Origin of the sequence: Micromonospora sp. NBC_00362, assembly GCF_026342155.1 — a bacterium.
GTDB classification, from domain to species: domain Bacteria; phylum Actinomycetota; class Actinomycetes; order Mycobacteriales; family Micromonosporaceae; genus Micromonospora; species Micromonospora hortensis.
Genome location: NZ_JAPENH010000001.1, coordinates 2,980,399 through 3,038,069, shown reverse-complemented (window position 1 = coordinate 3,038,069; position 57,671 = coordinate 2,980,399). Strand labels below are relative to the sequence as shown.

Here is a 57,671-nt window from a genome sequence, read left to right as displayed (position 1 = left end):
TCGGAGACCTCCGGTGAGCTGCCCGGACGCCGCGCCGCCCGCGAGACGGCCACGGCGGGATCTCCGGTGACCAGCGCGGCGCCGGAGACGTCCCGCGACAGCACGTCGACAGCGCCGGCCGGCGTGCTCGCCGACCAGGCTCGTCCCGCTCCGCTCGGTGGGTACCCGATCATCGAGCCGACCCGGGGTGGCGGCGACACTCCGCACCCGCTGGAGATGCCGACCGGTCCGATGCCCGGGATCGGCCCGCGACCCGACCTGCCCGCAGGTGAGCCGCCGGTGTATCCGCCGGCCGCCGACGGCGTCTATCGGACCCGTCGACCGGTGCTGGCCGTACTCTTCGCCCTGCTGGTGTTGGTCTTCGAGGTTCCCGCGTTGCGGGTGCTGCTGGCGGGCGTGACCGGCGACCCGGTGGACGCCGGGAACGTGGTGGCGGGTATCGCCCTGGTCGCCGGTCTGCCGATCTTCGCGACCGGGCTGTACGGGCTACGAACCGGAGGTCTGGCGCTCGCCGACAACGGTCGGGGCTGGTTGCGCCCACCGACGGCCTACCTGACCGTCGGCCTGGTGCTCTTCGTGGCCGCCGCGCTCGCTGCCGGCTGACCCGGCCCGGCCCGCCGGCCCGTCTGACCCGCCACCAGCCTGTCGCGCGCTGATGGTTCGGACAACAACCAGGAAATAGTGGCCTCCGGCGACGCGGAGGCCACTATTTCCACGAACCAGCGCGATCTTCCCGGCAACGCGCGCGATCAAGCAGGCGCGCGGGCGCGCCGGCGCGCGGCCAGGCGCGCGGGCGCGCGGCCGGGCAGGCGAGCGGCTGAGCGCGCGGGCGCGCGGCCGGGCAGGCGAGCGGCTGAGCGCGGAGCAGCACGCCGCGCGCACCCCGGGGCGGCTGAACGGGCGAAGGGCGTACACTGGCCAACTGGCGACCGCCTCGGCGGTCGACCTCGCGCGCCCTCTTCACGAATCGTCGTGGAGCGACGGCCTCCCTGGTCCCGATCTTGATCGGGTCCACCATGGGTCGGCGACCAGGCGCCAGGACGCCCGGCCACCGGCCGGGCGTGACAACCAGGGACCTTGAGGAGTACCCCAACCATGGCCGTCGTGACCATGCGTCAGCTGCTGGAGAGCGGTGTCCACTTCGGGCACCAGACCCGGCGCTGGAACCCGAAGATGAAGCGCTTCATCATGACCGAGCGCAACGGCATCTACATCATCGACCTGCGCCAGACCCTCGAGTACATCGAGAAGGCGTACGAGTTCGTGCGTGGGACCGTCGCCGAGGGTGGCAGCATCCTGTTCGTCGGCACCAAGAAGCAGGCCCAGGAGGCGATTGCCGACCAGGCGACCCGGGTCGGCCAGCCGTACGTCAACCACCGCTGGCTCGGTGGCATGCTGACCAACTTCCAGACCGTTTACAAGCGGCTCCAGCGGATGAAGGAGCTGGAGGGCCTGGGTGACCTCAGCGGCACTGCCGCCGGGTACACCAAGAAGGAGACCCTGCAGCTCTCCCGCGAGAAGATCAAGCTGACCCGCACCCTCGGTGGCCTGCGGGACATGCAGAAGCTTCCCGCCGCGGTCTGGATCGTCGACACCAAGAAGGAGCACATCGCCGTCGACGAGGCCCGCAAGCTGGGCATCCCGGTGATCGCGGTGCTGGACACCAACTGTGACCCGGACGAGGTCGACTTCCCGATCCCGGGTAACGACGACGCGATCCGCTCGGCGGAGCTGCTGACCAAGGTCGTCGCCGCCGCCGTCGCGGATGGTCTGATCGCGCGTTCCGGCCGTCGCCGGGGCAACGACGAGAAGCCCGAGGGCGTCGCGAGCGACGAGCCGCTGACCGAGTGGGAGCGCGAGCTGCTCGAGCCGAAGAAGGCCGACGAGTCGGCCGCTCCGGCCGCCGCGGCCGCGCCGGCCGAGCAGCCCGCCGCTGCCGCCGCCGAGCAGCCCGCCACCCCGGAGCAGCCGGCGCAGGCCGCCACCGAGCAGCCGGCGGCCGCCACCGCGGAGTGATCGCACCGTCGCTGCCCCGCCGTCCGTTTTCGCGAACGGCGGGCAGCGACGGTACGCCGGGCACGATCCGCCCGGATCCGGGTAACCGGCACCTCTGACCATCCACACGCCGTCTCAACACCGAAGAGAGAGCCATGTCCCAAATCACCGCCGCGGACGTCAAGAAGCTCCGCGACCTCACCGGCGCCGGCATGATGGACAGCAAGAAGGCGCTGACCGAGGCCGAGGGCGACTTCGACAAGGCCGTCGAGATCCTGCGCGTCAAGGGCGCCAAGGACGTCGGCAAGCGGGCCGGCCGTACGGCCGCGAACGGTCTGGTCGCCCACTCCGGCAAGGCGCTGCTCGAGCTCAACTGCGAGACCGACTTCGTCGCCAAGACCGAGTCGTTCATCGCGCTGGGCCAGCAGCTGGTCGAGCACGGTGAGCGCGCCGGCGTGAACTCCGCCGAGGAGCTGCTCGCCAGCGAGCTCGACGGCAAGGTCATCGCGGACCTGATCCAGGAGCAGTCCGCCAAGATCGGCGAGAAGCTGGTACTCAACCGGTTCGCCCGGGTCGAGGGCACCACCGCCGTCTACCTGCACCGCAAGGCCCAGGACCTGCCGCCGGCCGTTGGCGTGCTGGTGTCGTACACCGGCAAGACCGACGAGGCCGGCGACGCCGACGCCCGGGGTGTTGCCATGCAGATCGCCGCGATGCGGCCGAAGTACCTCACCCGGGACGAGGTTCCGGCTGAGGTCGTCGAGTCCGAGCGGCGCATCGCCGAGCAGACCGCCCGCGAGGAGAACAAGCCTGAGGCGGCTCTGCCGAAGATCATCGAGGGTCGGGTCAACTCCTTCTTCAAGGACTTCGTCCTGATCGAGCAGTCGTCCGTCTCTGACAACAAGAAGTCGGTGAAGCAGCTGCTGGCCGAGGCCGGCATCGAGGTCACCCGCTTCGTGCGGTTCGAGGTCGGCCAGGCCTGAGCCGCCACCGGGCGCCGCTGGCGCCCGTGGGCAGGAGACATCAACGAGGAGGCCGCCGGTGTACGTGACAGGCACCGCGGCCTCCTCGTCACATAGGGTCGGCAGCGGCAGGTTCGCGGTACGCGCCGCACGGGGCGTGCGCGTGGGGAAGGGCGGGGCGGATGACGCAGGTTGTGAGTGACCGGACGCTGGAGCTGGATGATCCGACGGCACCGCCGCCGGGGCGTGCCCGCCGGGTGGTGCTGAAGCTCTCCGGTGAGGTCTTCGGTGGCGGCGCGATCGGCGTCGACCCGGACGTCGTCCAGGCCATCGCCCGGCAGATCGCCACAGTGGTCCGCCGCGGCGTGCAGGTCTCCGTGGTGGTCGGCGGAGGCAACTTCTTCCGCGGCGCGGAGCTGCAGAAGCGTGGGATGGACCGGGCCCGCGCCGACTACATGGGCATGCTCGGCACCGTGATGAACTGCCTCGCGCTCCAGGACTTCCTGGAGAAGGAGGGCATCGAGACCAGGGTGCAGAGCGCCATCACGATGGCCCAGGTCGCCGAGCCGTACATCCCGCTGCGGGCCATCCGGCACCTGGAGAAGGGCCGCGTGGTCATCTTCGGCGCGGGCGCCGGAATGCCGTACTTCTCCACGGACACGGTGGCCGCCCAGCGGGCGCTGGAGATCCGGGCCGACGTGGTGCTGATGAGCAAGAACGGCGTGGACGGCGTCTACACCGCCGACCCGCGGATCGACCCCACCGCCAGCAAGCTCGACTCGATCACCTTCTCCGAGGCGCTGCGCCGCAACCTGCGGGTGGCCGACGCGGCGGCGTTCAGCCTCTGCATGGAGAACGGCCTGCCGATGCTGGTCTTTGGCGCGCAGGGTGACGACACCATCATCCGCGCGGTGGGTGGCGACAAGATCGGCACCCTGATCACCGCCTGAGTCCCGCCGACCGGCGACGACGACAGCGGGTCTGACGACTTTCAGCAGAGCCCACCACGAGCACAGAAGGAGGCGAGGAGACCGGTGATCGACGACACCCTCCTCGAGGCCGAGGAGAAGATGGAGCGTGCGGTCGAGCACGCCAAGGAGGAGTTCGGCGCCATCCGTACCGGTCGCGCCAACGCCGCCATGTTCTCCAAGGTCATCATCGACTACTACGGCACGCCCACGCCGCTGACGCAGATGGCGTCCATCGCGGTCCCCGAGCCGCGGATGGCCATCATCAAGCCGTACGACAACTCGCAGATCAACGCCATGGAGAAGGCGATCCGCGACTCGGACCTCGGGGTGAACCCGAACAACGAGGGCAACCAGCTGCGCATCCTGCTCCCGCAGATGACCGAGGAACGGCGCCGCGACATGATCAAGGTGGCTCGGCACAAGGGCGAGGAGGCCAAGGTGGCGATCCGCAACGTCCGCCGCCGTGGCAAGGAAGAGCTGGACCGGATCGTCAAGGACGGCGAGGCCGGCGAGGACGACGGTCGCCGCGCCGAGAAGGAACTCGACGACCTGACCCAGCGGTACGTTGCCAGCGTCGACGACCTGGTGAAGCACAAGGAAACCGAACTGCTCGAGGTGTGACCCATGCTGCGAGGCTCGTTCCCGACGTCGGGAACGAGCCTCGTTCCATAGGTCAGCAGGGGATCCAGACGGTCCTGGTGCTCTCGGCGAACTGCTCGCCGGTGTCCCAGTCGCGCAGCGAGAAGTGGGCGGTGGCCCGGCCGGGGTGCAGCGCGGGAGCGATCCGGGCGAACCCCATCCCGAGTTCGACGGTGCCGCCGTCGCAGAGGATCTCGCCGGCGCCGTGCCCCCCGGTGGCCCACAGGGTCGGCAGGCCGTCCTGCACCAGCGAGGCCGACATGAGGACCATGCCGGCCGGGCAGTTGCGGGCGGTGGCGGTGACCCCTGCTGCCGGGTACGTCACTCCCGGCTCGCCGACGGGCGGCTCGAACGGGTACAGCTCGCTGGTGTGGCGGTCGATGGTGATCCTGGTCCGTGCCGTGGTGGCGGCGGCCGGTGACCCTGCTCCCAGGACCATGGCGGCCACCGTCAACACCGCGAGACCGAACGTGTACATGTGAGTGCCCTTCCCCCGTTGCGGAGCGCGGGCTGGCGCCGGCGCGGCACCAGCGGACCACGCCGGGGCGGGTTCGCTCAGTACTCGATCGCGCACCGGACGAGTCGGATCGACGGCTGCGGATTACCTGTGGTCTGCCGTACCGGATGGGTGTGTGTCGCTGGCCGCAGGGCCGGCGGCGCCGGGTGGCGTCCGTGGGCGTGCCTCGTCCGCCGTGCCGATCCGGCGTGTGCAGTAGGCTCGGCAGGATTCCCGGCCACCGGGTGGTGAACACCGGGGATCGACCGACCGTCGGGGCGGTCAATCCGAGGAACATCGCACGTGTAGGGGATGCTTGTGGTCTTGCGTCATGTGGTGGTTCTCGTGCCGCTTCGCGGTGCGTGATGTCCCACCCCGACCCCTACGGCAGCGAGCCTCGCGGCTGGGACAGGCCGGAGCGCCCGGTGGCGCTGCCCTGGCCGGACCAGGAGCTGGAGGCAGGCCAGTGGAGCCGCCGTCCGGCCGCCGGCCCTGAGCTGTACGCCGACCCGCACGCCCGGCCGTACGCCGATCCGCATCCCGCGGACCCGTACGACGAGCGTGGCCGCCCGGCCCGCCCGGACGACCGCTTCGACGACCGGGACCGGCACGATCGTTTCGACGACCGGGACCGGCACGTCGACGACCGCAACCAGCCCGACCGGTACGACGACCGGGGTCGCGGTGACCGTTACCCGGACCGACCTCCCACGGGGGAGGGGCCGCCCCGGTACGACGGCCCGGACCGCGGGCGCTTCGACGAGCCGAGCCGTCTCGACGGCCCTCCCGCCCGCTTCGACGACCCGGGGTACCCGACCGAGCAGCTCGCGCCTGTCCGGGCCGACGTGGTGCCGGACGAGGCTCCGACGACGGGTCGACGGTCGAAGGGGCGACGTCGGGCCAGCCTCGACCGACCGGCCACCCAGCAGGTGGGCACCGGACGGGCCGGGCGTAACCTTCCCGCGGCGATCGGGGTCGGGCTCGGCCTCGGCGCGCTGATCGTGGTGCCGCTGCTGGTCTATCCGTTGGCCTTTCTGCCGGTGATCGCCGCCGCGGTCGCCATCGGCATGTGGGAGATGGCCCGCGCGGTACGGCGCAGCGGCGCGCACCCGCCACTGGTGCCACTGATCGCCGGCGGCGTGTTGACAGTGGGTCTGGCCTGGTACGCCGGCCCGGACGCGCTCAGCCTGGGGCTGCTGGTCACCGTGCTGGGCACCATGATCTGGCGGTTGGGTGACGGGCCGGCCGGCTTCCAGCGGGATCTCACCGCGGCCACCCTGATCGCCGTCTACGTGCCGTTCCTCGCCGGTTTCGCGGCGTTGCTGGCGGCGGCCCCCGGCGATGGCCACCTGCGCATCCTGGCCACGCTGATCGGGGTGGTCCTCTCCGACACCGGTGGCTACGCGGCCGGGGTCTCCTTCGGCCGTCACCCGATGGCCCCGTCGATCAGCCCGAAGAAGTCCTGGGAGGGCTTCGCCGGCTCGGTCACCGCGGCGGCCCTGGGTGGAGCGTTGCTGCTGTGGCTGATGTTCGAGGTTGCCCCCTGGTGGGGCGCGCTGTTCGGGGTGGCCGTCTCGTGCGCGGCGGTCCTCGGTGACCTGGCCGAGTCGATGATCAAGCGGGATCTCGGCGTGAAGGACATGAGCAACCTGCTGCCCGGCCACGGCGGTCTGATGGACCGACTGGACTCGATCCTGTTCGCGGTGCCGACGGCCTACCTGCTGTTGGCGATCTTCGTGCCGGTGGTGGGCTGAGGTATGAATCACGGCGACCTGGTCCTCCGGCTCCGGCGGTCGCGGCCCGTTCGACACCTCCGGACCGGCAGCCGCCGCCGACGGCGTGACACACTGGACCAGCCATGACGAGCCTGCCCTTGATCCCCGCCATCTCGGTCGCCCCCGCCGCGCGCCGGGCCTCCATGCCCCCTCAGCACCTCGCTGACCTGGACCTGGCCGGCCGCCAGGCGTTGGTTACCGGGCTGGGTGAGCCGGCCTTCCGCGCCAAGCAGGTCTCCAACCACTACTTCGGGCGGTTGGTCCGCGACCCGCAGGCGATGACCGATCTGCCAGCGGCGACCCGGGAGCGGCTGGCCGACCAGTTGCTGCCGACGTTGCTCCACCCGGTGCGCGAGCTGGCCTGCGACGACGGCGCGACCCGCAAGGCGCTCTGGCGGCTGCACGACGGTGCGATGGTGGAGAGCGTGCTGATGGGTTACCCGGACCGGGTGACCGTCTGCATCTCCAGCCAGGCGGGTTGCGGCATGGCCTGTCCGTTCTGCGCGACCGGCCAGGCCGGGCTGACCCGCAATCTGTCGACGGCGGAGATCGTCGACCAGGCGGTGTACATGGCCGGGGTGGCGGCCTCCGGCGTGGTGGCGGGTTCCCCGCCGAGGCTGTCGCGCGTCGTCTTCATGGGCATGGGCGAGCCGCTGGCCAACTACAACCGGGTGATCGCGGCGATCCGTCGGCTGGTCAGCCCGGCTCCGGAGGGGCTCGGCCTGTCCCAGCGGCACATCACCGTTTCCACGGTCGGCCTGGTTCCGGCCATCCACCGACTGGCCAGCGAAGACCTCTCAGTGACCCTTGCGTTGTCGTTGCACGCGCCCGATGATGATCTGCGCGACGAACTCGTGCCGGTAAACCAGCGCTGGAAGGTAGCCGAGGTGCTGGACGCAGCGTGGGACTACGCCGCCCGGACGGGCCGCCGCGTGTCGATCGAGTACGCGATGATCAAGGACGTGAACGACCAGCCGTGGCGAGCCGACCTGCTCGGGCGGCTGCTGGCCGGCAAATTGGCCCACGTGAACCTCATTCCGCTCAATCCGACGCCGGGCAGCCGCTGGGACGCGAGCCCGAAGCCGGTCGAGCGGGAGTTCGTCCGGCGGTTGCGCGACGCCGGGGTGTCCACCACAGTTCGGGACACCCGAGGTCGCGAGATCGACGGCGCGTGTGGCCAGCTTGCCGCCGCCGAAGACAACGACACCAACACCGACCGCGCCGGAGAGGCACCGGCGTGACCGGGCGTGGCGAACGAGACCAGGAGACATAGTGGCGAGTCAGGGTCAGCGTTTCCGGCGCAAGGCGCTCCGCCGGGGATACAAGGTCGACGAGGTGGATGCCTTCCTCGACCGGGTCGAGGCGACGCTCGACGGCCGGCAGGTCGGTGCCCCGGTGGCCTCCCAGGAGGTTCATGACGTCGTCTTCCGGGTCCGCTTCAACGGCTACGACGAGTGGCAGGTCGACCTGCACCTGGACCGGGTCGAGCGGCAGCTGGCCGAGCTGGAGGAGCGCAACAGCGCGGGGCGCGGTGGCGACCCCCGGATGGGTGACCGGATGGGCCCACCGGACCGGATGGGTCCGCCGATGCGTGACGACCGGGGCATGGTCCCGCAGCCGATGCCGCCCCGGCCGATGCCCGCGCAGGCCGGCCCGCCCTACGGCCGCTACGACGAGCCGACCGGTGCCTTCGCCGGTGGGTACGACGCCCCCCGCGGCGGTGGTTACGACGCGCCACGTGGCCCGGCCGGCCCGCCGATGGGTCCCGGTGGCCCGATGGGCCCCGGCCCGATGGGTGGCCACGGCATGCCGCAGCGCGGCCTGCCCGCCGGTCCGAGCGGGTACGGCCCCCCGGACGACCAGCGCTCACCCGCTGGCTACGGCCAGGATGACCAACGCGGTGGGTACGGCCCCGACGACCAACGCGCGCCCGGCGGTTATCCGCCGCCGCCGGAGGAGCCGCGCTTTGACGGCTTCGAGGCTGGGCGGCACGGTCGCGCCGACATGACGGCCGAGATCCGGATGCCGGAGCGGGATCTGCGCGACATGCGCCGTGGTCCGGCCGGTCCGCCTCCGCTGCCGCAGCAGGGCATGGGTGGCCCGCCGATGGCCGGTCCGCCGGCGGTGGCCGGCCCGCCGATGGGTGGCCCGCCGATGGGCGGTCCGCCGATGGCCGGTCCGCCCGGCAGCGACCTGTACCGGGTCGACCAGATCCGCCGTAGCTTCCAGGTGCGCCGGTTCGGCAGCGGGTACGACCCCGACCAGGTGGACCGGTTCTTCGACACCCTGCTCGGTGGCATGCAGCGCCGCAACCCGATGCCGGTCGACCCGAAGGACCTGGACACGCTCCGGTTCGGCCTGGTGCCGGGTGGCTACTTCGAGGCCGAGGTCGACGCCGCGCTCAAGGACGTGCAGGACATCCTCTTCGGGCGCTGACCCCGAGGCGATACGGACGAGGGCCCGTCCCCCGGGTGGGGGCGGGCCCTCGGCGTACGTCGGCCGGTCGTCCGGCGGTGGGTAGGGTCAGGAGCGCAGACCGCTGCGCCGCAACACGACGTCGCCGATCACGATGATCAGCAACAGCGCGGCCAGGCCGATCAGCCAGATGTCCTCGACCCTGCCCTCGTGGTTGCCGCAGATCATCGCCAGCAGCGCCAGTGCGGACAGCACGGCGCCGATCTGCCCGGCCTTGCGGTGCCCGGGCTTGTGCTGGTCTGGCGACGTTACCGGCTCGCTTCCTGCCACTGTCGGTCCTTCCCTCGCGATCGGATCTTTGGTTAGTCTGGCACGCCTCGTACCCGGTGCGGTGGGGTGGGGGTTTCCTGGCCATCGGCCCTGCCCCACCTGGGCTGGACGGCACTACCGGCGTCGCGGGGCGGCGGTCAGACCCGCTCCGGTAGCGTTTGGCGTACACCTGATTGTCTGTTTGAGGGGGACTGTGCGGTGCGAGTGACCGGAACCGGGCACGCCAGCATGCGGATCGACACGGCCGCGGGCAGCATCCTGTGCGACCCGTGGGTGAATCCGGCCTACTTCGCGTCGTGGTTCCCGTTCCCGGACAATTCACTGCTGGACTGGGAGAGCCTGGGTCAGGTCGACTACCTGTACGTCTCCCACCTGCACCGGGACCACTTCGACGCGAATCACCTGCGCGACTTCGTCTCCAAGGACGCCACCGTCCTGCTCCCCGAGTTCCCCACCTCGGAGATGGAGGACGAGTTCCGGGCGCTGGGCTTCACCAAGTTCCTGAAGGCGCCCAACGAGCAGGTGGTGGAGCTGCCCGGCGGCCTGAAGATCATGATTCAGGCGTTGACCAGCCCGACCGACGGGCCGATCGGCGACTCGTCGCTCTGGGTCGAGTACGAGGGTGTGCGGCTGCTCAACCAGAACGACGCCCGCCCCACCGACCTGAGTGTCTTCGCCGAGCTGGGGCACGTGCACGCGCATCTGCTCCAGTTCTCCGGTGCGATCTGGTACCCGATGGTCTACGAACTGCCGCAGGCGGCGAAGACCGCGTTCGGCAAGCAGAAGCGTGACCGGCAGTTCGACCGGACCTGGCGCTACATCGACGACCTGAAGGCGTCGCACGTCTTCCCGATCGCCGGCCCGCCGTGCTTCCTCGACGACGCCCTGTGGCAGTTCAACGACATCCACGGCGACGAGGGCAACATCTTCCCCGACCAGTCCGTCTTCCTCTCGGAGTACGCCAAGGTCGGCGGCACCAACGGGATCGTGTTGCTGCCGGGCAGCGTCGCCGAGGTCACCACCGAGGGCGCGAGCACCACCCACCCGGTGCCGGTGCAGGAGTTCTTCGCGAACAAGGTCGCGCACCTGGAGGAGATGCGGGAGCGCAAGCGCCCGATCATCGAGGCGGAGAAGGCGTCCTGGCGGCACCCCGAGGTAAACGTGCTCGGCGAGATGAAGCGTCGGATCGAGCCGCTGCTCGACGAGTCGATCTACCTGGCCAAGGGAGTCGGCGGCCCGGTCCGTTTCGACCTGGTGGGGTATGACGGCGAGAGCGTCGAGTCGATCGTTGTGGACTTTCCCGGCAAGGAGGTCCGGCCGTACGCGGACGAGAAGGTGCGCTACCGGTTCCGGACCGAACGGTCGCTGATCGAGCACCTGCTCTTCATCGACGAGGTGGACTGGGTCAACTCGCTCTTCCTGTCCTGCCGGTTCTCGGCGGCCCGGATCGGCCAGTACAACGAATTCGTCTACGCGTTCTTCAAGTGCCTCTCCGAGGAGCGGCTCCAGTACGCCGAGGGCTGGTACGACGAGCACGAGCGCAGCACCGACGCCGAGGACATCACGTTGGGCGACTGGGTGGTGCAGCGGCGGTGCCCGCACCTGAAGGCGGACCTGACCCGCTTCGGCATCGTCGACGGTGACCAGCTCACCTGCCAGTTGCACGGCTGGCGCTTCGACCTGCCCAGCGGCCGCTGCCTAACGAGCGTCGGCCACAAGGTGCGAGCCCACCGAGTAGACGCGGAAACCCCCGCCCCCGCCGGCGAGGCCGTGATCTGACCCGCCCGGTTGATCATGAAGTTATTGTCACGACACGCCGCCACGGCGGGCAATAACTTCATGATCAACGGGGGCCGGGGCCGGGGCCGGGGCCAGGGTTAGGGGTTAGGCCGACAGGTCGGTGAGGATGCGGCGGGCGGCGTTGTGACCGGCCGCGCCGATGACGCTGCCGGCCGGGTGGCAGCCGGCGCTGCCGGCGTACACACCGTCGACGCCGGTGGCGTAGGGCATCCGGTCGGTGAACGAGACGGTGTTGTCGACGTGGTGGATGTGCCCGCCGGTGATGCCGAAGTGCTCCTCGATGCCGGGCGGCGGCAGCGGCACCGCGTCGGCGATCAGGTCGGTGGTGCCGGGGGCGTACCGCTCGACGATCCCGAGCAGCCGGTCGACGTACCCGGGCAGCTCCGCGTCCCAGGTGGTGCCGGCCAACTCGTAGGGGACGGACTGGACGAAGAGCGCCGACGAGTGGTGCCCGGCGGCGTCGGAGAGCGACGGGTCGACTGTGGTGTGCAGGTACCACTCGACGGTGGGCTCCGCCGGCAGCAGCCCGGCCTGCACGTCTGCCCACATGGCGCGCAGCGCGGTCATCGGCGAGGTCTCCGCTCCGCCGACCAGCGACGCCGACCCGGGCAGCAGGTGGATGGTCGAGCCGAACGGGCTCGGCGTGCCGTCCGGCAGGCAGGAGAACCGCGGCAGCCCGGTGAGCGCCAGGTTGAGCTTGAGGGTGGTGCCGGGCCGGCGGACCGCCGCCATCCGTTCGCCGAGCCGCGCCGGGAGCGCGCCGTCGGGCAACAGGTCCATCAACCGGTACGGGTCACAAGCGCCGAGCACCACTCGCGCGGCCACCTCCCGACCGTCAGCGAGCACCACTCCGCTCGCCGCGCCGCCGTCCACTGTCACCGCGTGCACCGGCGTACCGGTCAGGATTGTCGCTCCGGCAGCGCGGGCGGCCTCGGCGAAGGTCCGGGAGACGGTTCCCATCCCACCCTCGGCGATCATCCAGGTGCCGCCGGAGCCGGGCAGTCGGCACATGTTGTGCACCAGGAAGTTGTGGCCGGTGCCGGGATCGTCCGGGCCGGCGTTGAGCCCGGACAGGCCGTCGGTGACCGCGTACATGCTGACCAGCAGCTCGGAGCGGAACTCGAACCGGGCCAGGTAGTCGGCGACCGAGCCCTGCACGAGGTCGACGAAGACCTGGCGCAGCGCCGGGCGGACGTGCCGCTCGGCGGTCTCCTGGACGCTCAGCGGCTCGGCCAGCCAGGCCGGGGCGAGGTCGTCCCGCAGCGCGGCCAGCTCGGCCTGCATGGCGTCGTCGGCGGCCACGTCGGCGGGGGAGAAGAACTCGGCGAGCTGCGCCCGGGTGGCGGCGGTGTCACTGCCGAAGAGCAGGTACGGCGAGCCGAGGCCGCCCGGGGTGGGGAGGAAGTAGTGCGGGTCGCGGCGCAGCACCGGGATCCGGACGTCGAGCGTGGCGAGCAGTTCCGGGGGCATCAGTCCGAGCAGGTACGACCCGGTGGAGTGGCGCAGCCCCGGCACCTTCGGGAACGGGTTCTCGGTGCGGGTCGCGCCGCCGATGACGTCGGCGGCCTCCAGCACGAGGACGTCCAGGCCGGCGCGGGCCAGCAGTACCGCGGAGACCAGACCGTTGTGCCCGGCACCGACGATCACGACGTCGGCGCGGGCCGGAATCTCACTGCTCATGCCGCGGCAGCCTAGTCCGCCCCACCAGCCCAGGTCACCCCTTCCACTCCCACCCACCCACCCCCCACCCCCGCCCCCCACCCCCACCCCCACCCCCACCCCCACCCCCACCCCCACCCCCACCCCCACCCGCCACCCGCCCCGGTGATCAAGAGGTTTGCGTCATTTGACTGCCTGGTGGTGACGCAAACCTCTTGATCAACCAGATGGGGCGGAGGGTGGGGTGGGGGTTGGGGTGGTGGGGGTGGGGGCAGCGGGTGGGGGTAGGTGGAGGGTGAAGGTGGAGCCTTGGGTGGGGGTGCTGGTGGCGCTGACAGTGCCGCCGTGGGCCTCGGTGAGCTTGCGCACGATGGCGAGGCCCAGGCCGCTGCCGCCGGTCTGCCGACTCCGGGACTTCTCGGCCCGCCAGAAGCGGTCGAAGACCCGGGGCAGGTCCTCGGCGCTGATACCGCTGCCGGTGTCGGTCACCGAGACGATGACCTCGGCGTCGGTAGCGCTGGCGCTGAGCGTCACGCGCCCGCCCGGCGGGGTGTGCCGTACCGCGTTGGCGACCAGGTTGCCGACGGCCTGGCGGAGTCGCACCGGGTCGGCGTCCACCTGCGGGTCGGCCCCGGTGCGTACCGTGATGGTGACGCCGACCCGGTCGGCCTGGGCCCGGTGCGCCTCCGCGACCTGGGCGAGCAGGTCGGTGAGGTAGACCTCCTCACGGTGCAGCCGCAGCGCGCCCGCGTCGGCCTCGGCCAGGTCCTGCAGGTCGGTGATCACGTGCTGGAGCAGTGTCGCCTCCTCCAGCAGTGAGGAGAGCAGCCGGCGGTCTGGGGCCGCGACGCCGTCCTCGACCGCTTCGAGCCAGCCCCGGATGTTGCTCACCGGCGTACGCATCTCGTGGGCGATGTCGCTGACCATGGCCCGGCGTAGCTGCTCCAGCCGTTCCCGGCGTTCGGCCATGTCGTTGAATGCTTCGGCCAACCGGGCGATCTCGTCGCGGCCGGTCACCCTGACCCGTGCGGCGACGTCGCCGTCGCGCATCCGCTGGGCGGCCCCGGTCAGCGCGTGCAGCGGACGGGTCAACCGGATGCCAGCCAGGACTGTGAAGCCGATCGTCACCAGCAGGACAAGACCGGCGACCGCGACGATGCGGGTCTGGTTGCCGGGGGAGAGGTCGAAGGTGGTCGACTGGCGACCGCCCGGGTCGCTGACGAAGAGAGTCGCGGCCGGAGCGACGTACGGAAGGAGTTGTTCGCGTCGACTGGTGCCGACGCAGGCACTGACCGCCCGGTTGTGCTCCTGGTCGACGCCGGCCGCGCTGCGGGAGTCGGGTGCGCTGGCCGCCGGCTGCCTCGTCCAGGTCCAGTTCAGGTCCACCTGTACGGCGGGCAGGCGACGCCGCGCCAGGCAGGTGTTCACCAGGGCGTTGAGTTGGGCGAGCGCCTTGCCCTCGGTGGGCGTACGGGTCGCGAGATCCTCTCTCAGCTGGCCGCAGACGGCACTGTCGGCGAGGTTGGTGCCCGGGGTGTCGATCCGTGGGCGGCCGGTGGGGCCGTCCACGACGGTGGCGTCGATCTGCGCCCGCAGCCGCAGACACTGGACCGCCTCGGCCGCCCTGTCGCGCAGTGCGGCGCGCTCCTCGGGCGGGAGCAGGTACGGCCCGGTGGTGCGCGGGTCGATGCGGCTGGTGCCGCTGTCACCGCTGCCCGGCAGTGTGGTGCCGGGCATCAGGGCGGTGTCGACAGCGAGCGCGTCGACTGTCGCGGACGACGTCGTCGGCAACGGGCCAGCGCCGGGGGCCGAGTCCGCGATCGGCGCACCGGTGTCGGTGGTCAGGGCGATCCGCCGGCCGACGTCCTGGGCGAGCGGCCGAAGGGCCGCGTCGACCCCGTCCCAGTTCGGGTGGGTCGCCGCGTACGCGAGCACCGTGTCGTAGATGCGCGCGTCGTCGGCGAGCGCTTTCCCCTGCTCCTGCCGGATCGCCCCGGTGGTGGTGCGGACGGCCAGCCACGCGGTCGCCGCGATCGAGCCGATGGCGATGAGGACGGCCAACGCCAGCAGTCGGAGCAGCAGGCTGCGGCGCAGCGGGACCTCACCCGACACGGGGTGACTCTTCGACCAACTTGTATCCGATGCCGTACACGGTCACCAACCGGGCCGGCTTGCGCGGGTTCGGCTCGATCTTCCGGCGGAGGTTCATCACGTGCACGTCGACGGTCCGGTTGGTGATGTACCTGTCGAACCCGTGCAGGTAGCCCAGGAGCTGATCCCGGGTGAACGCCCGGGCGGGCTGGGCGGCCATCGCCTGGAGCAGCTGGAACTCACCGGGTGTGCAGTCGACGAGGCGTCCGTCGCTGCGTACCTCGTGGCGCACCGGGTCGACGTGCACCGCGCCGACCCGCAGCACCGGGTCCGCCTGCGTCCGTTGGCCCCGGCGCAGCAGGCTGCGGGCCCGGGCGACGAGTTCACGCGGGCTGTACGGCTTCGTCATGTAGTCGTCGGCGCCCAGGTCGAGGCCGAGGAGCAGGTCGTCTTCGGTCGACCGGGCGGTCAGCATGAGCACCGGCAGGTCGGACTCCCGGCGCAGGATGCGACAGACGTCGAGGCCGTCGACCTTCGGCATCATCACGTCGAGGATCAGCAGCGCCGGGGGACGCTGACGGATCTGCTCCAGGGCGGCCCGCCCGTCGGCCACCACGACCACCTCGTGCCCCTCGCGTTCCAGATACCGGCGGGCCAGCTCCGCCTGCTTCTGGTCGTCCTCGGCTACCAGCACGTACGCACACACGGCAGCGACTGTACGTGGCCCCGACGGGTTCCAGCACGGCCGCTGAGCTGGGGCTACCGGATGACGACCGGTTCCTTACAGGTCTCTGACACCCGGGCGTGAAGCTGCACGCCATGACCAACTCAACCCATCGGGTCGCCGCCGGACTCGCCGCGGTCACAGTGCTCGCCGTCGCCCTCACCGGCTGCGGCGGTGGTGCGTCCAGCGCCGACAAGGGCGCCGCCAGCGGTGACGTCGCGTCACTCGTCACCCCGTCCGCCCCGGCGAGCGCCACCCCGGCGGGAGGTGCCGCCAACGGTCGGCCGCAGCTTCGCCTGGACATGACCGACGAGGAGGAGGAGCGGCTCTGGGGGACGTACAACATCTGTCTGCATGACAACGGCGTGAAGCTGAACGACGGCCGGTCACAACCAGGCCCGGTGGGGGACGGTACGGGCCTGTCCCTCGACCAGAGCGGGGAGCCGAAGGCGGCGTACGTGGCGTGCGCGAACAAACTGCCGCTCCAGCCGCCGGAGCTGGACCCGGAGAAGAACCCGAACTACGTGAGCCAGTGGAACGACTACGTCCAGTGCCTGCGCGGACGCGGCATGAAGATCCACTCGCTGCCGGACGGTTCCGGCTGGACCTACGACGACGGGGTCGCCGACCCGGCCGGCGGCCTTGAGGGTCCTGCCCTGGCCGCTGCCGAGAGGGAATGCACGATGGAGATCTTCGGTGCCAAGAAGTAACCCGACCGACGATCCTGGTCGGCGGACGACCCGTCCGAAGGCGATCGTGGTGGCGGTGGTGACCCTGGTGGTCGCCGTCGGTGCCGGCGTCGGCGCGCTGGCTCTGCGGCGTCACCCCGGCGGTGACGTCGCGAGCGCCCCACCGCCGGTGACGACGACGACTGTCACCCGGGCCGACCTGTCGGACAGCCGCTCGCTCAACGGCACGCTCGGCTTCGGCCCGGAGCGGTTGGTGAAGGGCGCCGGGGAGGGCGTCGTCACCCGGCTGCCGAAGGTGGGCGACACGGTGGCCCGGGGCAAGCCGCTCTACTGGGTGAACGACCGACCGGTGCCGGTGCTGTTCGGCGGGACGCCGCTCTTCCGCACGCTCGACAAGCCAGGTCTGGTGGGCAGCGACGTACGGATCGTGTCGGACAACCTGAGGGCGCTGGGCTACCACACCGGTTCGCAGCCGTCCCGGGGCACCGACGGCACGAAGATCGGCACGGGTCAGGCGCTGCTCACCGGAAGCCTCGTCGGCGCGATCAGGAAGTGGCAGCAGGCGCTCGGCCTGGACCCCACCGGCACTGTCGGGGTCGGGCAGGTCGCCGTGCTGACCGGCCCGGCCCGGGTCAGCGCGGTGAAGGCGCTGCCCGGTGACCCGGTCGCCGGTGAGCTGCTGGCCGTCACCGAGAAGGTCAAGCTGGTCACCGTGCCGGTCGGGGCCACCGAGGTCGGCGCCATCACTGTGGGCGCCGCAGTGGTCGTCGCCCTGCCGGACAGCTCGGAGATCCCGGCGAAGGTCGCCTCGATCTCGCAGACGGTGCGCGGCGGTGCGTCGGACGGCGGCACCGGGCAGGGCAGCCCGCCGACGGTGGACGTCCTCGTCGCACCGACGCGGGCGGCAGACGTGGCCAGGCTGGACGCGGCAACTGTGCAGGTCCGCTTCACCACCGCCGTCCACAAGGGCGTGCTCGCGGTGCCGGTCGGCGCGCTGGTGGCGCTCCGCGAGGGCGGGCACGCGCTGCAACTGCCCGACGGTGGGCTGGTGGCCGTGGACACCGGGATGTTCGCCCGGGGCCTGGTCGAGGTCACCGGCACCGGTGTGACCGAGGGCCTCGACGTGGTGACGGCATCGTGATCGCCGAGCCGGTGCTGAACGTCGAGGGGGTCAGTAGGACGTACCCCGGCGGGGTGACAGCACTGGACGACGTCTCACTGACAGTGCGCGCTGGCGAGATGCTCGCCATCGTCGGGCCGTCCGGGTCCGGCAAGTCCACGCTGCTGAACATCATGGGCACCCTCGACCTGCCGACCAGCGGCCGGGTACGCGTCGCCGGGCAGGAGGTCACCGCGCTGTCCGACCGTCGGCTCTCCGCGCTGCGGGGCCGCTGGCTCGGTTTCGTCTTCCAGCAGTTCCACCTCACCGACGGACTGGATGCCGCCGAGAACGTCGCCACCGGCCTGCTCTACGCCGGGGTGCCCCGCCGTCGCCGTCGCCGCACCGCTGTCGAGGCGCTGGCCCGGGTCGGCCTGGCGCACCGTGTCGACCACCTGCCGCAGCAGCTCTCCGGCGGGGAGCGGCAGCGGGTGGCGATAGCGCGGGCCCTCGTCAACGAGCCCGCGCTGGTGCTGGCTGACGAGCCGACCGGCGCCCTCGACACTGTCAACGGGGAGGCGGTTCTCGCCCTGCTCACAGACCTCAACGCGGAGGGCACCACCATCGCCGTGATCACGCACGACCGCGATCTCGCCGCCCGTACGCCTCGACGGGTGGAGATCCGCGACGGCCGGATCGTCGCCGACACCGTCACCGGGAGCGGGGCGTGAGCGCGGCCCGGCTCGCTCCGACCGACGTACTCCGGCTCGGTCTGCTCGGCCTGACCACCCGCCGGATGCGGGCCGTCCTCTCCGCCCTGGGCATCTCCATCGGCATCGCCACGTTGGTCGTCGTGGTGGGCATACCCGCGTCCAGCCAGCGCGACCTGATGGACCAGCTCTCCGCCCTCGGCACCAACCTGCTGCGGGCCGAGCCCGTGCCGGATCAGAACCCGCCCGTCCTCCTGCCCGAGGACGCCGCCGCCATGGCGTCGCGGATCGGGCCGGTCGACACCGCGAGCGCTGTCGCGAACACCCACACGGCAGTACGCCGCAACGACCTGCTGGACCGGTACGACACGTCCGGCCTCACCGTGCTCGCGTCCCGGCCGGACCTGTTGGGGACCGTCAACGGCAGGATCCGCAGCGGGCGGGCCCTCGACGCCGGCTCGGCCGGGCTGCCGACAGCCGTCCTCGGCTACGTCGCGGCGAGCCGGCTCGGCTTCGCCACCGTGGACCCCCGGCAACCACCTCAGGTGTTCATCGGCGAGCGCTGGTTCACAGTGATCGGCATCCTGGACCCGTTGCCGCTCTCCCCGGATCTCGACCGCTCGGTGCTGGTTGGGTGGGACGCCGCCAAGGCCATGCTCGGCTTCGACGGTCACCCCACTGTCGTCTACCTGCGGGCCAGGGAGGACGCCTTGGAGGACGTGCGCGCCGTGCTGCCGGCCACACTCAACCCGCAGTTGCCCGGGCTGGTACAGGTCAGCCGCCCCTCTGACGCGCTCGCCGCGAAACGGGCCACCGAGGACAGCTTCTCCGCGCTGTTCCTCGGGTTGGCGGCGGTCGCCCTGTTGGTCGGCGGGATCGGCGTGGCCAACACGATGGTCATCTCGGTGCTGGAGCGCCGTCGGGAGATCGGCTTGCGCCGAGCGCTCGGCGCGAACCGCGGCCAGATCCGGGTGCAGTTCCTCACCGAGTCGGTGCTGCTCAGCGTGCTCGGCGGCACGGCCGGGGCCGCCCTCGGGGTGCTCGCCACCGTCGGCTACGCCAGCTACCAGGGCTGGCCGCCCACGATCCCCCTGACAGCGGTGGCAGGCGGGATAGCCGGCGCCCTCCTGGTAGGTGTGGTGGCCGGCGTCTACCCGTCGATCCGAGCCGCCCGCCTAACCCCCACCGAAGCCCTGAACACCCCCTAACCCCCCGCCCCGCCCCGCCCCCGGCCCCCCGGCCCCCCGGCCCCCGGGCCCGCGGGCCCCCTCAGCCCTCGGTGATCATGAAGTTATTGCCACTCGGCGCGCGTGTCGTGGCAATAACTTCATGATCACCCCGGCGGGTTGGGGGTGGGGGAGTGGGAAGGGCGGGGGTGGGTGGTGCGCCAGTTTGAGAGGGCCAGGGTGGCGGAGTAGCCGGCCAGGACGATCACGTGGAACAGATAGAGCCAGAGGAGGACGGCCACGCCGGCGCCGATGTCGTCGAAACCGCCGAAGGGCACTCCCAGGTCCAGCGGGAGCGAGGCGAAGAGCACGAAACCGTGCAGGAAGCCGGAGAGGTTCGCCGCGGTGAACGACCCGACCCCGAGGGTGGAGAGCCAGTCCGGTGAGGCCGGCCCGACGACCCGGAACACCCACACCAGCACCGGCGTCAGCACCAGCCAGACCGCCAGGAACGACAGCACCACGCCGAGCACGCCGAGCCAACCGCCCTGGCGTACGAGCCGGGTGGTGAGCGGGAGCGCCAGCAGGATCGACAGCAGCAGCGCGGGGGCCGGCGCGAGCAGCGGCAGCAGCAGGAGCCGGCCCCGCCAGCCGACCAGGTGCTCGTCGGAGCGGGGCGCGGCCACCGAGACGAACGCCCGACGAAGGCCCTCGCCGTACAGCGAGGCGGGCAGCAGGGAGGCCAGCGCCAGCAGCGGGGTCAACCCCACCCCGGCGTCGACCAGCGCCTCCACCGCCCGGGGCGCGCCGATCGCTGTGGGCAGGGCCTCCACGGCGTACGAGGTGAGCCGGCGTACCCGGTCGGCCCCGGCCACCAGTGCGGTGAGCCAGATCGCCAGCAGGGCGACCGGCACCACGGCGATCGCCCCGTAGAAGGTGATCGCGGCGGCGTGCAGCGACAGGTCGCGTCCACGCACCGGACGGAACGCGGCACTGGTGATCCGTTTCGCGCGCTGCCATCCGTTGCCCATCGGGTCCTCCTTCCCTGTCGGCGCGGCCGTCACTCCTTAAGATCGCCGGTCATGACTGTTCTCACCACCGAACGCCTGATCCTGCGAGATTGGGCCGACGATCCGGCCGATCTGGCCCGGATCTACGACATCTACTCGCGTCCGGAGATCAGCCGGTATCTGGGCGTGGCGTCGGGTCTGCCGATGACCAACCCGGCCCAGGCCGTCGAGCGGCTGGGGATCTGGCAGGAGCGGCACGCCGCCGACGGCGGCCGGTACGGCACGTGGGCGATCGAGGTACGCGAGACGGGTCAGGTGGTGGGCACTCTGTTGCTCAAGCCGCTGCCGGGGCGCGACGAGTCACGCCGGACCGACGACATCGAGGTGGGTTGGCACCTGCACCCGGACGCGTGGGGTCACGGCTATGCCACCGAGGCGGCCCGTGCGGCGGTGGCCCGGGAGTTCGCCGCCGGTACCCGGGAGATCTATGCGGTCGTGTCGCCGAGCAACGAGCCGTCGATGGCTGTCGCTCGGAGGCTGGGCATGACCCATGTCGGTCGGCGCACCGACTGGTACGGCGGGGAGTCGCTGGAGACCTTCATGTTGACGGCACCAGATGCCTGATCGTTCCGGTACGACCTGACGCAAGATCCGCGCAACTTCGGGGAAGGTGTGGCCTCCAGCAGTCGGGAGGCGGCACCTTCCCCGATTTCGTGGGCGGGTCGGCGCGGGCTGCGGCCGTCAGGGCAGACAAGTCCGTCAATAGTCACGGTGGTCGAAGTGTTGACGCTCTCGTAGCACGTCAGTAACCTTTGGGCCAAAGTAACGCAAGATTTTGACAAAGGTATGCACGGTTCTGTGCATGCTCTCGGAAGATTCAACGGGCCTCCTGGGGAGGCCCGTTGATGGTCGTACCCATCTGGTGTTTCCAGGCCGAGCGGCGCCCCCGCGCCGCCCGTGTCATCCCGTCTCTCTCGATACCGGCCCTCTCGCGTCGGCCGGCGCTGCACCGCCGCACCCCCACCCCGTGGTCCAGCCACCGCGGCAACCGTCCCCCGACGACAAGGACAGTGATGAGACGAACGAATCTGTTCAGGATGGTGGCGGCCACGGCCGCCGCCGCGCTGATCGCGACGGCCGGGGCGACAGCCCTCGCGAACCCGGCCGCCGCCGCCCGCCCGGCCGGCCCGGCGGCCGCGCCGAGCACCGGCTTCGCCCCGGCGGCCACCAACCTCGCCCAGGGCCGTCCCACCCAGGAGAGCGGCCACGCCGACGTCTACGACTCGTCGAAGGTCGTCGACGGCAACGTGGGCAGCTACTGGGAGAGCGTCAACAACGCGTTCCCGCAGTGGGTGCAGGTCGATCTCGGCTCATCACAGAGCGTCAACCAGGTAGTGCTGAAGCTGCCGACCTCTGGTTGGGGCACCCGGACGCAGACGCTGAGCGTGCGGGGCAGCACCAACGGTTCGTCCTTCACCGACCTGGTCGGGTCGCAGACGTACACCTTCAACCCGGCGAGCGGCAGCACCGCCACCATCAACTTCAGCTCGACCTCCACCCGCTACGTCCGGATCACCATCACCGCCAACAGCGGCTGGCCGGCCGGGCAGCTCTCCGAGCTGGAGGTGTACGGCAGCGGCGGCACCACCCCCGACACCACAGCGCCGAGCGTGCCGAGCAACCTCTCGTACACCCAGTCGGGCACTACCATCAGCCTCAACTGGGTCGCGTCGACCGACAACGCGGGCGGCAGCGGCATCGCCGGCTACGACGTCTACCGCAACGGCGCGTTCCTCCAGTCCGTCGGCACCGTGACCACCTTCAACGACACCCAGCCGGCGACGGCGACCGTGTCGTACCACGTCCGGGCCCGCGACGCCGCCGGCAACCTCTCCGGCAACAGCAACACCGTCACCCGAACCGGCAGCGGTGACACCACAGCGCCGAGCGTCCCGGGGACGCTGTCGCACAGCACGTCGGGCAGCACGATCACGCTCAACTGGGGGGCCTCCACCGACTCCGGTGGCAGCGGGCTCGCCGGCTACAACGTCTACCGGGGCGGCAGTCTGATCGCGACGCTGGGCACCGTCCTCACCTACCAGGACACCCAACCGGCGACGGCCACCGTGTCGTACCACGTCCGGGCCCGCGACGGCGCCGGCAACCTCTCCGGCAACAGCAACACCGTCACCCGCACCGGCAGCAACCCGCCCGCCTGCACCAACGTGGCGCAGGGCAAGAGCATGACGGCGAGCGGCTCCACCTTCAGCTTCACCCCCGACAAGGCGAACGATGGCCAGCTCACCACCTACTGGGAGGGCGCGGCGTCCTACCCGCAGAACCTGACAGTGGCGCTGGGCGCGAACCACTCCATCTCCCGTGTCACGGTGAAGCTCAACCCGGACCCGGCCTGGGGCACCCGCACCCAGACCATCCAGGTCCTCGGCCGCGACCAGGGGTCGTCCGCGTACACCAGTCTGGTGTCGGCGGCGGCCTACCAGTTCGCCCAGGGCACCAACCTGGTGACCATCCCGGTCAGCGCGACCACAGCGGACGTGCAGTTGCGGTTCACCGGCAACACCGGTGCCCCGTCCGGCCAGGTGGCCGAGCTTGAGGTGTGCGGCACCCCGGCGCCCAACCCGGATCTGGTCGTCAGCTCGGTGACCTGGTCGCCCACGTCGCCCAGCGAGGTCTCCCCGGTCACCCTCTCGGCAGTGGTGCAGAACATCGGATCGGCCAACGCCGGTGCGACCACTGTGAACTTCAGCCTGGCCGGCGCTGTCGCCGGCAGCGCCTCGGTGGGCGCGCTCGCGGCGGGCGCCTCGACCACCGTGTCGTTCAACGCCGGTACGCGGCCGATGGGCAGTTACGCCGTCTCGGCGGTGGTCGACCCGGCGAACACGATCGTCGAGCAGAACAACGGCAACAACAGCTTCACCGCCGCGTCACCGCTGGTGGTGGCGCAGGCCCCCGGCCCCGACCTCCAGGTGCTCAGCATCGCCTCGAACCCGCCGAACCCGGCCGTCGGGGCGTCCGTCACCTTCACCGTGGCTGTTCGCAACCGGGGCACCTCAGCGACCGGCGCGACCACAGTCACCCGGCTGGTGGCGGGCAGCACCACGCTCAACACCAACACCGCCTCGATCGCCGCTGGCGCGACGGTCACCGTGGCCGTCAGCGGTAGCTGGACCGCCACCAGCGGCGGCGCCACCATCACCGCCACCGCCGACGCCACGAACGTGGTCGCCGAGACCAACGAGACGAACAACGCGTTCAACCAGTCGATAGTGGTCGGTCGTGGGGCTGCCGTCCCGTACGTCTCCTACGAGGCGGAGGCCGGCCGTTACCAGGGCACGCTGCTGGAGGCCGACCCGCTACGGACCTTCGGGCACACCAACTTCGCCAGCGAGTCCTCGGGTCGCAAGTCGGTACGGCTCACCGGCGCCGGCCAGTTCGTCGAGTTCACCTCGGCGAACCAGGCCAACTCCATAGTGGTGCGTAACTCCATCCCCGACGCGGCCGGTGGCGGCGGCATCGAGGCGACCATCAGCCTCTACGTCAACGACGTCTTCTCCCGGAAGTTGACACTGTCGTCGAAGCACAGCTGGCTCTACGGCAACACCGACGGGCCGGAGGCGCTGACCAACACCCCGCAGGCCGACGCCCGGCGGCTCTTCGACGAGTCGAACGCGCTGTTGGCGCAGTCGTACCCGGCCGGCACCCGGTTCAAGTTGCAGCGTGACTCGGGTGACACCGCCTCCTTCTACGTCATCGACATGATCGATCTGGAGCAGGTGGCGCCGGCGGCGAGCCAGCCGGCCGGTTGCACCTCGATCACCTCGTACGGTGCCGTCGCGAACGACGGGATCGACGACACCGCCGCCATCCAGCGTGCGGTGACCGACGACCAGAACGGTGTCATCAGCTGCGTCTGGATTCCCGCCGGGCAGTGGCGGCAGGAGCAGAAGATCCTGACCGACGACCCGCTGAACCGGGGCATGCACAACCAGGTCGGCATCAGCAACGTCACGATCCGGGGCGCCGGCATGTGGCACTCGCAGCTCTACACGCTGACCGAGCCGCAGAACGTGGTGGGCGGCATCAACCACCCGCACGAGGGCAACTTCGGCTTCGACATCGACAAGAACACCCAGATCTCCGACATCGCCATCTTCGGCTCGGGTCGGATCCGGGGCGGTGACGGCAACGCCGAGGGTGGCGTCGGTCTGAACGGTCGCTTCGGCGCCGGTACGAAGATCAGCAACGTCTGGATCGAGCACGCCAACGTGGGCGCCTGGGTGGGCCGCGACTACGACAACATCCCCGACCTGTGGGGGCCGGCCGACGGGCTGGAGTTCACCGGGATGCGGATCCGCAACACGTACGCCGACGGCATCAACTTCAGCAACGGCACGCGTAACTCGCGGGTGTTCAACTCGTCCTTCCGCACCACCGGTGACGACGCGCTCGCCGTCTGGGCCAACCCGTACGTCAAGGACCGCAACGTCGACATCGCGCACGACAACCACTTCGTCAACAACACCATCCAGCTGCCCTGGCGGGCCAACGGCATCGCCATCTACGGCGGCTACGACAACTCGATCGAGAACAACCTGATCTACGACACCGCCAACTACCCGGGCATCATGCTGGCGACCGACCACGACCCGCTGCCGTTCTCCGGCACGACGCTGATCGCCAACAACGGGCTCTACCGCACCGGTGGCGCCTTCTGGAACGAGGACCAGGAGTTCGGTGCCATCACGATCTTCCCGGCCACCAGGGACATCGTCGGGGTCACGATCCGGGACACCGACATCATCGACTCCACGTACGACGGCATCCAGTTCAAGAACGGTGGCGGCAACATACCGAACCTCGCGATCACCAACGTGCGGATCGACAAGTCCGTCAACGGTGCCGGCATCCTCGCGATGAGCGGCGCGCGCGGCAACGCCAACCTGACCAACGTGACAATCACGAACTCGGCCGACGGCAACATCGTCATCCAGCCGGGCTCGCAGTTCGTCATCAACGGCGGCTGACAGTGACCGGGGGCCGCTGCGGCGGCCCCCGGTCGACAACCGCGCCTGATCACCACGATCTCGGTGACGTCGGGGTGTCCGCACGCTGCGGACACCCCGACGTCCGTGTACCCGAGTCGATCATTGCCGGGTAGTGGCGTTAGTCGGACTTCCGACGCCGTCGCCGACGGGCCGAACCGGTCGTGACCGCCGAGGATGGCCGTTGACCTGTTGCTACCGGGTGGGCGGCGGACGTCGTGCTGCCCCTTGACGATGACTTTGAGTGCGTGACGTGCCTCGCGGCGACCTGTCAATGTGGAAGGTAGATCGGCACCGCGATGCGCGGAGGGCTGCCCAGCAGCAGGGTCGGAGGCAGAGCATGGACGACGAAACCGGGTCCACCACAAGCCGGCCGCTGCGGGCCCTACTGCGCTGGTTGGGTGCCGCTGCCGCGATCGCCGGCATCGTGGGTGTGGTGTTCCAGGTGATCGAATGGGCCGGTTCCCGCGTGACGCCAGAGGTGCGGAGCAGCGCGGGAGCGAGCCCGACAGTGGCCACGCCCACCGCAAAGGCGAGCGGCGACGAGCAGTTCGTGCAGGCCGGCCAGTGTGTGCGCAACGTCGGTGGCGCGGCCACAGTGGTGTACGAGATCGCCACGTGTGGTCCCGGGACGTGGCGGGTGCTGGCTCGCGTCGAACAGGCCGTCGTCGACGAGGCGCAGGCCGACGCGGTGTGCGAGGCCCGGGCGCCCGGCTTCGCCGAATACCACTACTCGAACTGGACAAAACGCTCCGACTATCTCGACGTCGTGTTCTGCGTCGCCCCGGTCTGAACGCCGCCCGAACGCGGGGGCCAGGCCGATATCCCAATCTGTCGCACCGCGTGTGCGATGCCGTACCGGGCGGGGCGGCGCGACTAGGCTGAGCTGAGCAGGATGGTCCGCTGAGGGGGTGAGCCCGGATGACCCAGGCAGCGTTCGCGCCGGAGCCGGCGCCGCAGCACACCGAGCCGTCGTTCGACGTGCTGCGGTGGCACGACGAACCCTGGACTGCGCAGCTCGCCCTCGACCTGTTGCCGGAGACCAACGGCCCCAAGGTTGAGGTCCTGAGCGGAAGCGTGATCGTGACACCACATGCCGGGTACGACCATCAGGACGCGGAGTTGGGCCTCGCTTATCTCCTGAAGCAGGCGGCCCGTCAGGCGAAGCTGTGGCTTTATCTTGAGACGAACATCGTCTCGGGCCAGGATCTCTTCATACCGGACATCGTCATTCTCGATGCGCCCGGCGGCGGTCGCACGACGATGGACATCGGGCACGCCGTGCTTCTCGGGGAGATCGTCTCCCCAGGAAACCGACGCACGGACATCATCGACCGCCCGCGTGAGTACGCCGCCGCACGCGTGCCCTTCTTCCTCCGGGTTGACCTGCGCAATCGGGTGCCGACCATCGCGTTGTACGAGCTGACCGAGGGGGAGTACCGGCCCGTGGCTGCCGCTGCGGCCGGGACGCGCTTCGTCATGCGGGAGCCGTTCGAGTTCTCCATCGATCCGGCCGACCTGCTGGGCGAGGAGGCACAGCCCGAAGCGTCGTCGGGGGGGGAGGGCTGAGGCTCCCGGCGGGCGTGCAGCGAGGGTGGGGAAGAATGGCCGGGTGACTTCCCCCCGCGACCTCGTTCTGCTCGGGTCCACCGGCTCGATCGGCACCCAGGCCATCGACATCGTCCGGCGCAACCCGGACCGGTTCCGGGTGGTCGCCGTGGGCGCTGGCGGCGGCAACGTCGAGCTGCTCGCCGCGCAGGCCCTCGAACTGGGCGTCGAGGCGGTCGGGGTGGCCAAGGCCTCCGCCGCGCAGGATCTGCAACTCGCGTTCTACGCCGAGGCGAGCCGACGCGGGTGGGCCACCGGTGACTTCAAGCTTCCCAAGATCGTGGCCGGACCGGACGCCATGACCGAGCTGGCCCAGTGGCCGTGCGACATCGTGCTCAACGGGGTGGTGGGCTCGCTGGGCCTCGCTCCTACGCTGGCCGCGCTGCGCGGTGGTCGTACTCTCGCGTTGGCCAACAAGGAGTCGCTCGTTGCCGGCGGCCCGCTGGTCAAGGCCGCTGTGGCGCGGCCGGGGCAGATCGTCCCGGTCGACTCCGAGCACTCGGCGCTGGCCCAGTGTCTGCGATCCGGTTCGCGTGGTGAGGTGCGTCGGCTGATCGTCACGGCCAGCGGGGGCCCGTTCCGGGGTCGGCGGCGCGACGAGTTGACGCAGGTCACACCCGAGCAGGCGCTCGCACACCCGACCTGGAACATGGGGCCGGTCGTCACGATCAACTCCGCCACCATGGTCAACAAGGCGCTTGAGGTGATCGAAGCGCACGAGCTGTTCGACGTGCCCTACGCCGACATCACAGTGATGGTGCACCCGCAGTCGGTGATCCACTCGATGGTCGAGTTCGTCGACGGGTCGACGATCGCCCAGGCCAGCCCACCGGACATGCGGCTGCCGATCGCGCTCGGCATCGGCTGGCCCGACCGGGTGCCCGAGGCGGCCACCGCCGTCGACTGGACGGCCTCGCACACCTGGGAGTTCGCGCCACTCGACGACGAGGCGTTCCCGGCCGTCGCCCTGGCCAAGGCCGCCGGGGAGACCGGGCGCTGCCGGCCGGCGATCTACAACGCGGCGAACGAGGAGTGCGTGGCCGCGTTCGTGGCGGGCCGGCTGCCGTTCCTCGGCATCGTCGACACCCTCGAACGCGTGTTGGAGGAGGCTCCGGACTTCGACGAACCAGGTACCGTCGAGGACGTGCTCGCGGCCGAGTCGTGGGCACGCGCGCACGCGCAGGAGATCATCGCGGGTTCGGTGGAAGGAGCTTGATGTCGTACCTGCTCGGGGTGGTCCTCTTCGCCCTGGCCATTCTCATCTCGGTGAGCCTGCACGAGGCGGGTCACCTGCTGACCGCCAAGGCGTTCGGGATGAAGGTCACGAAGTACTTCGTCGGCTTCGGCCCCACCATCTGGTCGTTCCGGCGGGGTGAGACGGAGTACGGCCTCAAGGGCATCCCCCTCGGCGGCTTCTGCAAGATCGTCGGGATGACGCCGCAGGACGACGATGTCGAGCCGGGCGACGAGTCGCGCGTGATGTGGCGCTACCCGGTCTGGAAGCGGACGATCGTGATGGCCGCCGGGTCGATCACGCACTTCGCGCTCGCCCTGGTCACCATCTGGATCCTCGCCGTCTCCGCCGGCCTGCCCAACCCCGACTTCCCGACCACCGACGCGCAGGCCCGCCAGGAGCCCGCCGTCATCCAGCTCAGCGAGTGCGTGGTTCCGGAGAACGCGGTGCGGGCGTGCACGAGCACCGACGCGGCCAGCCCGGCCGCCCAGGCGCAACTGCGCAACGGCGACCGGATCACCTCGATCAACGGCACCTCGATCAACTCTTACGGCGACCTGCTCACCGCGCTGCGCGGGCTCAAGCCGGGCGACACCGCGCAGATCGCGTACGTCCGCGACGGGCAGACGAGCACCACCAGCACGGTGCTCGCGCAGACCCAGCGTCCGCCGCTGGACAACCCGACAGGTGCCGCCGCGCCGGTGGCCGCGCTCGGCGTCGGGCTCGTCCCCAGCACCCCGACCCGCGTGACGTACGGCCCGGTCGGCGCCTTCGGCGCCACCGCCGACTTCACCGGTCAACTCGCCGTCGGCACCGCCCAGGCGCTCCAGCGCCTCCCGCAGAAGGTCCCCGCCCTGTGGACCGCCCTCACCGGCGGCGAGCGGGACGTCGACACCCCGATCAGCGTGGTCGGCGCCAGCCGACTCGGCGGGGAAGCGGTGGAGAACAACGCCTGGCTGGTCTTCTTCATGCTCTTCGTGTCGCTGAACTTCTTCATCGGCGTGTTCAACCTGCTGCCGCTTCTCCCGGTGGACGGCGGCCACATCGCCATCGCCTGGTTCGAACGGGCCCGCTCCTGGGTCTACGGGCGGATCGGCCGGGCCGACCCCGGCCGGGTGGACTACCTCAAACTGATGCCCTTCACGTACGTGGTAATCCTGATCGGTGGCGCGTTCACGCTGCTGACCATCGCCGCGGACGTCGTCAACCCCATCACGCTCTTCTCAAGGTGAGTGCCTGAAGTGACAGCTATCAGTCTCGGTATGCCCGCCGTGCCGCCCCCGCCACTCGCTCCCCGTCGGGCCAGCCGCCAGATCATGGTCGGTTCGGTTCCGGTCGGTGGTGGTGCGCCGGTGTCCGTGCAGTCGATGACCACGACCCTCACCTCCGACATCAACGCGACCCTTCAGCAGATCGCCGAGCTGACCGCGTCCGGCTGCCAGATCGTCAGGGTGGCGGTGCCGTCCCAGGACGACGTCGAGGCGCTGCCCGCGATCGCCAAGAAGTCCCAGATTCCGGTGATCGCCGACATCCACTTCCAGCCCAAGTACGTCTTCGCCGCGATCGACGCCGGCTGCGCGGCGGTCCGGGTCAACCCGGGCAACATCCGGCAGTTCGACGACAAGGTCAAGGAGATCGCCCGTGCCGCGGGGGCGGCGGGGACGCCGATCCGGATCGGCGTCAACGCCGGGTCACTGGACAAGCGCCTGCTGAGCAAGTACGGCAAGGCCACCGCCGAAGCGCTTGTCGAGTCGGCGCTGTGGGAGTGCTCGCTGTTCGAGGAGCACGGCTTCCGCGACATCAAGATCTCGGTCAAGCACAACGACCCGGTCGTGATGATCCGGGCTTACCGGCAGCTCGCCGAGCAGTGCGACTACCCGCTGCACCTCGGCGTCACCGAGGCCGGGCCGGCGTTCCAGGGCACCATCAAGTCGGCGGTCGCCTTCGGTGCGCTGCTGGCCGAGGGGATCGGCGACACGATCCGGGTGTCGCTGTCCGCCCCGCCGGTCGAGGAGATCAAGGTCGGCAACCAGATCCTGGAATCCCTCGGTCTGCGCGAGCGGGGCCTGGAGATCGTCTCGTGCCCGTCCTGCGGGCGGGCCCAGGTGGACGTCTACAAGCTCGCCGAGGAGGTCACCGCCGGCCTGGAAGGGCTGCCGGTGCCGCTGCGGGTCGCCGTCATGGGCTGCGTGGTGAACGGTCCGGGCGAGGCTCGGGAAGCCGACCTCGGCGTCGCCTCCGGCAACGGCAAAGGCCAGATCTTCGTCAAGGGGCAGGTCGTCAAGACGGTGCCCGAGGCCCAGATCGTCGAGACCTTGATCGAAGAGGCGCTGCGAATCGCCGACGAGATGGGCGCCGAGCTCCCCGAGGAGCTGCGCGGGCTGGTCACCGGCCCGACCGTCACCGTGCACTGATTCTCCATGTGGAAAAAGCGGCCGTTCCCCGCACGGGGAACGGCCGCTTTTCGTTTGAGCTGATCGTGCGGTTGTGCGCTGTGGTGCTCGTAGCTGTGGTGCGGCCTGGCGGTGTGGTGGGACCTGGCGCTGTGGTGGGACCTGGCGGTGTGGTGCGGCCCGGCGCTGTGGTGCGGCCTGGCGTCACTCGGATTCGGCGAGGATCGCGTACAGCTTGCGCCGGGTCTCGTCGAGCACCTGGGCGGCCCGCTCACGCTGATCGTCCGTGCCGTTCATCATCACCTGGCGCAGAGCGTTCATCGCCTGCGCGCCGGAGTCACGGATGTCGTGCCAGCTGCTCACCGCGCCCTGGGCGACGTCCGCCCACGGCGGGGTCTGCGCGGCCTCGGTGGCCTCCGCCTGACCGGCCTCGGTGACAGTGAACCGCTTCCGTCCACCGCTGGGCTCCTCGGTGCTGGCGACGATCACGCCCTCGTCCTCCAGGAGCTGAAGGGTGGGGTAGATCGAGCCCGGGCTCGGCCGCCACGCACCGCCGGTGCGGGAGTCGATCTCCTGGATCATCTCGTAGCCGTGCATCGGCCGCTCGGTGAGCAGGGCCAGCACGGACGCTCGGACGTTGGGGCGTCGGCCCCGACCCCGTCCACGGCCCCGGCCGCCCCAGGGGCCGCCGTGTCCGTGCTCGTGGCCATGACCGTGCGGACCGGGCGGGACCGGCGGGAAGCCGAACCCCCGCATCCGGGCCTCGTGCATCGGGTGGTGCTGTCGGTGGAACCTCATCGGGTTCTTCCTTCCCTAGGACTATCGCTGATGCATCAACGATATATCGGCAATGCATCGCCGACAACCCTCATTTACCAAACCGTACGTACGTCTTGTTAAAGTCTCGGTCATGCGCCTGCTTCCCCCGCCGGGTCCGGCCCGGGTCCTCACCCTCGGCACTCTGGTCAAGACCGTCGGGCGGGGCCTCTGGCTCGTCGCCAGCGCGCTCTTCCTCACCCGGTCGGTCGGCCTGTCGGCCACCCAGGTCGGCGTCGGGTTGACCATCTCGGCCCTGGTCGGTGTGGTGGCCAGCGCCCCAAGCGGCTACCTGGCCGACCGCGTAGGCCCCCGCGGTGTGCAGGTCGGCGCGCTGTTCGTCGCCGGCACCCTGACGGTCGGCCTGGTCGCCGTCCGGTCGTTCCCCACGTTCCTGCTGGTGGGAGCGGCCACCGCGCTGGCCGACGCGGTCGAGCGAGGTGCCCGCGGCGCGCTGATCGCCGGAGCGATCCCCGCCGACCAGCGGGTCCGCACCCGCGCCTACCTACGGGCCACCACCAATGTCGGGATCTCCGTCGGCGCCGTCCTCGGCGGCTTCGCCATCGCCGCCGACACCCGAACCGGATACGTCGCGCTCATCCTGGCCTCGGCGGCGACATCACTGGCCGCAGCGGTGGTCTTCCTTCGACTGCCAGCCGTCGCCCCGGTCGCCGCCCCGACGCACGGCCCTCGGCTGGTCGCCCAACGGGACCGCCCGTTCCCCGCCTTCACAGTGGTCGACGGGCTGATGTCGATGCACTTCAGCCTGCTCACCATCGCCCTGCCGCTGTGGATCGCCGGCCACACCCGGGCCCCCGCCTGGATGGTCTCCGCGTTGACGCTGGTCAACACCGTGCTGGTGGTGCTCCTTCAGGTACGCGCCGCGAATACCGCCGCCACACTGCCCGGAGCCGCCCGCGCCGCCCGCCGAGCGGGCGTGGCCATCGCCCTGGCCTGCGTACTCTTCGCCGCCAGCGGCGCGCTGCCCACCACCGGCGCGGTGTGCCTGCTCGGCCTCGGCGCGCTCGCGCACGTCACCGGGGAACTGTGGCACTCCGCCGCCGGCTGGGGGATCTCCTTCGGGCTCGCGCCGGCGGACGCCCAGGGGCAGTACCAGGGGGCGTACGGCATGGGCTACGAACTGGGCAAGATGCTCGCACCGGTCGTGGTGACCACCCTCGCGCTCGGCTGGGGCGTACCTGGCTGGCTCGTGCTCGGTGCGCTGTTCCTCCTGCTCGGAGCCCTGGTGCCCCCGGTCGTCCGCTGGGCCGGACGGACCCGGCCGATCAGTGGGCCAGCAGAACCGGTGCCGGCCTCGCCACTCGACCGGCGGAGTGGGGGGTCGATCTGGCAGGCTGATAGTCGTGCTGACGGTGCCGGTACGCCAACTGGGGGAATCGGAGCGCCGCGCGGTCGAGCGACTGCTCGACCATGACCCGTTCGCGGGCGCGCAGGTCGCCGAGCGGATCGCCGCGCGCGGACTCTCCTGGTGGCGAGCCGAGGGCAGAATCCTGGGGTACGGGGCTCGCCGCAACCTTGAGTCACTCTGCTGGCTCGGCGGCAACCTGACCCCGGTGCTGGCCAGTGACGCCGCGGTGGCTGCCTTCGCCGACCTGCTCGCGGGCGAGGAACGGCTCTGCTCCTCGATCGTCGGCCGCGCCGATGCCGTCCTCGGGCTGTGGGACCGCCTCTCCGACACGTGGGGGCCAGCGCGAGACGTTCGCCCCAATCAGCCACTGCTGGTCACCGACACGCTGCCGCCCGTACCGGCTGATCCGGAGGTACGCCAGGTTCGCTCCGGCGAGGTCGACCGGCTCTTCCCGGCAGCGGTGTCCATGTACACCGAGGAGGTCGGCGTCTCCCCGCTTGCCGAGGACGGCGGACGCAGCTACCGCCGGCGGGTCAACGACCTGGTCCGGACCGGCCGCGCGTACGCCCGCATCATCGACGGCAAGGTCGTGTTCAAGGCCGAACTGGCAGTGGTGACCAAGCGGACGGCGCAGATCCAGGGCGTCTGGGTGGCACCGGAGTGGCGAGGCAGGGGGATAGCGACCGCCGCCATGGCAGCCGTGGTCCGCGACGCGCTGCTGCGGGTCGCCCCCACCGTCAGCCTGTACGTCAACGACTTCAACCTCCCGGCCCGCCGCGTCTATGAGCGCTGCGGCTTCCAGCCGATCGGCACCCTGGCCACAGTCCTCTTCTGACCGCTGCCGGTTGCCACGCGCGGCGGCGGTGATGTCCCGCAGATCTTGGACACTTTCCGTTCGCGCTGGACGGAAAGTGTCCAAGATCTGCGGATTCAGGTCTGCGGACTCGGAGCAGAGGAACACCGCTGGCCGGCACCCGGGGTTGCGGGTGCCGGCCAGCGGTCGGTGTCCTGCTGTCATCTTGTCGTGCCGTGCTGTGGTGCGGGTCAGCTGTTCCAGTGCTGGCCGACCAGGTCGGTGGCCTGCTGCTCCCACTGGGCGTAGGCGTCCGGGTACGCCGACACCTGTACGGTCTGCGCGGCGTCGGTCAGGGCCATGTCCTGCCACCCGTCGACCTGCTTGAGGCCCTTGAGGAACGCGGTCGTGGAGTAGGTGGGGTCGGTGATCTGCTCCGGCGTGCCCCAACCCGAGCTCGGGCGCTGCTGGAACAGGCCCAGCGAGTCGTGGTCGTTCAGGTCGCCCAGGTGACCCAGGTTCTCCAGCTTCGACTCCTGCAGGCTCGTCGCGATCGAGATGACCGCGGCCCGCTCGGGGAGGCCGGCCTTCTTCGTGGCGGCGATGATCGCCTTCACGTTCGCGGTCTGCTCGTCGTTGAGGCTGATGTGGGACTGGTCGCCCTGCGGCTTCGGCGCCGCCGACTGCACGGCCACCGCGACGGGCTTGGCATCCACGGCCGGGGTGGCGGCGTGGGCGGCGATCGGGCCGGCGAAGACACCGCCGGCGAACGCGAGACCAGCAACAGACAGCATGCTCTTACGGAAGATCGTGTTCATGGGGGTAGCTCCTTCGGGGGTAGAACACCCACACCGCCAAAAAGGGGGAACGGCGGTGACGGGGTGTGAGCACCTCGTCCGGCGCTGCATCAAACGGGGAAAAAGTCTTGGGGGGTGACACCGTGTGGGGCGTCGGGTCGGCGACCTGCCGAGCGCGGGGGCTCGTGGCGCCGGGACCCTGTGCAACGACCCGAGGGCCGGGGTCATTCCGGGGGGTGGCCCACCTGCCGGCACCCTCGTCGAGGCGGTGCCTGCGGTCGTTCGTAGGGGTTGTAACGACCGGGGGGCCGGGGTCATTCCGGGGGGTGGCCCACCTGCCGGCACCCTCATCGAGGCGGTGTCCGTCGGTCGTTCGTGGGGACTGCAACGACCGGGTGGAGCCTGGCATTCCAACCTGCGCGACCAGCCCTCAGGGGTCGGGCGGCGGGCCGGTGGTACTGCGATCGTCAGGGTATGTAACGACCCCGCCCCGGCCACGATTCCGGCCTGAGGGTGCGCCCAGTCACCACCCACAAACACCCACAACGCACAGACCACCCACACCCACCGGGCCGACAGCGCCGAACCGGCCCTCACCTGCGTGATCCACTCGGGTTCACGGAAGTCGGGCATCCTGGACGGCCCGGACGGCGCGACTTGAAGGAACCCGAGTCGACAAGAAGCGTCCGATCGCATCGCGATCGGCTACATCAGGCCAGACCGTGTAAAACGCCTAAATTGCCGGCAGGGCTGCCGGCACCGTCCCCCGGGCCCGCCGGCCCTGACCTGCCCACCGCGCCGGCTTCGCCGCGGGCCTGCCGGTTCTGACCGGCCGGCCGCGCCGTCTCTGACCCCCTGATCCGCCAACCCCCGGGCCCGCCAACCCCCGGGCCCGCCAACCCCCGGGCCCGCCAACCCCCGGGCCCGCCAACCCCCGGGCCCGCCAACCCCCGGGCCCGCCAACCCCCGGGCCCGCCAACCCCCGGGCCCGCCAACCCCCGGGCCCGCCAACCCCCGGGCCCGCCCACTGTGCCGTGCTTGCCGGCTTTGCCACCGCCGTCTGCGGGGCTGACCCCGAAACCGCCGGTTCGGCGCCCCCTGTCTGGTTCAGGTATCGGGCGGTGCGGCCGTGGCCGCAGCATCGAGCAGGTCGGCTGTCCCGCTGGCGGAACGGACGGAAGCCCAGCTCAGAGACGGGAAAATCGGTTGAGTTGACGGGGTGGTGCCGGCAGGCTGAGGTCTCCGCCACCCACGTCCCGGAGGACTTTTCATGCGCCTGCTCCGTGATCTGTGGGGGACTTCAACCCGTCGTGTGACGATCGTGGCCGTCCTGATCGTGCTGGGCGCCGCAGGGCAGGCGGGCGCGTCGGCCCTGGCCGGCGCGGTGCTGGTGCATCGTTCGGCTGGCTTCTTCGTCGTACTGGCCGCAGCCCTTGTCGCCGTGGTCCTCAGCGACCTCGCGGTGAGTCTGTTGATGGCCGGCCTGACCGCCGACTGGTCCGCCGACGTGCGTCGCCGGCTCTGCCGTGTCGCTCTCGGGCAGGACCTGCCCACCCTGGAGACCACTCCGGTGGGCGAGCTGCTGGACCGGATCGACGGGGACGTCTATCAGGTGGCGTCGGCAATTCGTAACCAAGGCACCCGGCTCGCCCAGGGTCTTTGCGTCGGTCTGTTGTCGATGGGCGTGGCGGTGTTCGTGTGGTGGCCGGCGGGGATCGCGATGCTGCTGCTCACTGTGGTGCTCGCGGTCGGCCTGCGCCGGCCCACGGCGCGGATCGGCCCGGCCCGGATGGCCGAGGAGGAGGCGTGGTCCGACCTGGCCGCCGTGATGGAGGAGGCGGTGCACGGCCAGGACGACGTACGCACCAGTCTGGCGCGGCCGTACGTGCTGCGGTTGTACGCCCGGCGGGCCTCTGCCGTGCTGTCCCGTGGCCTGGTGGTCTGGGTGCTGTCCGCCCGGGTGGCGACGGTGGCCACCGCGACGATCCGGGCGGGCATCGGCGCGGTGGTGCTCGGCGGTGCCTGGGCGTTGGCTACCGGCCGGATCGACGCCGCCCGGCTCACCGCCATCTGGTTGCTCGCCCTGGCCTTCGGGGCGACAGCGGAGCACGTCAGCCGGATGGTGCCGGAGATCCAGGAGGCGCTCGGCGCGTGGGCGCGGGTGCAGTTGCTCTACAAGGCCCGGCAGGAGCCGGTCGGCGGGGCCAGCCCGAGCGAGGGTGACCTGCGCATTCGGGACCTGACATTCGGGTACGGGGAGAGTGACCGGGGGGCCGCGCTGCGCGGGCTCAGCCTCACCTTCGCGCGCGGTCGCGCGTACGCGCTGATCGGGCGGACCGGTTCGGGCAAGTCGACGCTGGCGAAGGTGCTCACCCGGGCGGTCGACGTGCCGCCGGGCACTGTCTTCCTCGGCGGCACCGACCTGTGCGACCTCGACGTCGAGCAGCTGCGCCGCTGGGTGGCGTTGGTGCCGCAGCGCACCGAGATCCTTGCCGGCACGCTCGCTGAGAACGTGGCGCTCTTCGACCCGGAGTTGCTCGACGCGGCGGCTCGGGCGCTCGACGAGCTGGGCCTGGCCAGCTGGATCGCCGAGCTGCCGGACGGGTTGACGACCCGGCTGGGGGAGGGCGGGCACGTGCTCTCCGCCGGTCAGGAGCAGTTGGTGGCGTTCGCCCGCATCCTGGTCCGGGAGCCGCACGTGGTGATCCTCGACGAGGCCACCGCACGGCTGGACCCGGTCACCGAGGCGCGGGTGCAGCGGGCCACCGAACGACTACTGCGCGAGCGGATCGGCATCGTCATCGCGCACCGGCTCTCCTCGGTGCGCCGCTGTGACGAGGTGGTCGTCCTGGCCGACGGCGCGGTGGTCGAGGCCGGTCCGCTGGAGACGTCGACCCGCTTCGCCGAACTCCTGGCGACCAGCCACGCCGCCGCGTACGCCGCAGTGGCACCGGCCGGTCGCACCGGCGTCGGCACCGACCTTCTGGTCGGCCCCGGCCCGGACGCGTGGCCGAGCGGGCCGGCACCCGCGCCGACCGAGCCGATCGTGGCGAACGAGCACGCCGCCTGGCCGACCGAGCCGATCGTGGCGAACGAGCACGCCGCCGCCTGGCCGACCGAGCCGGCATCGACGCGGGCTGAGCCGAACGCGAAGGCCACGCGGGAGACACCGCCCGACAGCACGCGGGACGCGGTCGGGCCGACCCGGGCCGACCCGCCGCCGCTGCCGCCGATGCCGCCGGCCCGGACACTGCGGGAGATCTTCCGACTCTGCACCAACGATCCCCGGTACGGTGCGGCCGCGATCGTGCTGTTCCTCGGGCTCAGCCTGCTCGGGCTGGACGGCCCGGTGCTGCCCTGGCTCTGGGCGGACCTGGTCGACGGGACGGGCAACCCGTACCTGCCGGCCATGGGGATCGTCGCCGGGTTGCTGGTCACCCTGCCGCTGCCGTTCTACACCCACGTCTGGTTCCCGCAGTGGTGGGTGCGGCAGATGCTGCGGATCGGCCTTCGCCTGGTGCACGGCCAGACCGGGCCGCGCCGGGTCAGCTCACACACCCCCGCCGAGGTGGTGGCGCAGGGCGGGGACACCGAGCGGGTGGTCCAGCTCGCCGACAACGTGCTGGACCAGACCGTCGCGCTGGTGCTCGTCGTCGCCATGACGGCGGTCACCGGCAGCGTCGTACCTGGGCTGTTCTTCCTCGGCACGATGGTCGTCTCCGGGCTGGCCGCGACGTTGTTCGGGCCGAAGCTGGAGCGTGCGGCCCGGGCGACGGTGGCGGCGCGGGCCTCCTTCGCCACGGCGCTGGTCTCCGCGCTCTCCGCGGCGCGGACGGTGAAGCTCGCCGGCGCGACCACTGCGGTGCTGCGCCACCTGGCGAGCCTGGACGTGCTGCGCAGCGACCGGCAGCGACGGGAGATCTCGGTGCAGGTGTGGGCGCGCTCCACACCGTCGATGGCCAGTGGGCTGTTGCCGATCGGCGCTTGGGCGCTCTACCTGAACGGCTCGCTCTCCGCCGGGGCGGTGCTGGTGGCCGTCTCCACCCTGGGCGCGGCCCGCTGGTTCGCCTGGACGACTGCCTCGTTGATCTCCCAGCTGCCTTCGGCGCGGGTCTGGACCCAACGCACTGCGGCGATGACCGGGGTGAGCGCGTACTCAGCGGGGGTGCCGGAGGTCGACCTGACCGCCGGGACGGCGCCGGCGCCGACCATGCCGCCCCGGCATCCGCTGCGACGGCTGGAGCTGCGCGGTTTCGGGGTGGTGCACTCCGACGGCACGGTGGCCGTGCGGGACGTGAACCTCACCGTGCAGCGGGGGCAGTTGGTGCTGGTCGTCGGGCCGGTGGGGTCGGGTAAGTCCTCGTTGCTGCGCGGGCTGGCCGGGATCGTGCACCACACCGGCGAGCTGGCCTGGAACGGTGACCCGGTCACCGAGCCGGAGCTGTTCCTGCGTCCCAACCAGGTCGGCTACGTCGGTCAACTGCCCCGGGTGCTCTCCGGCACGGTGGCCGACAACATCGCCCTCGGGCACCAGGTGGACGCGGCGGGGGCGGTCAGCACCGCCCAGCTCGACCATGACCTGGCCGCCGCCGGTGGTGGGCTGGGCCTGCTCATCGGGCACAAGGGCACCCGGCTCTCCGGCGGGCAGTTGCAGCGGTTGGCGTTGGCGCGGGCGTTGGCCCCGCGTACCGAACTGCTGGTCGCCGACGACGTGTCGTCGGCGCTGGACGTCACCACCGAGCTGGCGCTGTGGCAGGCGTTGCGCGGCCACGGGGTGACAGTTGTCGGCTCGACAGCGAAACGCGCGGCGTTGGTCCGGGCCGACCACGTCGTGGTGCTGATCGGCGGCACGGTGGCCGCCCAGGGCACCTGGCAGGACCTGGAGGGCGACTGGTCGCACCTGGCTGGCTGACCGGCGGTCGGGCGGCCGCTCACGCGGCGGCCGCCCGGCCGGCCGAGATCAGGAGGCGCGGGCGTACTGGGCGGGGCCGGAGTACGCGAGGCCGAGCTTCGCGGCCGCCCGGCGCGGCCAGTACGGGTCGCGCAGCAACTCCCGACCCAGCAGCACCAGGTCGGCCTCGCCGCTGGCGACGATCTGCTCGGCGTGCTCGGGCTCCACGATGAGGCCCACCGCGCCGGTCGGCACGCCGGCCTCGCGGCGGATCTGGGCGGCCAGCGGCACCTGGTAACCCGGGCCGAGCGGGATGCGCTGGTCAGTGCTCACCCCACCGGAGGACGCGTCGACGAGGTCGACGCCGACGCCGGCCAGCTCACCGGCGAGCACCACGCTGTCCTCGATCGTCCAGCCGCCCTCGACCCAGTCGGTGGCGGAGATCCGGGTCAGCACCGGCACGTCCTCGCCGACAGCGGCGCGCACCGCGCGGGCCACCTCCAGGGTCAGCCGCATCCGGGCCGCGCGGTCGCCGCCGTAGGAGTCGGCGCGGTGGTTGGTCAGTGGCGAGAGGAACTCGTTGAGCAGGTAACCGTGGGCGGCGTGGATCTCCACGGCGGCGAAGCCGGCGTCCAGGGCGCGAACGGCTCCGGCCGCGAACGCCTCGACCACACCGGCGATGCCGGCCTCGTCGAGGCTGGTCGGCGTCCGGTAGCCGGCGGTGAAGGGCTCCGAGCCGGGTGCGACGGGCGTCCAACCGCCCTCGGCGTCCGGCACGCCACCGCGCTCGGGTGCCCACGGCCGGTAGGTGGAGGCCTTGAAGCCGGCGTGCGCGAGCTGCACGGCCGGCACCGCGCCGTGGGCGGCGACGAACGCGGTCACCGGTCGCCAGGCGTCGACGTGCGCACCGGACCAGAGGCCGGTGTCCTGTGGGCTGATCCGGCCCTCGGGGAGTACGGCGGTCGCCTCGGTCAGCACCAGGCCGGCACCGCCGACCGCGCGGCTGCCGAGGTGGATCAGGTGCCAGTCGGTGGGCAGGCCGTCGGGGCCGGCGGAGTACTGGCACATCGGTGCCATGGCGATCCGGTTGGGCAGTGTGACCCCGCGCAGGGCCAGGGGAGTGAACAGGGAACTCATGGGGTCATCCTCTCCGACACGGCGACGGGCCCCCGGGGAGAGGGGCCCGTCGCCGTGCTGGTGAATCGGTCAGGCAGGAACAGGGCTGAGCTCGGGCCGGGTGTCGGCGACCGGCTCCGGGTCGGTCAGGTCACGCCGGCCGGCGGACTCGTACGCGGCGCGGTCGAGAGTGCCCTCGCGGGCGGCGACCACCGTCGGCACCAGCGCCTGCCCCGCGACGTTGGTGGCGGTGCGGATCATGTCCAGGATCGGGTCGATGGCCAGCAGCAGGCCGGCGCCGGCAAGCGGCAGGCCCAGCGTGCTGAGGGTCAGGGTGAGCATCACGATCGCGCCGGTCAGACCGGCGGTGGCCGCCGAGCCGACCACCGAGACGAAGGCGATCAGGAGGTAGTCGCCGATGCCGAGCTGCACACCGAACACCTGGGCCACGAAGATCGCGGCGAGGGCCGGGTAGATGGCGGCGCAACCGTCCATCTTCGTGGTGGCGCCGAAGGGCACCGCGAACGAGGCGTACTCGCGGGGCACGCCGAGCCGCTCGACGGAGCGCTGCGTCACCGGCATGGTGCCGACCGAGGAGCGGGACACGAAGGCCAGCTCGATCGCCGGCCAGGCACCGGCGAAGAAGCGCAGCGGGTTGAGGCGGCCGGCCAGGATCAGCACCAGCGGGTAGACCACGAACAGCACGATGGCGCAGCCGACGTAGACGGCTGTGGTGAACTTCGCGAGGGGGGCCAGCAGGTCCCAGCCGTACGAGGCGACGGCGTTGCCGATCAGGCCGAGGGTGCCGATCGGGGCGAGCCGGATGACCCACCAGAGCGCCTTCTGGACGATCTCCAGCAGGGAGCGGTTCAGCGCCACGAACGGTTCGGCGGCGTCGCCGACCAGCAGGGCAGCGGCACCGATGACGACGGCGAGGAAGACGATCTGGAGGACGTTGCCCTCGACGAACGCGCCGACCGGGTTGGTGGGCACGATGCCGGTGAGGAAGTCGGTCCACGAGCCGGTGTTCTTCGGCGGTGCCGCGCCACCCAGGTCGAGGGTCACGCCCTTGCCCGGGTTGGTGAGCAGGCCGAGGCCGATGCCGATGCTCACCGCGATCAGCGCGGTGATGCCGAACCACAGCAGGGTCTTGACGGCGAGCCGGGCGGCGTTGGCGACGCCGCGCAGGCTGACCACGCTGACCACGATGGCGGTGAAGACCAGCGGCGGCACGGCCAGTTTGAGTAGTTGGACGAAGAGGCTACCGACTGTGTGCAGGGTGCTGGTCAGCCAGCTCAGGTCGTTGCTGCGGGCAACGAAGCCCAGCGCGACGCCGAGCACGAGGCCGAGCAGGATCTGCACGGAGAAGGGGATTTTGCGCAGGCTGAAGGGCATGAGGATGTATCCAATTGTCCGGTCCGATCGGGGCAGGCGTAGGAACGCGGCTAGCCCGGACAGATGCCACTGGCCTGCAGTCGGAGATCGACATACAGGCGGACAGTGAGGCCCCAGACATTGGTCATCGCTGGCCGACGATACGCCGATTCCCGCTCATCGGAAGGACCGGACAGCGTGAGGCTCCTTACAGAGGGCCAGCGCGGAGGCGGTGCCCAGACCCCACAGCACCGCGAGGGCGAGGATCAGCCGCTCCAGCACCCCCACCACCGGGCCTCGACCGATCACCAACATCGCCAGCCCCACCGTGGCACAGAGCGGCAGGGCCAGCACGGCCGCGACGCCGGCCAGCCGACGCACCGTCCGGCCGGCCGACCCGGAAACGGCCAGCGTGATCATGGCGAAGACCACAGCGGCGGTCGCCGCGATGCTCGCGCCGCCGTGCACCAGGTCCGCCGTCGTCGCGCGCTCGAACGGCGGCAACGGGCAGCCACCGGAACAGGTCACCGCCCCGGACACGGCGGTGAACACGGCCCCGGTGGCGAGCAGCGCCGGGGCCGCCGCCCACACCCCGGGGGGCAGCGCCGCGCCGATCAGCAGCAACGCGCCGGCAAGGGCCAGGATCCCGATCCGGTACGTCGCGGCGTGGGCGCTGCCGGCGATGCCCGCCTCGCTGACGTACCCGGTGAGCCCTGAACCGGGACCGGCGACCACGGCGAGCGTCACCGCCACCGCACCGGCCAGCGTGCAGCCGGCCGCCGCGGACCCGGCGACCCGGCGGGCGACCTCGCCGCGGGCCCTCGGCACCGTCGGGGCGGCCGGCCGACCCGGTTCAGCCACGCCCGTGCGGCGTGCTCCAGCCGGACTCGTCCGGCCCGAGTGGCACGATGCCGCTGGGATTGATCTCCCGGTGCGTGCCGTAGTAGTGCCGCTTGATGTGGTCGAAGTCCACCGTCTCGCCGAAGCCCGGCGTCTGGAACAGGTCCCGCGCGTACGCCCAGAGCACGGGCATCTCGGTCAGCTTGTCGCGGTTGCACCTGAAGTGCCCGTGGTACGCGGCGTCGAAGCGGACCAGCGTGGTGAACAGCCGCACGTCCGCCTCGGTGATCGCGTCGCCCATCAGGTAGCGCTGCCCGGACAGCCGCTCGGAGAGCGCGTCCAGCCGGGCGAAGAGCGCCCGGAACGCCTCGTCGTACGCCTGCTGGGAGGTGGCGAACCCGCACCGGTAGACGCCGTTGTTCACGTCGATGTGGATCTCGGCCATCAGCGCGTCCATCTCCGGGCGCAGCGCCTCCGGGTAGAGGTCCGGCGCGCCCGCACGGTGTAGCGACCGCCACTGCGTGGAGAAGTCGAGGGTGAGCTGCGGATAGTCGTTGGTGACCACCCGGCCGGTCACTGTGTCGACGAGCGCCGGCACTGTCACCCGGCCGGTGTAGTCCGGGTCGGTGGCCAGATACGCCTCGGAGAGGAAGCTCACGCCGAGCACCGGGTCGAAGCCGTCCGGGTCGAGGGCGAACGCCCAGCCCCGCTCGTCCCGGATCGGGTCGACGGTGCCCAGCGAGATCGCGTCGTCCAGCCCGAGCAGGCCACGCACGATCCTCGCCCGGTGCGCCCAGGGGCAGGCCCGGCACCAGACCAGCCGGTACCGGCCGGCCTCCAGCGGCCAGCGGTCCTGCTCGTCCGGGCCGCCGCCGGGCGGCGAGGTGGAGTCGGCGGTGACCCGACCGGTGAACCGGTTCGGCTGGCGGACGAACGCGCCACCGCCGCTGGTCTCTGCGCTGAACTGGGCCCGGGCCATGCCGTCAACCTATCCGCTGCCCGCGCGGATATCCTGGCGGCCGGCAGCCCTCGTGACCCGGTGGGCGTGCCCCACCCCCGCCGTCTGCACCCCCTAAGGACTCGCGATGACCGTGGCATACCTGGTGGCCGGTGTCCGCACCCCGATCGGCCGGTACGCGGGCGCGCTGGCCGGCGTCCGCCCCGACGACCTGGCCGCGCACGTGATCCGGGAACTGGTCGCCCGCCACCCCTCGGTGGACTGGGCACGAGTCGACGACGTCGTGCTTGGCTGCGCCAACCAGGCCGGCGAGGACAACCGCAACGTGGCCCGGATGGCGGCGCTGCTGGCCGGCCTGCCCGAGGAGGTGCCGGGCAGCACCGTCAACCGGCTCTGCGGTTCCGGCCTGGACGCGCTCGCCACCGCCGCCCGGTCCATCGTCGCCGGGGACGCGGAACTGGTGATCGCCGGCGGGGTGGAGAGCATGAGCCGGGCGCCGTTCGTCATGCCGAAGGCCACGTCGGCGTACTCCCGCTCGGCCGAGGTGTACGACACCACACTGGGCTGGCGGCTGGTGAACCCGTTGATGCGTGACGGGTGGGGGGTCGACTCGATGCCGGAGACGGCGGAGAACGTGGCCGCCGAGTACGGCGTGAGCCGCGCCGAGCAGGACGCCTTCGCGTACCGGTCGCAGCAGCGTGCGGCCAAGGCGCAGGCCGACGGCCGGTTCGCCGAGGAGATCGTGGCGGTGTCGGTGCCGGCCGGTCGTCGGGAGACCCGGCTGGTCGAGGTCGACGAGCACCCCCGGGAGACCACGCTCGCGAAGTTGGCCGCGCTGCCCACCCCGTTCCGCGACGGCGGCACTGTGACCGCCGGCAACTCCTCGGGTGTCAACGACGGCGCTGTCGCGTTGCTGGTGGCCAGCGAGGCGGCGGTCGCCCGGTACGGCCTGACCCCGCTGGCCCGGATCGTCGGCGCGGCGGCGGCCGGTGTGCCACCCCGGATCATGGGGATCGGCCCGGTGCCGGCCACCCGCAAGCTGCTCGACCGCGTCGGCGTCGAGATGGGCGCTGTGGACGTGGTGGAGTTGAACGAGGCGTTCGCCGCGCAGTCCGTGGCGGTGTTGCGTGAGCTGGGGCTGCCAGTGGACGCCGACCACGTCAACCCGAACGGTGGGGCCATCGCGCTGGGGCACCCGCTCGGTGCCAGCGGCGCGCGGCTGGCGTTGACCGCCGCCCTGGAGCTACGCCGTCGCGGCGGCCGTCGGGCTCTGGCCACCATGTGCATCGGCGTTGGTCAAGGCATCTCGCTGTTGCTGGAGTCAGCCGCCTAGAGTGGTCCACACCACACGACCCGCGGGTCGACCGGTGCCCACGCGTGCCCGCTGCGCGCCCCGACGCCGGTGCCGTCCCGCGCCGCGGCGATGAACTGGGGAGCACGCTGATGCCGGACGGACTGCCTACCGAGATCGATCTGACCAGGCCGAGCGCGGCCCGGGTGTACGACTACTTTCTGGGTGGGGCACACAACTTCGAGATCGACAGGCAGCTGGCGGAGCAGATCGCCAGCATGACCCCGAATCTCGCCGCCACCATGCGCTCCGGTCGGGAGTTCCTGCGCCGGGCCGTCCGGGTGCTGCTCGACGCCGGCATCGACCAGTTCCTCGACATCGGCTCCGGAATTCCCACGGTGGGCAACGTGCACGAGGTGGCGCAGGGGGTGAACCCCAAGGCCCGCGTGGTGTACGTCGACATCGACCCGGTGGCTGTCGCGCACAGCCGGGAGTTGCTGGCTGGCAACGAGCTGACCGGTGTCATCCACGCCGACCTGCGTGAGCCGGAGCGGATCCTCGCCGAGACCCGACAGCTCGGGCTGATCGACTTCGGTCGTCCGATGGGGATCCTGCTGGCCGGGGTGGTGCACTTCATCCCGGACGCCGACCGGCCCGAGGCGATCCTGGCCACGCTGCGGGCCGCTGCCGCGCCGGGCAGCTTCCTGGTCGTCTCCCACTCCACCTTCGAGGACCAGCCGCAGGAGATGCTGGACGCCCAGCGCCTCTCCGCCCGCACCGCCACCGAGATCACCCTGCGCTCCCGCGCTCAGGTCACCGGCTTCTTCGGCGACTGGACCGTAGTGGAACCGGGCGTGGTGCACATGCCGCTCTGGCGCCCGGACTCACCGTCCGACGTGGACGAGCACCCGGAGCGGTTCGGCGCCTTCGGGGGCGTCGCCCGGTACGACCAGCCCGCCGGCTGATCCCGTGGCCGCCGTCCCGGACCCCGCCGGGGTCGATTCCGGTCGGGGCCCCGCCGCGGTCGTCGCCGGCCGGGACCCCACCGGGGTCGTCACCGGTCGGGCGGACGCCCAGGGGTACGCCGCCGACTGGGCCCGCGCGGTGCGTCGGCTCGGTTTCGTGCCGCTCAGCGTGGCCGAGACCGAGCGGCTGCTGCTGGCGCAGACGATCCGGCTGGCCCAGGCGGTACGGGCGGAGCCGTTCAGCGCCCACCCGGCCGAGGAGGTCGGGCGGGCACTGGTGGAGGCGCACCTCACCGAGCCGCAGGCCCTGGAGTGGACGCTGCACGCGCTCGGCGCGACCTTTGGGCGTCGGGTGCTGTGCGACGGTGACCGGCCGGCCGACCTCGCCGACCGGATCGCGGCGGTGCAGGGCGGGCTGGCCGCCGGGTTCGCCCGGGCGCTGCGCGACCGCACCTTCAGCCAGCAGGAGCGGATCGCCCGGTCGGCCTGGCAGGCGCGCGACGAGGTCGAGCAGGCGCTGCGCGAGAGCGAGGCACGGTTCCGGGCGGTGTTCACCGGCGCCGCGATCGGGATCGGGATCGCCGGCGTGGACGGTCGGATCATCGACGTCAACCAGGCGTTCGCCGACATGCTCGGCTACTCGATCGAGGAGTTGCGCGAGATCAACGTGTCGGCGCTGTTCCACGCCGACGACGCCGCCGGGATGTGGGAGCTCTACCAGGAGCTGATCGAGGGAAAGCACGACGCCGCCCGGGTGGAGAAGCGCTACCACCGCAAGGACGGCACAGTGGTCTGGACGGATCTCGCCGTCTCGCTGATCCGACACGATGGCCGGCCGCGATTCACCGTCGCGATGATCGAGGACATCACCGAGCGGTACGAACTCCAGCAGCGGCTGCGCTTCCAGGCGCTGCACGACCCGCTGACCGGGCTACCCAACCGGACGCTGTTCTTCGAGACGTTGGGACGGGTGCTCGACACCGCTGACGCCGGGCAACGCGTCGGGGTGTGCTTCCTCGACCTGGACGGCTTCAAGGCGATCAACGACAGTCTCGGCCACGACCTCGGTGACCGGCTGCTCGTGATGATCGGCCGGCGGCTGGCCGCGTGCGTGGCCGACCACGGCCACCTGGTCGCCCGGATGGGGGGCGACGAGTTCGTGATCCTCGTCGACGGAGGGGACGACACCGACGACCCGGTCGCTGTCGCGCAGGCCGCGCTGGCCGCCGTCGCGGCTCCGGTCCACGTCGGTGAGCACCAGTTGGCCGTCTCGGCCAGTGTGGGCATCGTGCAGTGTCCGGCCTCGGAGACCACCGCGTCGGAGCTGATGAAGGCCGCGGACACCACGCTCTACTGGGCCAAGGCGGCGGGCCGGGGCCGGTGGGCGGTCTACGACCCGGAACGCGGCGCCCGGGACATCGCCCGCTCGGCGCTGGTCGCCGGGCTGCCCGCAGCACTGGAGCGGGGCGAGTTCGTGCTGCACTACCAACCGATCGTGTCGCTGCTGGAGGGCACCATGCTCGCGGTGGAGGCGCTGGTCCGTTGGGAGCATCCGGAGCTGGGGTTGATCGGGCCCGACCGGTTCATCGGCCTGGCCGAGGAGACCGGTCTGATCGTCCGGCTCGGCGAGTGGGTGCTGCGGCAGGCCTGCGAGGACGCCGAGCGGTGGTGGCGGGAGTTCCCGGACGCCAGGCTGGTGGTCAGCGTCAACCTGGCCGCCCGGCAGGCCGACGAACCGGCCATCGTGGACACCGTCGCTGACGCGTTGCAGACCAGCGGGCTGCCGGCGGAGTTGCTTCAACTGGAGCTGACCGAGAGCGCCGTGATGGGCAGTGCCGGTGAACCCCTGCGCAGCCTGCACCGGCTCGCCGCGCTCGGCGTCCGGCTGGCTGTGGACGATTTCGGCACCGGGTACTCCAACCTGGCGTACCTGCGCCGGTTGCCGATCCACTGCCTGAAGCTCGCCGGTCCGTTCGTCGAGGGCATCCGCGCGGACGGGACCGACGTGGCGGCCGACCACCGCGACGAACGGATCGTCGACGCGTTGGTCCGGTTGGCGCACGCCCTGGAGTTGTGGGTAACGGCCGAGGCGGTGGAGACCGGCGTGCAGGCGGAACGGCTGCGGGCGCTGCGCTGCGACACCGGGCAGGGCCGATACTTCGGTGCGCCCGCCCCGGCCGACGTGATCACCGCCCGGCTGCGCGGCGGAGTGCTGGCGTGAGCGAGCGCAGCGAGCGAATCACCAGGCACGGCGGCGTGGCGCGAGGCTACGGCACGCGGCGAAGCGGAGTGCCGGCGTGAGCGGGGGCCGGTCCGGTCCGGAGGGTGGCGACGGAGGATGGCGGCGTGGATCTGACGGACTCGCAGACGGCGGTGACAGTGGTGGCCGGGCTGGCCATCCTGGCCGGGTTGGCCGGTGTGGTGGTGCCCGGTCTGCCGGCGCTGCCGCTGTGCTGGGGTGGCGTGCTGCTGTGGGCGGTCTTCGGTGGCGCCGGCCTGGGTGGTTGGGCGGTGTTCGCCGCCGCCACGCTGGTCGCCGGGGGTGGCGCCGTAATCAAGTACGCGTGGCCGGGCCGGAACCTGAAGCGCACCGGTGTGCCGACGTCCACGCTGCTCGCCGGTGGGGTGCTGGGCATCATCGGGTTCTTCGTGGTGCCGGTCGTCGGCCTGGTGCTCGGCTTCGTCGCCGGGGTGTGGGCGGCGGAGCGGCTGCGGTTGGGCAGTAACCAGCTCGCCTGGCCGTCCACGGTGCAGGCCCTGAAGGCTGCCGGCCTGTCGATGCTTGTGGAGTTCCTGGCCGGTCTGCTCGTCGCCGCCCTCTGGGTAGCAGGGCTCCTCCTGACCTGACCTGACCTGACCGGCCTTGCTCCGCGATCTTGCACTTGCTGTCCCGACATAAGGGGCATCAACGCCGATCTCGACAACCGAAAGTGCAAGATCGGCGGGGCGGGGCTCGGCGGGGTGGGGTGGGGTGGGGTGGGGTGGGGTTTGTGGGGCGCGGGGCACTTTTCGGGTACGGCGGAGTGGCCGTACGTGAGAGAGAGGCGTGCCCCGCGCCACCGGGTCGGGCGGTCCGAGCGCCCGGGGTGGGCCCTTGTCGGGCCTGGTCACTGGTCCAGGATGCCGGCCGGGGCAGCCGGTCGGCAACGCAATTAGCCCGACGGCGGTGAGGTTCCCACCGACTACGTATTGACCGCCTTGATCGGCCGGGTCGACACTTTGCCCACTCGCACGCGGAACCACCTCAGGGAGGTGTGCAGTGGCCACGACGCCCGTGCCGACCGCCGAGCAACCGATGGACGACGACGCCCGGCGGCTCGCCGAACTCGGCTACAAACAGGAGTTGCGCCGTAAGTGGAGCGGCTTCTCCAACTTCGCCATCTCCTTCTCGATCATCTCGATCCTGGCCGGCTGTTTCACCACGTTCGGTCAGGCGTGGAACAACGGCGGGCCGGTCGCCATCTCCTGGGGCTGGCCGCTGATCTCGCTGTTCATCCTGATCATCGGCTTCTGCATGGCGGAGTTGGTGTCGGCGTACCCGACAGCGGGTGGGATCTACTGGTGGGCGGCCACCATGGGCCGCCCGGTGCACGGCTGGTTCACCGGCTGGCTGAACCTGATCGGTCTGGTGGCGGTCACCGCCTCGGTGGACTACGGCTGTGCGACGTTCCTCAACCTCACCCTGTCGGCGCTCTTCGACGGCTGGGCCGGGACGCTGCGTCAGGCGTTCGTCCTCTTCGTGATCATCCTGGTGCTGCACGGGCTGATCAACATCTTCGGGCACCGGATCATCGACGTACTCCAGAACGTCTCGGTCTGGTGGCACGTGGCCGGCGCGGCCGTCGTGGTGGCCATCCTGGTCTTCGTGCCCGACAACCACCAGAGCTTCCAGTTCGTGTTCACCGAGCGGTTCAACAACTCCGGCTTCGGCGACGGGGACATCGGCGGGCTGACGTTCTGGTTCTACGTGCTGCCGCTGGGCTTCCTGCTGACGCAGTACACGATCACCGGCTTCGACGCCTGCGCGCACGTCTCCGAGGAGACCCGGGGCGCCTCGCAGGCCGCCGCCCGCGGACTCTGGCAGTCGATCTTCTACTCGGCGGTCGGTGGCTGGATCCTGCTGCTGGCGTTCCTCTTCGCGGCCACCGACGTCGAGGCGGTCAACGCCGCCGGCGGCTTCTCCGGTGCCATCTTCGAGTCGGCGCTGACCCCGGTCTTCTTCAAGATCGTCATCATCATCTCGACCATCGGCCAGTTCTTCTGCGGCATGAGCTGCGTGACCTCGATGAGCCGGATGGCGTACGCGTTCAGCCGGGACCGTGCCGTACCGGGATGGCGCCTGTGGTCGACTGTCGACCGCAACGGCACCCCGGTCAACGCGATCATCGGCGCCACAGTGGCTGGCCTGGTGCTGACCCTGCCGGCGCTGTACGAGAGCTCCGCCGGTATCCCGATCGCGTTCTACGCTGTCGTCTCCGTCGCGGTGCTCGGGCTCTACCTGTCGTTCCTCATCCCGATCGCGCTCCGGCTGCGGATGGGCGACCGGTTCGTCCCCGGGCCGTGGACGCTGGGCCGCAAGTACAAGCTGCTCGGCTGGATCGCGGTGATCGAGATCGCGATCATCGCCGTCTACTTCGTGCTGCCCATCGTGCCCGCCGGGGTGCCCGGCAACGACGGGTTCACCTGGTCGGCGGTGAACTACGCGCCGCTCGCCGTCGGCGGGGTGCTCCTGGTGGTCGCCGTCTGGTGGTACGCCTCGGCCCGCACGTGGTTCACCGGCCCGGTTCGTACCGTCGAGGAACCCGCTGTGGCGGCCGACCCGGCGCCGGCCGACGGCCCGACCTGATCGGCACCCGGCGGGACGGGCGGTGCTGCCGTCCCGCCGGCCGACGGTCGGGTTTGCCGCACGTGCCGCCGGGGGCATTGACGGTGATCCGGTTTGCCAGTAGACCTTGGTGATGGAGGCCCGCGAATGAGGAAAGCTCCGCTCACGCTGGAACAACTGCGGGTCGCCGTGACCGAGGGCGAGATCGACACCGTGGTGCTGGCCCTCGTCGACATGCAGGGCCGGTTGCAGGGCAAGCGGTTCCACGCGCCCTTCTTCCTCGACCAGGTGGTGACAAACGGCAGCGAGGGCTGCAACTACCTGCTCGCCGTGGACGTCGACATGAACACCGTCGACGGGTACGCGATGTCGAGCTGGGAACGCGGCTACGGCGACTTCGCGATGGTGCCGGACTTCGCCACGTTGCGCCGGGTGCCCTGGCAGCCCGGGTCAGCCCTGCTGCTGGCCGACCTGACCTGGCTCGACGGGTCCGGTGACGTGGTCGCCTCGCCCCGGCAGATCCTGCGCCGGCAGCTGGACCGGCTGGCCGAGCACGGGCTGACCGCGTACGCCGGCACCGAGTTGGAGTTCGTGCTGTTCCGCGACTCGTACGAGGACGCCTGGCAGCGTGGCTACCGCGACCTCACCCCGGCCAACCAGTACAACGTCGACTACTCGCTGCTCGGCACCGCCCGGGTGGAGCCGCTGCTGCGCCGCATCCGCGTCGAGATGGCCGCCGCGGGGCTCACCCCGGAGAGCGCCAAGGGCGAGTGCAACCTCGGGCAGCACGAGATCGCGTTCCGGTACGACGAGGCGGTGGCCTGCGCCGACCATCACGTGATCTACAAGAACGGCGCCAAGGAGATCGCCGCCCAGGAGGGGATGGCGATCACCTTCATGGCCAAGCCGAACGAGCGGGAGGGCAACTCCTGCCACATCCACTTCTCGCTTCGGGACTCCTCCGGCTCGTCGGCGATGCTCGGTGACGGACCGGCGCACCTGTCGCAGACCGGGCAGCGGGTGCTCGCCGGACTGCTGGCCACCATGCGGGAGTTCAGCCTGCTGTTCGCCCCGAACATCAACTCCTACAAGCGCTACCAGCCGGGGTCGTTCGCCCCGACGGCGCTGCGCTGGGGTGTCGACAACCGCACCTGCGCGCTGCGGGTGGTCGGGCACGGGCAGGGCATGCGCGTGGAGAACCGGGTCCCCGGCGCCGACGTCAACCCGTACCTGGCGATCGCCGGGCTGGTCGCCGGGGCGCTGCACGGCATCGACGGCGAGCTGGAGTTGGGCGCGGAGTGCACCGGTAACGCGTACGACGACCCGGAGGCCGAGCGGGTCCCCGGCACCCTGCGCGACGCCCTGGCCCTCTGGGAAGACTCCACTGTGGCCCGGGAGGCGTTCGGCCCTGAGGTGGTGGCCCACTACGCCAACCAGGCGAGGGTCGAGCTGGCCGCTTTCGACGCCGCGGTGACGGACTGGGAGCTGACCCGTGGCTTCGAACGCCTCTGACCGCGTGACAAAGGGGGCGGCGGCATGACGGTTCTGGTGGACCCGACTCGCGGGGTCGGGTTTCGGGAGATCGCCGCGGCCTCGGTGGACGAGGTTGACGCGGCCATCTCGCGGGCGGCTGCCGCATTCGAGACCTGGCGTCTCGTGGGGGCGGGGGACCGGGCTCGGTTGCTGCGGCGGTTCGCCGCGGTGGTCGACGCGCATCTGGACGAGTTGGCAGCGCTGGAGGTGCGCAACTCGGGGCACACCGTCGGCAACGCCCGGTGGGAGGCGGGCAACGTCCGCGATGTCCTGGACTACTACGCCGGCGCGCCCGAGCGGTTGACCGGGCGGCAGATCCCGGTGCCCGGCGGCCTGGACGTCACCTTCCACGAGCCACTCGGTGTGGTTGGCGTGATCGTGCCCTGGAACTTCCCGATGCCGATCGCCGCCTGGGGCTTCGTTCCGGCGCTCGCCGCCGGCAACACGGTGGTGCTCAAGCCCGCCGAACTGACCCCACTCACCGCCCTGCGCCTTGCCGAGTTGGCCCGCGAGGCCGGCCTGCCGGACGGCGTCTTCACCGTCATCCCGGGCGAGGGCTCGGTGGTGGGGGAGCGGTTCGTCACCCACCCGGCGGTCCGCAAGATCTGCTTCACCGGCTCCACCGAGGTCGGCACCCGGATCATGGCCGGCTGCGCCGTGCAGGTGAAGCGACTCACCCTGGAGTTGGGTGGCAAGAGCGCGAACATCGTGTTCGCCGACGCCGACCTGGAGCGCGCCGCCGCGACCGCGCCGGGCGCGGTCTTCGACAACGCCGGCCAGGACTGCTGCGCACGGTCGCGGATCCTGGTCCAGCGTTCAGTGTACGACCGGTTCCTGGAACTGCTCGAACCGGCGGTACGCGCGGTGCGCGTCGAGGACCCGTCCCGCGACACCGCCGAGATGGGCCCGCTGATCTCCGCCGCCCAACGGGAGCGGGTAGCCGGCTACCTCGCCGGGGCGACCGTCGCCTTCACCGGCTCCTGCCCCGACGGCCCCGGGTTCTGGCACGCGCCCACCGTGTTGCTGGCCGAATCGCCGGCCGACCGGCACTGGCGGGAGGAGATCTTCGGCCCGGTGGTCTCGGTGCTGCCGTTCGACGACGAGGCGGACGCGGTCCGGCTCGCCAACGACACCGAGTACGGCCTCTCCGGCTCGATCTGGACCCGGGACATGGGTCGGGCCCTGCGCCTGGCCCGCGCCGTCGACTCGGGCAACCTCAGCGTCAACTCGCACTCCTCGGTGCGCTACTGGACCCCGTTCGGCGGGATGAAGCGCTCCGGGCTCGGCCGCGAGCTGGGCCCGGACGCGTTGCACTCCTTCACGGACGTCAAGAACGTGTTCATCGCGACGGAGGAGTGACGCCAGTGCAGGGTCGGTTGCAGGACCGGGTGGCAGTGGTCACCGGAGCGGGCAGTGGCATCGGGTTGGCCACAGTGCGGCGGTTCGCCGCCGAGGGGGCCCGGGTGGTCTGCGTGGACATCGACGCGGCGGCCGGCACGAAGGCCGCCGAGGAGTGCGGCGGCGAGTTCGTGGCCACCGACGTGGCCGACGAGTCGGCGGTACGCGACCTGTTCGACGGGGTTGCCGACCGGCACGGCCGGGTGGACGTCGCGTTCAACAACGCCGGCATCTCACCACCGGACGACGACTCCATCCTCGACACCGGCCTGGACGCGTGGGAGCGGGTGTTGCGGGTCAACACCACGAGCGTCTACCTGTGCTGCAAGTACGCGATTCCGCACATGCGTCGGCAGGGCAAGGGCTCGATCATCAACACCGCCTCGTTCGTGGCGTTGATGGGTGCGGCCACGTCGCAGATCGCGTACACCGCGAGCAAGGGCGGGGTGCTGGCGATGACAAGGGAGTTGGGTGTGCAGTTCGCCCGTGAGGGCATCCGGGTCAACGCCCTCTGCCCCGGCCCGGTGGCCACCCCGTTGCTGCTGGAGCTCTTCGCCGCCGACCCGGAGCGGGCCGCCCGTCGGCTGGTGCACGTGCCGATGGGTCGCTTCGGGCAACCGGAGGAGATCGCCGCCGCGGTGGCGTTCCTGGCCAGCGACGACGCCTCGTTCATGACCGCCGCGCAGTTCGTGGTCGACGGCGGCATCACCGGCGCCTACGTCACTCCTCTATGAGGAGGAGACCGCTGATCGGGGTCAGCGCGTACGTCGAACCCGCCGACTGGGCGGTCTGGCGGGGTGTGCGGGCGGTGCTGGTGCCGGAGGCGTACTCGCGGGCGGTGACGGCAGCGGGTGGCCGGGCGGTGGTCCTGCCTCCGGACGACGTGGACGCGGACGTGGTGGCCGTCCTCGACGGGCTGCTGTTGGCAGGTGGCGCGGACGTCGGCCCGGAGCGGTACGGCCAGCCACCCGACCCCCGTACCGAGGACCGGCCGGACCGGGACGCCGGCGAGTTGACGCTGTTGGCCGCCGCGCTCGCCGCCGAGGTGCCGGTGCTGGGCGTGTGTCGGGGCATGCAGTTGCTGGCTGTCGCGTACGGCGGCACGTTGCACCAGCACCTGCCCGACGTGGTGGGTCACGAGGCGCACCGCCCCGCGCCCGGGGTGTACGGGGCGCACGCTGTGCGGTTCACGCCGGGCAGCCTGGCCGCCACGGTGCTGGCCGGGGTCGACCAGGTCAACTCGTACCACCACCAGGCGGTCGCCGATCCGGGCCGGCTCACGGTGACCGGTTGGGCGGGGGACGGCGTGGTCGAGGCGGTGGAGGATCCGGCCCTGCCGTTCGTGCTCGGGGTGCAGTGGCATCCGGAGAACGAGTCGGATCCCGCCCCGATCACGGCGTTGGTGCAGGCCGCCGGCCGGCGGGTGTGACGGGGATCGCCCCCGCCCGTCGACGGCACCGGTGGGAGGATCGGCGCATGGGCAAGGTTTATCCGGAGGTCGATGCTCGACTGCGTGACTTCATAGTGGCCCAGCCACTCTTCTTCGTGGCGACCGCCCCGTCCGGGGTCGAGGGGCACGTCAACGTGTCGCCGAAGGGCATGCGGGGCACCTTCGTGATCCTTGGCCCGCACCGGGTGGCCTACCTCGACTATCACGGCAGTGGGGCGGAGACCATCGCCCACCTGCGGGACAACGGCCGGATCACGCTGATGTTCTGCGCCTTCGACGGCCCGCCGAAGATCGTCCGGTTGCACGGTCGGGGCAGCAGCGTCGCGGTCACCGAGGACGCCTTCGCCGATCGGCTCGCCGAGTTTCCCGCGCCGCCGGACGTGCACGCCGTGCGGGCGGTCATCACTGTCGAGGTGGAGCGGGTCAGTGACTCCTGCGGATACGCGGTGCCACTGATGGACTTCCGGGCCGAACGTGATCTGTTACTCACCTCACACTCCCGCCGCAGCGCCGATGATCTGGTCACCTACCGGGCCACCAAGAACGCGGCAAGCATCGACGGGCTGCCGGTCTTCTGACTCGTCAGAGCGTTCCGGCCACCGCCGTTCGACGCCTCCGTCCACCCGCACTGTCCGGTGCCCGACCGCTCACGCGTACGTAACCAGCGTCCATCTGTCGTGATGCGTTACGTTGCTGGTCCGCTGGGGTACAAGTCGGAGCACGGCGGGTGAAGATCAACGGTCGAGGGGTACGGCCGGAGCGGGAGGCTGCATGAGCTCGGCCCAGGGGGGCGCGGACATCGGGCATCCCGCCCTGTCCGGTCGCGAGACCCCGCCGATGCTGGCGGCCGCGTTCGCGGCCGGCGGTGAGATGGGCGAGCGACTGGCCTCCTTCGACTGGTCCTCCGGCCCGCTGGGTGAGCCCCATCAATGGCCCCCGGCGCTCTCCAACGCGGTCGGCATGATGCTCGCTTCCAGCGCGCCGATCGTCATGTTCTGGGGCGACGAGCAGTTGGCCTTCTACAACGACGCCTACCGGCCGACCATCGGCGGCAAACACCCGGACGTGATCGGCCAACCGGCCCGCACGAACTGGGCCGAGACCTGGGCGGTGCTCGGCCCACTGCTCGACAGCGTCCGGAGCACCGGCCGCTCCTATCGGGGCGAGGACCATCCCTTTCTGCTGGACCGTTACGGCTTCGTCGAGCAGACCTACTTCAACGTCTCGTACGACCCGATCCGGGGGGACGACGGCGCGGTCAGTGGCGTCTACTGCATCGTCAGCGAGACCACCGGGCGGGTGCTCGGCGAGCGTCGGCTGCGAGCGTTGTCCGAGCTGGGTGCCGAGCTGAGCGACATCGGCAGCGCCACGGAACTGGGTCGGACCGCCGCCGGGGTGCTCGGCCGGCACCGGGCCGACGTGCCGTTCGCCCTGATCTATCTGGCTGACGACAACGACCAGCTCACCCTGGCCGGCTGCACCGGTACCACCCCGCCCGCCGCCGATGTCACAGCACGGCTGGTGGCCCGGCTGACCGACGATGACGCGCCCGCCACGATCGAGGTGGCCGCTCTGCTCGACGCGTCGCCTGTCGACGCCGCCGACCACGCCCTCGTGCTGCCGCTCACGGCGAGCAACCAGACGGTCGGCGCGCTGGTCGTCGGCGTGGCCCGTCAGCTGCCGCTCAGCGACGACTACCGCGACTTCCTCGGCCTGGTCGCCGCCCAGATCTCCCGGGCGGTCGGCACCCAGCGGGCGTACGAGCAGGAACGGGCCCGCGCCGCCGAGTTGGCCGCGCTGGACCGGGCGAAGACCAACTTCTTCGCCAACGTCAGCCACGAGTTCCGTACCCCGCTGACCCTGGTGCTCGGCCCGCTGGAGGACATGCTGGCCGACCCGGAGCTGCCCGCCACCGAAACCGACCGGCTCACCATGATGCACCGCAACGCGCTGCGCCTGCTCAAGCTGGTCAACACCGTCCTGGACTTCTCCCGACTGGAGTCCGGTCGGCTCGCCGCCCGATACCAGCCCACCGACCTCGCCGGTTACACCGCCCGCCTGGCCAGCACCTTCCGCTCGGCCACCGACCGGGCCGGCTTGCGACTGGTGGTGGACTGCCCACCGCTGCCGACGCCGGTCTTCGTCGACCGGGACATGTGGGAGAAGATCGTCCTCAACCTGGTGTCGAACGCGGTCAAGTTCACCTTCGACGGCGAGATCCGGGTGCGGATCCGGGCCGTCGAGGGCGCGGCCCGGCTGGAGGTAACGGACACCGGCGTCGGCATCGTGCCGGACGAGCTGCCGCACGTCTTCGAACGGTTCCACCGGGTGCCCGGGGTGCGGGCACGCACCCACGAGGGCACCGGCATCGGCCTCGCGCTGGTCCGGGAACTTGTCGAGATGCACGGCGGTGGGGTCGGGGTGAC

46 protein-coding genes (2 of these 46 only partly in view) are annotated in these 57,671 nt (G+C 71.2%); 34 read left to right on the top strand and 12 right to left on the bottom strand.

What is annotated here, in order from left to right; all coding sequences use genetic code 11:
* The 5 genes from OG992_RS13735 to frr form a co-directional block, all read left to right on the top strand.
* Window positions 1–603 carry the end of a hypothetical protein gene (locus tag OG992_RS13735; protein WP_266303410.1) on the top strand. The gene continues 624 nt to the left of window position 1, outside the view, so only the last 603 of its 1,227 coding nucleotides appear in the window; the start codon falls outside the window, past its left edge; the stop codon is at window positions 601–603.
* 492 nt (window positions 604–1,095) lie between these two features.
* Entirely contained in the window at window positions 1,096–2,016 is a 921-nt protein-coding gene (rpsB, locus tag OG992_RS13730) for a 30S ribosomal protein S2 (RefSeq protein WP_238686875.1), read from the top strand.
* A 134-nt stretch (window positions 2,017–2,150) separates the two neighbouring features.
* Window positions 2,151–2,978 carry a translation elongation factor Ts gene (gene tsf, locus OG992_RS13725; RefSeq protein ID WP_091400300.1) on the top strand — a complete coding sequence of 276 codons (828 nt, stop codon included), beginning with the start codon at window positions 2,151–2,153 and terminating at the stop codon, window positions 2,976–2,978.
* A 161-nt stretch (window positions 2,979–3,139) separates the two neighbouring features.
* Complete coding sequence (pyrH, locus tag OG992_RS13720) at window positions 3,140–3,907, top strand: UMP kinase (protein WP_030487501.1); 768 nt, start codon at window positions 3,140–3,142, stop codon at window positions 3,905–3,907.
* An 84-nt stretch (window positions 3,908–3,991) separates the two neighbouring features.
* A complete protein-coding gene (frr, locus tag OG992_RS13715; protein ID WP_203149044.1) occupies window positions 3,992–4,549 on the top strand; it encodes a ribosome recycling factor in 558 nt (185 codons plus the stop codon).
* A 52-nt stretch (window positions 4,550–4,601) separates the two neighbouring features.
* Here the strand turns inward: frr and OG992_RS13710 are convergent, their stop codons facing one another.
* Entirely contained in the window at window positions 4,602–5,045 is a 444-nt protein-coding gene (locus tag OG992_RS13710) for a hypothetical protein (RefSeq protein ID WP_238686874.1), read from the bottom strand.
* A gap of 383 nt (window positions 5,046–5,428) precedes the next feature.
* On the opposite strand from OG992_RS13710, the gene OG992_RS13705 reads away from it, so the two are divergent.
* From OG992_RS13705 to OG992_RS13695, 3 genes are all read left to right on the top strand, one after another.
* Window positions 5,429–6,817, top strand: coding sequence for a phosphatidate cytidylyltransferase (locus tag OG992_RS13705; RefSeq protein ID WP_238686873.1), 1,389 nt, complete (start codon window positions 5,429–5,431; stop codon window positions 6,815–6,817).
* Window positions 6,818–6,921: 104 nt separating this feature from the next.
* Window positions 6,922–8,079, top strand: coding sequence for a 23S rRNA (adenine(2503)-C(2))-methyltransferase RlmN (gene rlmN, locus OG992_RS13700; RefSeq protein WP_266303409.1), 1,158 nt, complete (start codon window positions 6,922–6,924; stop codon window positions 8,077–8,079).
* Between the two features lie 31 nt (window positions 8,080–8,110).
* Window positions 8,111–9,274 carry a DivIVA domain-containing protein gene (locus OG992_RS13695; RefSeq protein ID WP_238686871.1) on the top strand — a complete coding sequence of 388 codons (1,164 nt, stop codon included), beginning with the start codon at window positions 8,111–8,113 and terminating at the stop codon, window positions 9,272–9,274.
* An 87-nt stretch (window positions 9,275–9,361) separates the two neighbouring features.
* On the opposite strand, the gene OG992_RS13690 is transcribed toward OG992_RS13695, so the two are convergent.
* Complete coding sequence (locus tag OG992_RS13690; protein ID WP_091400308.1) at window positions 9,362–9,583, bottom strand: DUF2631 domain-containing protein; 222 nt, start codon at window positions 9,581–9,583, stop codon at window positions 9,362–9,364.
* 198 nt (window positions 9,584–9,781) lie between these two features.
* Between OG992_RS13690 and OG992_RS13685 the strand changes: the two genes are divergently transcribed.
* On the top strand, window positions 9,782–11,362 hold the full coding sequence (locus tag OG992_RS13685; RefSeq protein ID WP_266303408.1) for a Rieske 2Fe-2S domain-containing protein: 1,581 nt from the start codon (window positions 9,782–9,784) through the stop codon (window positions 11,360–11,362).
* A 105-nt stretch (window positions 11,363–11,467) separates the two neighbouring features.
* Here the strand turns inward: OG992_RS13685 and OG992_RS13680 are convergent, their stop codons facing one another.
* From OG992_RS13680 to OG992_RS13670, 3 genes are all read right to left on the bottom strand, one after another.
* Window positions 11,468–13,063: an NAD(P)/FAD-dependent oxidoreductase gene (locus OG992_RS13680; RefSeq protein ID WP_266303407.1), complete on the bottom strand. Its 1,596-nt coding sequence runs from the start codon at window positions 13,061–13,063 to the stop codon at window positions 11,468–11,470.
* Between the two features lie 198 nt (window positions 13,064–13,261).
* Entirely contained in the window at window positions 13,262–15,154 is a 1,893-nt protein-coding gene (locus tag OG992_RS13675) for a HAMP domain-containing sensor histidine kinase (RefSeq protein ID WP_266303406.1), read from the bottom strand.
* Window positions 15,144–15,839: a response regulator transcription factor gene (locus OG992_RS13670; protein WP_238687136.1), complete on the bottom strand. Its 696-nt coding sequence runs from the start codon at window positions 15,837–15,839 to the stop codon at window positions 15,144–15,146. The genes OG992_RS13675 and OG992_RS13670 overlap by 11 nt, the downstream gene beginning before the upstream one ends.
* A gap of 113 nt (window positions 15,840–15,952) precedes the next feature.
* Between OG992_RS13670 and OG992_RS13665 the strand changes: the two genes are divergently transcribed.
* From OG992_RS13665 to OG992_RS13650, 4 genes are all read left to right on the top strand, one after another.
* Window positions 15,953–16,567 (top strand): hypothetical protein, encoded by a 615-nt coding sequence (locus OG992_RS13665; protein WP_238687135.1) that lies wholly within the window; start codon window positions 15,953–15,955, stop codon window positions 16,565–16,567.
* Complete coding sequence (locus tag OG992_RS13660; protein WP_238687134.1) at window positions 16,554–17,687, top strand: efflux RND transporter periplasmic adaptor subunit; 1,134 nt, start codon at window positions 16,554–16,556, stop codon at window positions 17,685–17,687. Before OG992_RS13665 ends, OG992_RS13660 begins: the two co-directional genes overlap by 14 nt.
* Window positions 17,687–18,376, top strand: coding sequence for an ABC transporter ATP-binding protein (locus OG992_RS13655; RefSeq protein WP_266305202.1), 690 nt, complete (start codon window positions 17,687–17,689; stop codon window positions 18,374–18,376). The genes OG992_RS13660 and OG992_RS13655 overlap by 1 nt, the downstream gene beginning before the upstream one ends.
* Window positions 18,377–18,441: 65 nt before the next feature.
* Entirely contained in the window at window positions 18,442–19,563 is a 1,122-nt protein-coding gene (locus OG992_RS13650; RefSeq protein WP_266305201.1) for an ABC transporter permease, read from the top strand.
* Window positions 19,564–19,688: 125 nt separating this feature from the next.
* Here the strand turns inward: OG992_RS13650 and OG992_RS13645 are convergent, their stop codons facing one another.
* A complete protein-coding gene (locus OG992_RS13645; RefSeq protein WP_238687133.1) occupies window positions 19,689–20,552 on the bottom strand; it encodes a YhjD/YihY/BrkB family envelope integrity protein in 864 nt (287 codons plus the stop codon).
* Between the two features lie 51 nt (window positions 20,553–20,603).
* Between OG992_RS13645 and OG992_RS13640 the strand changes: the two genes are divergently transcribed.
* From OG992_RS13640 to ispG, 7 genes are all read left to right on the top strand, one after another.
* Window positions 20,604–21,155 (top strand): GNAT family N-acetyltransferase, encoded by a 552-nt coding sequence (locus tag OG992_RS13640; RefSeq protein WP_266303405.1) that lies wholly within the window; start codon window positions 20,604–20,606, stop codon window positions 21,153–21,155.
* 449 nt (window positions 21,156–21,604) lie between these two features.
* A complete protein-coding gene (locus OG992_RS13635; protein ID WP_266303404.1) occupies window positions 21,605–25,576 on the top strand; it encodes a CARDB domain-containing protein in 3,972 nt (1,323 codons plus the stop codon).
* Between the two features lie 358 nt (window positions 25,577–25,934).
* Window positions 25,935–26,387, top strand: a complete 453-nt coding sequence (locus OG992_RS13630; protein WP_266303403.1) for a hypothetical protein — start codon at window positions 25,935–25,937, stop codon at window positions 26,385–26,387.
* 128 nt (window positions 26,388–26,515) lie between these two features.
* The gene (locus tag OG992_RS13625; protein WP_266303402.1) at window positions 26,516–27,163 is read left to right on the top strand and encodes a Uma2 family endonuclease; all 648 of its coding nucleotides are present in this window, start codon (window positions 26,516–26,518) and stop codon (window positions 27,161–27,163) included.
* A gap of 43 nt (window positions 27,164–27,206) precedes the next feature.
* On the top strand, window positions 27,207–28,418 hold the full coding sequence (dxr, locus tag OG992_RS13620; protein ID WP_266303401.1) for a 1-deoxy-D-xylulose-5-phosphate reductoisomerase: 1,212 nt from the start codon (window positions 27,207–27,209) through the stop codon (window positions 28,416–28,418).
* Window positions 28,418–29,668 (top strand): RIP metalloprotease, encoded by a 1,251-nt coding sequence (locus OG992_RS13615; protein ID WP_238686859.1) that lies wholly within the window; start codon window positions 28,418–28,420, stop codon window positions 29,666–29,668. Before dxr ends, OG992_RS13615 begins: the two co-directional genes overlap by 1 nt.
* Window positions 29,669–29,677: 9 nt before the next feature.
* Complete coding sequence (gene ispG / locus OG992_RS13610; RefSeq protein ID WP_210787026.1) at window positions 29,678–30,850, top strand: flavodoxin-dependent (E)-4-hydroxy-3-methylbut-2-enyl-diphosphate synthase; 1,173 nt, start codon at window positions 29,678–29,680, stop codon at window positions 30,848–30,850.
* Window positions 30,851–31,033: 183 nt separating this feature from the next.
* On the opposite strand, the gene OG992_RS13605 is transcribed toward ispG, so the two are convergent.
* Window positions 31,034–31,627, bottom strand: a complete 594-nt coding sequence (locus tag OG992_RS13605) for a PadR family transcriptional regulator (protein ID WP_238686858.1) — start codon at window positions 31,625–31,627, stop codon at window positions 31,034–31,036.
* A 112-nt stretch (window positions 31,628–31,739) separates the two neighbouring features.
* Between OG992_RS13605 and OG992_RS13600 the strand changes: the two genes are divergently transcribed.
* Together OG992_RS13600 and OG992_RS13595 are read left to right on the top strand one after the other, a co-directional pair.
* Window positions 31,740–33,080, top strand: coding sequence for an MFS transporter (locus OG992_RS13600; RefSeq protein ID WP_266303400.1), 1,341 nt, complete (start codon window positions 31,740–31,742; stop codon window positions 33,078–33,080).
* Window positions 33,010–33,849 (top strand): DUF4081 domain-containing GNAT family N-acetyltransferase, encoded by an 840-nt coding sequence (locus OG992_RS13595; protein WP_266303399.1) that lies wholly within the window; start codon window positions 33,010–33,012, stop codon window positions 33,847–33,849. The genes OG992_RS13600 and OG992_RS13595 overlap by 71 nt, the downstream gene beginning before the upstream one ends.
* Window positions 33,850–34,058: 209 nt before the next feature.
* Here OG992_RS13595 and OG992_RS13590 read toward each other — a convergent pair whose 3' ends face one another.
* Window positions 34,059–34,625: a hypothetical protein gene (locus OG992_RS13590; RefSeq protein ID WP_266303398.1), complete on the bottom strand. Its 567-nt coding sequence runs from the start codon at window positions 34,623–34,625 to the stop codon at window positions 34,059–34,061.
* Between the two features lie 1,249 nt (window positions 34,626–35,874).
* Between OG992_RS13590 and OG992_RS13585 the strand changes: the two genes are divergently transcribed.
* Entirely contained in the window at window positions 35,875–39,516 is a 3,642-nt protein-coding gene (locus tag OG992_RS13585) for an ABC transporter ATP-binding protein (RefSeq protein WP_266303397.1), read from the top strand.
* A 48-nt stretch (window positions 39,517–39,564) separates the two neighbouring features.
* On the opposite strand, the gene OG992_RS13580 is transcribed toward OG992_RS13585, so the two are convergent.
* The 4 genes from OG992_RS13580 to OG992_RS13565 form a co-directional block, all read right to left on the bottom strand.
* Window positions 39,565–40,632 (bottom strand): NADH:flavin oxidoreductase/NADH oxidase, encoded by a 1,068-nt coding sequence (locus tag OG992_RS13580; RefSeq protein ID WP_266303396.1) that lies wholly within the window; start codon window positions 40,630–40,632, stop codon window positions 39,565–39,567.
* 69 nt (window positions 40,633–40,701) lie between these two features.
* Window positions 40,702–41,994 (bottom strand): dicarboxylate/amino acid:cation symporter, encoded by a 1,293-nt coding sequence (locus tag OG992_RS13575; RefSeq protein ID WP_238686868.1) that lies wholly within the window; start codon window positions 41,992–41,994, stop codon window positions 40,702–40,704.
* Window positions 41,995–42,162: 168 nt separating this feature from the next.
* Window positions 42,163–42,846: a DUF998 domain-containing protein gene (locus tag OG992_RS13570; protein WP_266303395.1), complete on the bottom strand. Its 684-nt coding sequence runs from the start codon at window positions 42,844–42,846 to the stop codon at window positions 42,163–42,165.
* The gene (locus OG992_RS13565; RefSeq protein ID WP_238686851.1) at window positions 42,839–43,804 is read right to left on the bottom strand and encodes a glutathione S-transferase family protein; all 966 of its coding nucleotides are present in this window, start codon (window positions 43,802–43,804) and stop codon (window positions 42,839–42,841) included. The genes OG992_RS13570 and OG992_RS13565 overlap by 8 nt, the downstream gene beginning before the upstream one ends.
* Window positions 43,805–43,910: 106 nt before the next feature.
* Here OG992_RS13565 and pcaF point away from each other — a divergent pair, with 106 nt between their 5' ends.
* The 11 genes from pcaF to OG992_RS13510 form a co-directional block, all read left to right on the top strand.
* Window positions 43,911–45,116, top strand: a complete 1,206-nt coding sequence (gene pcaF, locus OG992_RS13560; RefSeq protein ID WP_238686850.1) for a 3-oxoadipyl-CoA thiolase — start codon at window positions 43,911–43,913, stop codon at window positions 45,114–45,116.
* Window positions 45,117–45,226: 110 nt separating this feature from the next.
* Window positions 45,227–46,039 carry an SAM-dependent methyltransferase gene (locus tag OG992_RS13555; RefSeq protein ID WP_266303394.1) on the top strand — a complete coding sequence of 271 codons (813 nt, stop codon included), beginning with the start codon at window positions 45,227–45,229 and terminating at the stop codon, window positions 46,037–46,039.
* Window positions 46,040–46,043: 4 nt separating this feature from the next.
* Complete coding sequence (locus OG992_RS13550) at window positions 46,044–48,260, top strand: bifunctional diguanylate cyclase/phosphodiesterase (RefSeq protein ID WP_266303393.1); 2,217 nt, start codon at window positions 46,044–46,046, stop codon at window positions 48,258–48,260.
* A 125-nt stretch (window positions 48,261–48,385) separates the two neighbouring features.
* A complete protein-coding gene (locus tag OG992_RS13545; protein WP_112638544.1) occupies window positions 48,386–48,886 on the top strand; it encodes a DUF456 domain-containing protein in 501 nt (166 codons plus the stop codon).
* A 412-nt stretch (window positions 48,887–49,298) separates the two neighbouring features.
* Entirely contained in the window at window positions 49,299–50,885 is a 1,587-nt protein-coding gene (locus OG992_RS13540; protein ID WP_266303392.1) for an amino acid permease, read from the top strand.
* Window positions 50,886–51,011: 126 nt separating this feature from the next.
* Window positions 51,012–52,376 (top strand): glutamine synthetase family protein, encoded by a 1,365-nt coding sequence (locus OG992_RS13535; RefSeq protein ID WP_238686846.1) that lies wholly within the window; start codon window positions 51,012–51,014, stop codon window positions 52,374–52,376.
* Window positions 52,377–52,400: 24 nt separating this feature from the next.
* Window positions 52,401–53,756, top strand: coding sequence for an aldehyde dehydrogenase (locus OG992_RS13530; protein WP_266303391.1), 1,356 nt, complete (start codon window positions 52,401–52,403; stop codon window positions 53,754–53,756).
* A 5-nt stretch (window positions 53,757–53,761) separates the two neighbouring features.
* Window positions 53,762–54,529 (top strand): 3-oxoacyl-ACP reductase, encoded by a 768-nt coding sequence (locus OG992_RS13525; RefSeq protein ID WP_238686844.1) that lies wholly within the window; start codon window positions 53,762–53,764, stop codon window positions 54,527–54,529.
* Window positions 54,526–55,224 (top strand): gamma-glutamyl-gamma-aminobutyrate hydrolase family protein, encoded by a 699-nt coding sequence (locus tag OG992_RS13520; protein ID WP_238686843.1) that lies wholly within the window; start codon window positions 54,526–54,528, stop codon window positions 55,222–55,224. The genes OG992_RS13525 and OG992_RS13520 overlap by 4 nt, the downstream gene beginning before the upstream one ends.
* Window positions 55,225–55,271: 47 nt before the next feature.
* Window positions 55,272–55,823: a pyridoxamine 5'-phosphate oxidase family protein gene (locus OG992_RS13515; RefSeq protein ID WP_238686842.1), complete on the top strand. Its 552-nt coding sequence runs from the start codon at window positions 55,272–55,274 to the stop codon at window positions 55,821–55,823.
* Between the two features lie 193 nt (window positions 55,824–56,016).
* On the top strand, window positions 56,017–57,671 hold the 5' end (the start) of the coding sequence (locus tag OG992_RS13510) for a SpoIIE family protein phosphatase (RefSeq protein ID WP_266303390.1). It continues 2,005 nt past the right edge of the window; only the first 1,655 of its 3,660 coding nucleotides appear in the window; the start codon lies at window positions 56,017–56,019; the stop codon falls past the right edge of the window.

Bases quoted from the DNA above. Each gene is read 5' to 3' on its own strand.
- OG992_RS13645 (WP_238687133.1), bottom strand. From the start codon at position 20,552: ATGGGCAACGGATGGCAGCGCGCGAAACGGATCACCAGTGCCGCGTTC.
- OG992_RS13630 (WP_266303403.1), top strand. From the start codon at position 25,935: ATGGACGACGAAACCGGGTCCACCACAAGCCGGCCGCTGCGGGCCCTA.
- OG992_RS13680 (WP_266303407.1), bottom strand. From the start codon at position 13,063: ATGAGCAGTGAGATTCCGGCCCGCGCCGACGTCGTGATCGTCGGTGCC.
- OG992_RS13635 (WP_266303404.1), top strand. From the start codon at position 21,605: ATGAGACGAACGAATCTGTTCAGGATGGTGGCGGCCACGGCCGCCGCC.
- tsf (WP_091400300.1), top strand. From the start codon at position 2,151: ATGTCCCAAATCACCGCCGCGGACGTCAAGAAGCTCCGCGACCTCACC.
- pyrH (WP_030487501.1), top strand. From the start codon at position 3,140: ATGACGCAGGTTGTGAGTGACCGGACGCTGGAGCTGGATGATCCGACG.
- OG992_RS13585 (WP_266303397.1), top strand. From the start codon at position 35,875: ATGCGCCTGCTCCGTGATCTGTGGGGGACTTCAACCCGTCGTGTGACG.
- pcaF (WP_238686850.1), top strand. From the start codon at position 43,911: ATGACCGTGGCATACCTGGTGGCCGGTGTCCGCACCCCGATCGGCCGG.
- OG992_RS13625 (WP_266303402.1), top strand. From the start codon at position 26,516: ATGACCCAGGCAGCGTTCGCGCCGGAGCCGGCGCCGCAGCACACCGAG.
- rlmN (WP_266303409.1), top strand. From the start codon at position 6,922: ATGACGAGCCTGCCCTTGATCCCCGCCATCTCGGTCGCCCCCGCCGCG.
- OG992_RS13650 (WP_266305201.1), top strand. From the start codon at position 18,442: ATGCGGGCCGTCCTCTCCGCCCTGGGCATCTCCATCGGCATCGCCACG.
- OG992_RS13535 (WP_238686846.1), top strand. From the start codon at position 51,012: ATGAGGAAAGCTCCGCTCACGCTGGAACAACTGCGGGTCGCCGTGACC.
- OG992_RS13600 (WP_266303400.1), top strand. From the start codon at position 31,740: ATGCGCCTGCTTCCCCCGCCGGGTCCGGCCCGGGTCCTCACCCTCGGC.
- OG992_RS13605 (WP_238686858.1), bottom strand. From the start codon at position 31,627: ATGAGGTTCCACCGACAGCACCACCCGATGCACGAGGCCCGGATGCGG.
- OG992_RS13520 (WP_238686843.1), top strand. From the start codon at position 54,526: ATGAGGAGGAGACCGCTGATCGGGGTCAGCGCGTACGTCGAACCCGCC.
- OG992_RS13615 (WP_238686859.1), top strand. From the start codon at position 28,418: ATGTCGTACCTGCTCGGGGTGGTCCTCTTCGCCCTGGCCATTCTCATC.
- OG992_RS13705 (WP_238686873.1), top strand. From the start codon at position 5,429: ATGTCCCACCCCGACCCCTACGGCAGCGAGCCTCGCGGCTGGGACAGG.
- OG992_RS13580 (WP_266303396.1), bottom strand. From the start codon at position 40,632: ATGAGTTCCCTGTTCACTCCCCTGGCCCTGCGCGGGGTCACACTGCCC.
- OG992_RS13710 (WP_238686874.1), bottom strand. From the start codon at position 5,045: ATGTACACGTTCGGTCTCGCGGTGTTGACGGTGGCCGCCATGGTCCTG.
- OG992_RS13665 (WP_238687135.1), top strand. From the start codon at position 15,953: ATGACCAACTCAACCCATCGGGTCGCCGCCGGACTCGCCGCGGTCACA.
- rpsB (WP_238686875.1), top strand. From the start codon at position 1,096: ATGGCCGTCGTGACCATGCGTCAGCTGCTGGAGAGCGGTGTCCACTTC.
- OG992_RS13530 (WP_266303391.1), top strand. From the start codon at position 52,401: ATGACGGTTCTGGTGGACCCGACTCGCGGGGTCGGGTTTCGGGAGATC.
- OG992_RS13565 (WP_238686851.1), bottom strand. From the start codon at position 43,804: ATGGCCCGGGCCCAGTTCAGCGCAGAGACCAGCGGCGGTGGCGCGTTC.
- OG992_RS13590 (WP_266303398.1), bottom strand. From the start codon at position 34,625: ATGAACACGATCTTCCGTAAGAGCATGCTGTCTGTTGCTGGTCTCGCG.
- OG992_RS13515 (WP_238686842.1), top strand. From the start codon at position 55,272: ATGGGCAAGGTTTATCCGGAGGTCGATGCTCGACTGCGTGACTTCATA.
- OG992_RS13640 (WP_266303405.1), top strand. From the start codon at position 20,604: ATGACTGTTCTCACCACCGAACGCCTGATCCTGCGAGATTGGGCCGAC.
- OG992_RS13555 (WP_266303394.1), top strand. From the start codon at position 45,227: ATGCCGGACGGACTGCCTACCGAGATCGATCTGACCAGGCCGAGCGCG.